The following is a 55,477-nucleotide window of genomic DNA, read 5'->3' as shown; positions in this document are numbered from 1 at the left end:
ACCTCGACGTTCCGGTTGTCGATCCACCAGCCCGCGAAGTCCACCAACCGGGCGGGCTCGAGGACGCTCTTGTCGTAGTCCGACTCCGCCATCCCGTCGCCGACGACGAGGGCCTCGTAGGAGGCGGCGAGCATCTCGTGACGCACACGGAACGCCCAGTCCTTCTGCTTGTCCGTGCCGCGCAGCACGGCGAGCTCGTGGGTGGTAGCCCACTCGATCGCTTCCGCGCGCCGCGCCTCCCGGCCGGCCTTCACCTCCGCGGAGACGGTGCTGGCGTTCTCGGCCTTGAAGCAGTCGAAGCAGGGCGATTTGCCGAGCCACTCGGCCAGGCCCGCTCGCTTGCCGGCGGGCTTGTCGGAGAGATCGCGTTCTGCGACGTGGCCGCAGGAGTGCTCGATCTCGAAGACGGTGGGCAGAGCCATGATGTGTCCTTTCAGAAGGGGTGCGTGCTCGACGACGGACGTCGTCAGGCAGGTCGCGGTGCGAGTGCGCTGGTGGTGAAGGTGTCCAGCTCGCGGCAGATCCACGCGAGCTTCACGCGGGTCTGCTCGAGGGTCACCGGATGCCGAGGACAGCGGGACACGAGGATGTCGGCGAGGGCGGCGGCCGCCGCGTCCTCGCCGGCGCCGGTCTCCGCCTGCTCGAGCGCGGCGACGAGGGCCTGCGCGTGCAGGTGGTGCCGCGGGTCGCTCGGAGCGAGGGAGGCGGCGGCGTAGGAGGTGGTGGCGACGTGCTCGATCAGCCTCCCGAGCTCGGCGTACTCCCGCGCGTACTCCGCCGGCGTGCCCGTCACCGGGACATCGAGGGCTGACGTGCCCCGCGCTCCTGCCGGCGGGCCTGCTCTTCGACCTGGAGCTTCTCCTCCACGTCCACGACGGTGAACGGCTTCGGCGTGAACTCAGGGTGCAGGCGCTGAGCGACGTTGTCGTGCTGCTCGAGCAGCGAAGAGGTCGACGGGCCGATCTTCCCGTCGACGAGGGAGGCGAGGTCGGAGCGGAGCGCGGCCTGGAACTGGCTCCGAGTCGAGATCATCGCGGGCTGCTCGACCGGTTCGATCGGCACGAGGGCGTCGATGTCGTGGGCGGCGACCGCCGCGTGCAGGGGCCTGGTGTGGTCCCCGAGGAGCGCGGCGTAACGGTCGATGAGAGCGCCTGCGATCTCCTGCCGGTTCTCGGTGATCGACGTATGCGAGGGGGTCGGCGCCGCAAGTTCCCTCAGGTGGTTCTGGGCTTGCTCGAGGGCGTCGAGCGTTCGTATCGCACGGTCGCTGACGTCGTTCAGGCGTGCGTCGAACCCCGCCTGGCCTTCGTAGGAGGCGACGGTGAGAGCCGCGTGCAGCTGCTGCGCGACGGGCTCGATCTCAGCGTGCTTGAGTTCTCGGCCGCCGGTGACCAGATCATCGGTCGCGACGTTCCAGTGGGAGAGAGCTTCCTGCGTCGCGCTCAGGTCAGGAATGCGCGGGATCTCGTGCTCGGCCTGGTCGCGAGCGTCCTGGATCGTCGGTATCCCGAGGTGGGAGTTGGTGGCGATGATGCGGTCGATGTCGCGGGTGAGGTTCTCGATCGCGGGATCCAGGTCCGTCCACTTGCTCGCGATGCGCACCGCGTCGTCCAGGCCCGCGGCACGCCAGCCCTCGAACGTGAGCGGAGGGGCATCGCGCAGCTCGCCGGCGAACGCGGTGAGGTGACGCTCGTCGACGGCGCGCTCCTGCCGGATCGCGGGGATCAGTTCCGGGGTCTCGGTCGAGTCGCCCATCGCGGTGAGCAGCACGAATCGCTCGACGATTCCGGCCTCTGCGAGCCGCGCGAGTTCGAGGCGCTGGTCCAGCTGCTCGCGATGCTCGCCCAGCCCGTACCGGACCCGCTCGGCCCAGCCACCGTCGGTGACCGTGTCGGCTGACCTGGTCGGCGTCACCGCGGGCACCGCGAGATCCCGGAGTCGCTGATCGATGTCGGCGCGCAGCGCCGAGGCCGCTGCGGTCGCGGCCGTCACGAGCTCACGGTCGCGCGGCGCTGCGGCGACGCTCGACCACAGCTGCGTCGCCCGCTCGAGAAACAGATCCTCGCTGTCCTGTCGGGCCGTCTGCAGCCGCGTTGCGACCTGGTGTGCGTCCGCGAGCGAGACGGCGGTCAGGTCGGGCAGGTACACCTGCGCGAGGGGGACGGCGGTGTCGAGGAACGCCTCGGCGTGGCGGCTGCGGGTGATGGCCATGGTCTGTCCTTTCATCGGTCCGGCGACGAGGTGCCTGCCGGAGTAGTGGTGGTGGCGCTGCCTGGTGGGCGCTCAGCTGGTGGGGAGGGTGAGGGGGGCGGCGTTCGCGTAGGCGATATCGATGTGGAGGTGGTTGCAGGAGTCCTCGAACTCGGTGAAGTGCCGAAGCGGCAGCGCTGCTGGCCGGCACTCGATCTGCCCGACTCGGGATCCTGGAGGGACGACGGGGTCCAGGACGGTGATGAGCTGCACGGAGAGCCCGTCGCCTCCGGTGAGCGCGGTCCCGTTGAGGCTGAAGAAGTCGACGGCGTCGCCTCCGCCGTGGACCCAGTGCGAGGAGCCGGTGCCGGCGCCCAGAAGGGAGCCGGTGCACTGGCGGTTGAGGTCGGAGACGCCGACCTTCTCGAACGTCTGCGTGGCGATCGTGATGATCTGCAGCACCTGCACGCTGATCCCGCAGTTGGGCGCCGCGGTGCCCGCGGCCACCGCCCGGAGCTGCTGCTCGTACCGCTGCTCGAGGATGCGCAACTGTCCCCGGTCGATCGCAGCGACGAGGTTCTGGGCGAGGGCCTTCCCGTCGCCGGACACGGCGCTCATTGCGCACGTCGCCGCACCGGTCAGGGCCTGCACGATCGCCTGCGCGGCGGGAAGGTACTTCGTGTAGTGGTCCGGGTCGGCGTTGCCCTGCACGCTGTGCGCGGCCGTAGAGGGGTCCATGCTCTCCCACCCGGGGACGGCCTTCAGGCGCGTGAAGAACGACGTCGCAGCGTGGGTGGGGTCCATCGTCTGCGCGCGCGTGCCCCAGGGGGATCCGGCCAGGCACCACTGCTGCTGGAACAGGCCCACGGAGCACGTCGCCGTCCCGTCGGGGTTGGTGACGCCCTGCCCTTCGTCGCCGTGGTCGAGGTTGCGGAGCGAGGATTCCCCGATCGCGGTCATCACCCCGATCTGCTGCGCCCGCACGGGCAACTGCAGCGAGGCGGCAGCGTTCATGACCAGTGCGGCGTTCACGAGCTGATCCCCGGAGTACCCGTTCACCGGCTCGTGCGTCGCGGCGGCGGCTGCGTTCACGGAGCCGGCTGTGGTGCCACAGGCGGCCGCGGCGGAGCCGGACATCGTCACTCCGGTCAGCAGCACGAGCAGCAGCGCGAGCGCCGCGGTGATCCCTCCTCCGGCGCGCATGTCAGCTCGCTCGCACGTGCTGCATCGCGGCGATCGCCTGGTCCGTGTTCGTCACGGCCGTCTCCCACCCGGAGCGCACATGCCGGACGTGCGTCTCGGGCTGGGAGCCGTACTTGAACACGAAGTGCCCAGGCTTGAGCGTGAGCAGCAGGTCGACCGTCTCGGGGGCGTAGCCGAAGGTGCGGCCGGTGACGGCGGCGTCCTCGGCGCGGTCGTGACCGAAGGTGTAGATCGTCTGCGCCTCCTGGATGATCGACATCCCAGGCGACCCCTCGGGGATGTCGGACACCTTGTGCATCACGAACACGTTGCACAGCCCCAGCGACCGCGACAGCTTCGCGGAGGAGCGGATCAGGGACGCGGACGGGCCGCCGATGAAGTGCCAGCCCTCCTCCCAGATCACGTTCGTGCCCCAGCCGCGCTCGTCCTGCAGGCGCCCCATCAGCCACTCGTTACCGAGCGCCATCACGATCGGCACCGCCGGACCCTCGTCGGGCAGCTGGGAGATGTCGAACGAGGTGACCTTCCCCTGCAGGTCGACGTCGGCGGACGTCTCCCCGTCGAACATGCCCCCGTACTCCTCGACCAGGCCGTTGAAGATCAGCCGCACCGACACCCCGGCGCGGTGCAGCTCCTCCTTCACCGCACCGGACAGGTCCCGGTACTCCGGGTCGTCCGCGATGAGCCCCAGGTGCGGGAGGAGATCCGTGAGCACGAACGCGCGCTCCGTCGAGCGGGCCGCTGCGCGGCGGCCGCGGGCGGTTCCCGTCTCGTGCATGCGGCGGAACGCGGAGCGGACCGCTTCGTTCTCCCACTTCGTCAGTTCGGCGCCGCCGTTCGCGAGCGCGGCGACGGTGCGCAGCAGCCGCACCTGCCCGGCGACGCCTCCGCCGCGGACCATCATCGGGTCGAACAGGTTCAGCCGGGTCGTGGCGGCGTCGGGTGAGAACCGGATGGGTTCGGCGCCGAAACGGCGCACGACGTCGGCGTACTCGCCCTCGTCGCCGTTGCTGCCCTCCTCGCCCTTCTTCTTCTTGTCGAAGATCACCGCGCGGCGCCGCTCGAGCACCAGCGGCCGCAACACGAACAGGGTCTTCGTGAGCGACGACTTCCCCTTCCCGACCGACCCGGACACCACGCAGTTCGGGGACGTGATCCGGCGGGGTTCGGCGTTATAGGCGGTGAACGCGTCGTGAGAGATCGTCGTGCGAGAGAGCATGTCGCGGCCGTTCACGATCCCGTCGGTCCCGGTGGGCGGACCGATCAGGGCGGTGTTGAGGATCTCCGCCTGCCGCGTCGTCGACGGGGCGCCCTTCGCGGACGGCGCGTACCAGCCGCGCGCGCCCTTGCTCGAGGACGCACGCAACCGCGTCCCCGGCACGTCCCACGGCGCCGTCTCTCCCGCGGCCATCCCGGCGGGATCCGGGACGGCGTTCGCGGCCAGCTTCGCCGGGTCCTGGAACAGGCGACGTCGACGAGGCGGCCCGCTCACGTCCGGAGCTTCCTGTGCTGCGCTGGCGTCGGTGGCGTGGAGAGTGTCGTCGAGGGGGGCGGAGGCTTCGCGGCGGGTGCTGCGCTTCATCAGAGGGCTTCCTTCTCGCTGGTGCCGGCCGGGCCCTGGTAGAGCCGTGCCGACAGGGAGGTGGTTTCTGCCGGGAGGAGTGAGCGGTGTGGCGGTGCGCTCGCGGCGAGAATGGTGAGGTGGTCTCTCTTCCGCGATTGCGCACGCTGCACGCTCAGATGAGGGCGGCCGGTGAGACTCGATGCCGATTCACCTGGCCGACCCGACGGCACGGGCGGGAGTTCAGCGTCGTGTTCTTGACGGATCTGCGGCCGATGGTTCTGCTGTTCGGGCTGTGCGGTGGGCAGCTTGCGTTCGAGTTCGACGTCGACGCGGACTACTCGTTTCGCCCGTTCTTGGGCGAGAAGTACTCGGCTCTGCTGGACGCTCTCGGGTTGCGGCCGGATCGTGAGGATCCGTTCCGACCGTCCGCGTTCTTCCAGGACTTCGCTGACGTCATCCCGGTCGCTCTCGCGTCGACGAGGCCCGTCACCCCCCGGGATGTGCCTCGAACCCGGCAGATCGAGGACGCGGAGAAGATCTACTTCATCGGTTGGCGGTACCACGGGGCCGGGAGTCACGTCTCGTTTGCGAATCTTGAGAAGACGCGGGTGCTGCTCGGTGAGGAGTTCCACCACCGCTGCAGGGACGGGAACATCAGTTCGTGCTGGTCGGACGATCCGCATGCTGATCACCCCGCCCAGCCTCCGCAACGCCCGTGACGACGACGGCTGCCCAGTGCCGCAGCGTCCGTGCGCTCGATTCGGTCGGTGCGAGGAAGCAGCCGATCGGTGACGCCAGTGATCCCCACTCCGCGACACCCCACAGGGCGACGGAGGGGTCGTGCCGCGTCCGAGCGCACAACGTCACGCACCACTGATGACCATCACCGAGGTCGATTCCAAGGTGCCCATCCGGGTACAGATCCACGGTGAGAGATGGATCGTCGGCGTCGAACACCGGCGCGTCGGGGTCGAGCTGCGCGGGCTGCTGCAGCTGCGGCATCAGAGGGCTTCCTTCTCGCTGGTGCCGGCCAGGCCCTGGTAGAGCCGTGCCGACAGGGAGGTGGTCTCGGATGCGATCCCGCGACCGATCGGCCACGTCGCACCGGATGCGGCGGCCTGGTAAGAGTCCTGCCAGTCGAGTTGGGCGATGCCGAGGGAGTTCGAGCAGAGGTCCGCGAGCTCGCGGGAGGCGCGGGAGAGGTCCTCGCGGGTGCGGGCGGAGATCGTGACGTAGCCGGCCCAGGACGTGCCGTGATGGTTGCTGCCGGCGACGAGGTCCTTGGAGCGGCGCTGCGCGGCGGACATCGCGGTCTGCGTGTCGCCGACATCGATCTGGCCCGCCTGCCGGCGGGAGAGGACCTCCGCGCTGTCGCGCACGAGATCCTGCCGGGCCGAGGCCTTCGCCTCCGCGGCGGGGATCAGGTTGATGTGGAACGCGATCGACCGGACCGAGGACAGGCCGGCGCCGACGAGCAGGTCCAGGATCCACAGCGGGGTGCGGCCGGCGACGGCCATCGACTCCGGGACCAGGCGTGCTGTCCGATGCCACCAGGTCACCGGCAGGTCCGTGAGCGGGTCGACGTCCTCGACGATCTGCGCCGAGAACTCGTCGTGCGACGCAAGGCCCGGCCGAGCCGGGTCCAGGCCCGCGACGAGGTCGATCGGGCGGGACGGGTTCTGCTGATGCATCATCACCGCGGCGACCTGCCGCGCCGTCAACGCGGCGACGTCGCCCATTCGCGCCTCCGTGAGGCCGGCGATGGTCGCCGCGATCTCCTGCCGCATCAGCGCCCGCCACCCCTCCCGGCCAGGCCCGTACTTCGACGCCGCGTCCCGGAACGCCGCCGTGACCGGCCAGCAGACGGTGATGTAGTGCCGCTGCACCATCGCGCCTTCCGAGGAGAGCCGGATCACGTCCGCATACGACTGCTGAGCCGCCCTGTATACGTCCTCGAGGTCCGCCGGGATGTCGGTGTCGAGGGAGCCGGCGGCCCAGTGCTCCTGATACGCCGAGTCCGAGGGCAGCACTCGCGTCATCGTCTGCACCCGCCGGGCGAGCGAGGACGGGGCGGCGCGCCCCGCGAGGAACGCACCCCACCCGGCCGCGGCACGGTTCAGGACCGACGCGGACTCGATGCCGCGCAACTGCCCGGACACCGAGAACACCACCGACAGGTACTCCTGCTCCCCCGCGGCCGCATGCCACGCGATCCCGGGCGTCGCGCGCCCGGACTGCAGCCAGCCCATCCCGTCGGCGCCGTCCGGCATCGCCCGCAACGCCCCGACCGTCCGCGCGGCATGCCACTTCGCCGTCCGACCGCGCGCGGACGCCTGCGCCTGCAGGGCGGCCTCCCACGCCTGGTCGCTGTAGGGGGTGAACACGTCGGTGCCGGTGCGTTGGCGCAGCTTCCAGCGGCGCCGAGCTCGACGCCTGTCCGCGATCGACCCGCGATGCGTGCGGACCGTCACCAGCAGCGTGATCCCGGCGCCGGCGACCGCGATCAGCAGCGCCGGCCAGCCCAGCAGAGGCAGACCGATCACACCGCCGACGAAGAACAGGCCCAGGCCTGCCACGCGACCCTTCGAGTGGGTGCCGCCGAAGAACGACCGATGCCCGGCCTCCCCGCCGATGTAGCGCACGTACGACTGGCTCATGCCGGCTCCCCGTTCTCATCGACCATCTCGGCCGCCTTCTCCGTCGCCACCAGCCCCGCCTGTAGGCCGGCCTCCCCCGCCTTCATCGCGCCCGCCGCGAGCAGCGTCGGCACACCGATCACCGCGCCCACACCCGTCGAGGACTCCGCGGCTCCCGCCGCGGCCGCCGCCTCTGCAGCGCCACCCCCGGCGGCCACCGCCTCGCCCGCTCCCGCAGCGCCCGTCACCGCTTCGTCGGCGCCGCTCGCGCCCGCAGGCGACGACGCACCCAGAAGCGTCTCCGGCGCCGAATGACGACCCCCCGCGGGCCCTGCACTCGGCATTGCAGAGCCGGCGCCCTCCCCGCTGTCGGTGCCGGTCAACGCACCGGGACCACCGGCCACAGCGCTCACCGAGTCGGAGGAGGCCAGCGTCGACGTGCTCGAGGTCGACTCCGACGACTCGCTCACCGTCGACGTGGTCGACGTCGGCCCGTCGCCATCACCGGTGCTGCCGGCACGTGTGCTGGAGTCGTCGTTGCGGGACATCCAGGACGTCAGAGTCGGCGCCCCGATGATCCCCGCCGCGGACACCCCGCCTGCGGCCGCGGCGGCCGCGGTCGGCATGACGGGCGCGAACTTCATCAGCAGCAGCGGCGAGATCGCCGCGGCGATCATCGCGAGGATCGACACGATCCCCTGCACGAGCGCCTGCAGCGACGGCGACTGGTTGAACAGCCCCGTCGTGGCCGCCGTCATCCGGAACGCGACGCCCAGCAGGAAGAACAGCAGCGGATGCGACGCGAGCAGCCCCAACCACAGCATCGGGATCTTCTGCCCGAACCGGCGATACTGCGGGTCGATCAACCACACCAGGCCCAGCGCCATCACCACCCCCGTGAAGTAGAGGGTGAGCAGCTGCACGACCAGGACGATCAGAACCAGGATCAGCGCGACGATCGTGCCCAGCATCAGCAGGATCGAGACGAAGATCCCGCCCGCGACCGCGGTCCCATCGTTGCGGTCGATCGAGGTCTGCAGCTGCGTCAGCGACTCCTCGGCCGACCCGACGATCCCCCACTGCGCGATCGCGTCGGACAGGGCGTGGAAGAACTCGACCAGCAGCCGCCCGAACGCTGGACCGAACATGGCCGTGATCAGGAACACCGGGAAGTAGATCATCACGGCCTGCGCGAGATCCCGCCCTGCCATCGCACCCCGCGCGGTCCGCACGAACAACGGGATCAGCAGCACCACGGCGACGAAGATCGCCGCCGCGAACGCGATCGCGTACGCGCGCAGAAACCAGTCCGCCGAGAGATCCGGCAGCGTCGCCGTCGTCAACGCCGGCAGCAGCTCCTTCGCCAGCCCCGACGCGGCGTCCCGCAACACCTTGAACAGGCGCCCCCACGGATCATTCACGAAATCGATGGCGTTCGCTGCGCCGTCGATGATCTCGCCGATGCCGGTGCGCATCAGCACCCGCCGGTGAAGGGAGTGCCCGCGGTGAAGAGCGATCCCACGTCTCGGGTACCCCTGATGTCGGTGAGGCGCCACCCGTCGGTGGTCCATTCCGCGCTGATCGTTGCGCTCTGCTGCCTCGACGCCGCGAGTGCGCCGTCGAGAACGATGCCGGTACCGATCGTCACCGTCGCGCTCGTCGGAGTGAACGACTCGAGGAGATAGACCCCCGGCGCCGTCGAGAGGTAGAAGGGCTGGGTGGTACCCAAGCCGGCGACCATCTCGGGATTGCTGGCGTAGTACGCCGCGATGTCGGAGTCTGCGGCCGACGACGAGACCGCGCCCTCTTGGACCCGTTCGACGTCTCCTGCGGTGGGTACGGGACGCTGGTACAGCCAGCGGGTGATCGACGCCGCGAACTCGACTGCACCGTTGCTCGTGTGCGGAGCCTTCTCGACTGTGGTGAGCACCATCTCAGCGTCGCGACCAGGGCCGCCCAAGCAGCCGGTGGGCGCAGCATCCGCGACGGGGTCAGGCGTGAGCGAGAGCGACTCTGCAGGGCTCGGCCCCGCGGGTGTCGAGCTCGACGGCGCGGCGGGAGCAGTCTGCTCTGCCGTCGAGGTCCTCACGAGGAGGATCGCGACGATGAGCGCAGCAACGACGATCATGCCGCCGAGGAGCCAGGGCCAGCGGCGAGCGGGAGGTTGGGGCGAGTTGATGCTCATCGATGTTCCCTTGCTGAAGCGGGGCGAGCGCCGCGCCGACGCTCGCGACGAAGGTGTGGAAGAAGTCGGGGGCGCACGTCGGCGCCCCCGCGGTTCAGCCGACGAGGGCGAGGATGGCGCCGACGCCGACGGCGAGGGCGGCGAGTCCGGCGAGAGAGATCAGCGCCCACTTGAGCTGTGTCTGGCCTTCCTTATAGGAGTGAGGGTTGCTGCCTCCTGCCTTGCCCATCGTCACTAAGCCGACGATGACGAAGACGACTGCGATGACGATCGCGATGCCCCAGAGGCCGCCGAGGACCTGCTGCCACAGCTCGGTGAACTGGGCTCCGAAGATCGTGAAGTCGGGGACGACTCCATCGAGGGGGTTCGCGATGGTCCGGAGGGGGCCGGCGAGGAGGGTGGTCGTGTTGGTGAGGGTGGTCATCGGTTCTCTTCTCTGTCGGGTGGTGGTGGTCAGTGGACGGTCTTCTTGAGCACGTCGACGACTCCGGCGGCGAGGTGCGTGAACGCGGCCGCGGTGGCGGGCGAGAGCTTGTCGAGGGTGATCTGGCCACGCTCGGCGATGTGCGGGTCGAACGGGATCTCGAACACAGCGGCGGGCTTCGCGCGGTCGATCAGGCGGGTGATCCGCTCGGTCACGTGGGTCGCTTCGGGTCGGCCGTCGGTGAGGCGGACGATGATCGCGTTCTTCGCGAGGTCCTCGGCGTGGCCGCCGGCACGGTGGAGCTCGTCGAGGAGCGCGAGCGCTTCGAGGGCCGCGTCGCCGGCGTTGAGCAGCGGGATCACGAGGACGTCGGCGGTCTCGACGGCGCCGTGGAAGGCGGAGGAGGTGGGCTGGTTCCCGGAGTCCATGACGCGGATGTTGTGGAACTCGTCGATCAGCGCGGACGCGGCGACGACCTGGTCCCGGGTGAGGCGGTCGCGTCGGCCAGTGGAGCCGATGACGGATGCGAACGAGGTCTGCGGGGCGGTGTAGCCGGCGAGCTGGCCGGCGGAGGTGATCGAGTCGATGTCGCGCAGCAGCTCGCCTAGTCCCAGGGCTGGGGATCCTTCGGCGCGGAAGGTGAGGGCGCCGGGGTCATCGGACACCTCGACGATCGCGACGGATCCGCCGCGGACGGCCGCGAGCGTCCCTCCGAGGCATAGGGCCGTGGGGGTCTTGCCGACGCCGCCCTTGCGGTTGGCGACGAGCACCGAGACGGCTCGTGTCCAGGTCGCTTGCCGGATGGTGCGCTCATCGATCTGGGTCTGCCGTGCGTGCTCGAGCTCCGCGAGCTCGACGGGGCCGGGTGCGAGCTTGAGCAGGCCGCCGGTGGCCTTCACGAGCAGCCCGCGGACACCCTTCTGGGCGACGGTGTGCTCGGGCTCCTGCTCGAGGTCGAGGTCGGTCGAGACGCTCCCCCACCCGTCTTCATCCTCGGTGGGGAGCTCCGCAAGCGAGGTCTCCTCGAGGCGGACGGCGTCGACCGTCTGCACGGAGTCGGGCGGTGCGGGGGCAGGTTCCTTCTGCTCCTCAGGCTCGGGAGCAGGGCGCACCACGGCGACGGGTTGTGCGACGGTGACGGGCGTTGCCGGTGTGCTGTCGGGGCTGTCTTCTCGGTAGCCGCGGGCGCGGCTCGCTCCGCCGAAGGGGGTGGGGGTGGTCATCAGGCCGGGTCCTTTCGAAGACGTGCACGGGGTGGAGGGTCGGGTGAGGCGGGACAGGTCAAGGTCCTGCCTCACCCGGAAGGCCGCTGGGGGCCTTCTCGCGGCCGACCGTCTGACGCAGAGACGGCCGTCGCGCCCGGTCGGAGAGCTGCTACCGCGAGGCGGCGGAGCAGCTGCTGGATCGGGTGGCGGTTGCACAGGAGCGCTCGATGCCTGTCTTCATGCGTCACCGCCAACGCGACGCTCAGGAAGGTCGACCGGTGCGATCCGTGAAGAGCGATTCCAGGTGCGGCGTGCGGTCCTGTTCGCGAGGGCGCCGACGAGCGCGGCGGTCGACTTCGTCAACGCCGCTGAGCGCAACCGATCGTTCGGGTCGTCCGCGGCAGCGGCCGCCGCATTGAGTACCGCGAGCTGGGCCACATACACCTCGTCCTGCTCGAGCACGGCTTCGATGAGGGCGGCGCGGTCGGGGAAGTACCGGTAGATGCTGCCGATGGACACTCCTGCGTGTTCGGCGACGTCAGCGGTGCTGAGCCGGTCCCGGCCGACCTCGACGAGCACCGCCGAGGCCGCTGCGAGGATCCGCTCGCGCGTCTCGACGCCTCGCTGCTGTACCGGACGGGGACGATCGATGCGGGTCACCCGCGCAAGCGTGGAGTCCCCCTTCATCGCGGCGTTCACTCCGCGCCTCCGGCGCCGCTGCGGTGCGCGGCGAGCAGCTGCGCGACGCGCACGACGCTCACGGCCACGAACATCGCGAGCAGGACCAGGACGAGCCACCCGAGCCCCTCCGCGAGGACGGTGGCGCCGCGGGTGCCGGGCAGGAGCGCCACCGCGACCTTCGCGATCAGCCACGCGAGTACCGCGGCGACGGTAGCCGCGTACCAGGTCAGGACGTCTCGGACGAGGCGCCCTTCCGGGTCGCGAGGTCGTGCGGTCGGCTCGCGGCGAGCCCACGCATGGACGAGGGTGCTCATGCCGCGACGTCCTCGAAGGAGGTGGCGAGAGCGCTCAGCCGGTGTCGGACCTCCGCGGCGAGATCCTCGATCGAGGAGTCCAGGACGACGCGGATCCCGTCGTGCTGCAGCAGCTCGGCCGCGACGACGTCGAGTTGGACGGTGGGGATCTTCTCCCACAGCTTCGCGGACTCGAGCTTCCCGCCCTGGCCGAAGAAGAGGATCCCGACCTGCACCGTCCCGAGGGCGACATCCAGGCGATCGCGGCCGTCAGGCAGGCCGACGATCCGGTGGGTGAGGCCGAGGGCGGGCAGGAGCTCATCGAACGCCGCCAGCTCTCCCTCCGCGACGGCCCGCAGCAGCTGCACGGGCACCGTCGACGCCGCGGCGGGCGCGTCGACGGCGTCGGCGAGTCCAGGGTCGGGTCGCACTCCACGCCGTAGAGCGAGCAGCCGCGTCACGCGAGCCGCGACGGCAGCGAACGGGTGCGCGTCAGCGGCAGGCCGGCTCGCGGGCGACGCTGCAGCGGCGGGCGTGGCGATCACGGTCTGGACGACGGGCGCCGTCCAGAGGCTGGTGGTGGCAGTGGTCATGGTCGTGGCGATGCCCTTCCCGTCGAGGACGGCTCGGATGAGTTGGAGGGGTGGTGGAGGGACTGGAAGCAGCGGTCAGGACGCGTCGAGCGTTTCGTGGTGGGCGTTCTCGAGCGCGGTGCGGGGGTAGCGGTCGAGCACGTTCTCGAACGCGCTGTGGAGGGCGTCGGCGCGGTAGAGGTCGTCGCGCAGGGGGACGAGTCGTGTGATGACGAGCGCGAGCGCCAGGGCGCGTTCCGGCGCCGGGGTGAGGGCGCCGTGGATGCGGGCTTCCCGGTTCAGGTGCTGGAGCACTTGGGTCTGCGCCGCGGTCGGGGTGCTCGGGCGGACGTTGTACGGCCGCTTGTGGTGGAGCGAGGGAAGCCTCCCCGCGACCTCTTCGACCGTGCAGCGGTCAAGCGCGAGGGCGAGGAGGGATTCGTGCGCGTGCAGCAGGCGGGAGTATTCGAGGTCTGCGTCGGTGACCGGTGCGAGCTGGTCGAGGCGCTCGGCGAGAGATCGGTGGTCGATCACCTGCAGGAGCAGGCTCGGCACGGTCCGGATCGCCCAGTCGAGTGTCCGCGCAGCCGCGGGGTGTGGGGTCGCGGTCACGGCGTGGTGTCGCTGATCTGGCGGGTGGCGAGAGCGGTCCAGGCGAGTTCGTAGGCGGTCTCGAGTTGTGTGGCGTGGGGGCCGCGGCCGCGGTGCCACTCGCGCTGCTCGAGGAGGTCGCACACCCGGTCCGCCCAGACCAACGCCGCAGGAACGGGAACGAGCTTCGGGATCTTGAAGAGCGTGGCGGTGGTGCGGATGTGGGCGTCGGTGCGCTGCGGCATCGTGTCGGGACCGATGAAGGCGCGTGCTCGGGTGAGTTCGGGCTCCTCGGCGAGTAGTGCCTCGTGCAGCGTCTCGAGGACACGGGCGTGTGGTCGAAGCAGCCGCGGGTGGTGGGTGCGGTGGGCGTCGATGGTGTCGAGTTCGCGGACCAGGCGGGCGGCGGCGGGTCTCTCGGAGGCGGTGAGCAGCAGTTCGGGCACGACGCGGATCGCCCAGTCGAGGAGGGTGGCGGTGGTCACGGTGATGACGGTGTCGTCGCCGGTGCGTGCCCTGCAGGTGATGCGGTGGACGTTGCTGCCGGATCCGGTCGGGCGCGGCTTGGGCGGGGTGTGGGAGGTCATGGTGGCTCCTTCGCGGTGGTGGGTCATCGGGGGTCCACGGCGGACCAGGCGGTGAAGCGGGCGAGCGCGAGGATGCGTTCGGTGGATCGCCACCCGGTGCAGGACTGCAGGGTGAGGAACGCCAGCTCGGGTTGCTCGCCGGGCTGGTAGGGGACGGGCGCGATCGCGTCGACGGCGGTGGGCGGCAGGGTCTGGGAGGACTCGTGGCGGTAGGTGAACCAGCCGGCGTCCGAGTGGACGTAGATCGGGTCTCCGGGGACGAGCTGGTCGATGTCGCGCAGCGGGGCGCCGGAGATGTTGCGGTGGCCGGCGATGGAGAAGTTGCCGACGCCGCCGGGCATCGCGGTTCCGGGGTAGTGGCCGATGCGGCCGGGGTCCAGGACGGTGTCCTCGTCGACGCCCTCGCGGATGATGCGGGCGTAGTCGGCGCCGAAGCGGGGAACGTGCAGGGTCGCGAAGTCGGTGTTCTCCGCAGGCGCGACCTGGATCTGCATGGCCGGTGCGGGTGCCCACTGCTGCGCTGCAGCGGCGTCCTGCTGGGTGTCGGCGGTGAGGGTGTTCTGGACGCCTTCGAGCCAGAGGAACGGGTACGCGATGACACCGGCGCCGGCGAGAACCGCGGTCAGGCCGGCGCCGAGAGCGAGGCGCCTCGTGACCGAGCGAGGAGAGGGCATGACGGGGTTCCTGTTCTCAGAGAGGTGTCGAGGGAGCCGGGGGGCCGCTCCTGCACGGGGGCTGGGTGCAGGAGCGGCCTCCGGGGGCACTCGGCATCGGAGGGTGGTCGTGCGTCCGCCCCGGGGTGGGGCGGACGCACGACACGGGTGGTTACTGCTCGGTGGCGGTGTTCCGGCGACGTCGGATGACGGTCACCGTGACGGCTCCGAGGCCGAGGAGCAGCAGGCTGCTTCCGGCGATGAGGAAGGGGCCGCTGTCCGCGCCGGTGGAGGCGAGGAAGCCGCCCGGCTTCGGGGGCGTGGCGACGGTGACCTTCGGGACGGTGACGTCGGCGCAGCTGTAGGCGGCGTCGTCGGTGCAGGGGTTCTGCACGGTCGGCGGTTCGAACCCTCCGGGGAGGTTGGTGAGAGTCGCCCGGTTCTCGATGGTCCACGCGTCGGTGCCGTCAGCGACGGTTCCGACGACGGATAACGTGGTCGACTCCCCCGCCTTGAGGGTGATGCCGTCGATGTGGTCCACGAACGCGCTCTTCGTGCCGCCGTCGCGACTGATGGTCACGTCGCGCAGGTGCTCCAGGTTCGGGACGTCGCGGAGGGTGAAGTTCTCCGCGGTGCGCTTGCCGGTGTTGGAGACGACGATGTCGAAGCCCGCCTCCTTGCCGTGGGAGGTGCTCTCCTCGTGCGCGGTCTTCTTGATGTCGAGCTGGCCGGGGATCTTCTGGGTGGTCAGCTCGGTGCAGGAGGACGTGGCGTCATCGATGCAGGGGTTCTCGACGGTGGGCGGGGTGAATCCGGGCGGCTGCTCGGTGATCTTGGCCCGGTTCGGGATCGTCACGGCCTGGTAGCCGCTGTCAACGGTGCCGGAGACGGTCAGGAGCACCTGTCCGCCCGCGGGGATGTCCAGCCCGGTGACGGGTGTGTCGGCGGGCTGGGTGGTGCCGTCGGGGAGGGTGATCGTCGCGTTGGTGAAGTGCTCGAGGGAGGGCACGTCGGTGACGCTCACGTCGGTGGCGTCGAGGTCGCCGGAGTTGCCGACGAGGATCTGGAATTCGCCGGTACCGCCGTTCTCGACCTGGGCCTGCTCGGTGGACTTCTTGATCCAGAGCTTGCCCTCGCCGATGGTGTGAGGAACGGTCGCGCACTCGTTGCTCGCGGTGCTCGCCGCGGCGACGGAGCGCTGCAGGGCCGCCGCTTCACCGGGCGCGGCGAGGCAGGCGGTGTTCACGAGCTCGCGGTCCTCCGAGATCCCGGCCGCGTCGTTGAGCGTGACGGTGAACTCGAGAGTGGCCGTCTGACCGGCGGGGATGGTGCCGGCCGTCCAGATGATCCGCCCGGTGCTCTCCTCGATGTCCGCCGTGCCCGAGGACGCCTTGATAGAGGCGGTGTCGAGGGTGGCGTCGTCGAGGACTCCGTCGTCGAGGAAGTCGGTCACGGTGCCGCCGGCCCAGTCCCCCGAGCCGTCGGAGGTGAGCGTCAGCGTGTACGGGACCGTCTGGCCGGGGACGAGCTTCTGATCCGACGGGACCGTGGAGGTCTTCGTCAGCGTCACGTGCGGCTCGAGCGCGGCCAGCGGCGCGGTCGCCTCGGCGCCGTCGGTGCCGAAGGTGTAGTCGTCGATGGACCGGTAGTCGCCGTAGGAGCCCGAGAGGCCCGTGTTGGGGTTCCGGGTCTCCGTCTCCCCGTCCCAGCCGTGCACGCCACCGGTCGAGTCGACACCGTTCTTGCCGTTACTGGTCAGCGGAGTCGTCGACTCGCGGACCGCGTTGCCCGGCACCAGGAGCGAGTCGTCCCAGTAGACCGTGGACGCGTCGGTGTCCCCCGCACTCAGGCGGCGGATCTCGATACCGCCGCGGGAGGCCTCCGTGTCCACGCGGGTGAAGTGGAACTCGTTCGTGCGGTTCAGCGTCGCGCGGAACGTGACCGCCGGGTCGGTGATGTCGACGGTGTCGCCGGCAGCGTCCTTCCCGTCCCACGCGACGGAGAACCCGCCTGGCTTGGCGACGATCGTGGTCAGCGAGACATCCTTCTCGCCGTCGTACGAGCCGTCACCGTCGGCGTCGATCGTGACCTTCACCGTTCCGGGCTGAGTGCCCAGCACGCCCGTCAGGGTGCCGGCGTTGGAACCAGTGCCCGACCGCTTGAACGCGAGGTCGCTGATCGTCGGCGCCGAGTACTTCGGAGCGATCGACTCGGGCAGATCCGCGGCCGGCGGGTCCAGGAACAGCTTGTACGTCTGCAGCCCCTCGACCTTCTCGCGGTTCGAGGACTGGAAGTAGTCAGCCCCGATCCCGTCCGCTTCCGCGGAGCGCTGCATCGGGACGGAGAGGTACGACGGGTCCGAGGACCCGATCTTCACGTTGCCCTTGTTGTTGGCCTGCACCGTGGAGCCGATGCCGTCGTAGTCCCGCAACGTCATGTCGTAGCGGGCGCCGGTCTCGGTGATCGCGTGCAGCGTGAACGTCGACGCGCGCTCGCTGTTCGTCGCGAACGAGGTCTTGGCGCCGGACTGCAGGCCCCACGACGTCGACCAGACACGGCCGGCGATCGCCTCGCCCGACGTGCTCTTCACGCCGATGTCCCAGACGAGGTTGACCATCTTCCCGTCCGCGATGTCCGACACCGCGACCGTGTAGATCCCGTCGGCCGGGGCGACGTAGTCGCCGCTGACGACCTGATCCGGCCCCGCGCCAGGCGAGTACGTCTTCGACGCGAGGACCTTCCCCGTCGGGTCCTTGACCACGGCCGAGCCGCCGGCGGACTCACCCTCCGCATCGCCCGAGCCCGCCTTCAGCGGGTGCAAGTTCACGGTGAACCGCTCCCCCGCCTTCACCCACGCCGAAACCGTCGTGGTCTGCTCGTTCACCCAACCGCCCTGCAACAGCGTGTTCGGGATCGACGCGTTCGCGTCCGCAGCCAACGCGGACGGCACCACACCGCCCAGCAGCAGACCGCCCGCGAGGACGCAGCCAGCCGTCGTCGCCGAAAGCACGCGCCGCCCCGTACTGCTGCTGCGCTGTCGAGGCGGCGCAGAAGCTCCACTTGCTCGATTCATGTCTTCTTCTCTCTCTACGAGGGGAAGGACTCCCCCACCGCGCACAAGGCGCACCATTTCACGGTGATAACCACCCGCGAACCGAAAGCAAACTATCATTTCAGTACGTCTAGGGAGCCCCCTGACGCTTTATCCGGCGGGTTCGGCCGGACGCAAGTGATCGGGCGGCCGGAGGGGTCGGCGCCGGTGGCATCGCAGGGTGCAGATTCAGCACCGCTCTCGGGCGGAGTCGGTGCGCCAGAATGGCAAAATGCCGAATCACTACACGCCGCCCGACCCTGCTCGTTCAGAGAGAGTTGAGTTCGCCGTGGAGATCATCGGCAATCCCGCCAAGAGTCAGATCCTGAAGTTCCTCTCGGCGAACCCGGGCGCGTACTTCGGGCTCATCCAGAACGCGCTCCCCGAGATGAACGTGAACACCCTCGCTCGCCACCTCCGCTCCCTCGAGGAGGCCGGCGTCATCGAGCTCGACCTGCCGCGCGGGCAGCGCCGCGGGCGCACCCCGCGCTACACCGTCAACCGGGCGGCCGTCGTCGACATGACGAACGAGTGGTTGGCCTACCTCGACATGAACCTGCGGCCCACGGGACCAGAGGCGGAGGGCCAGTAGGCACGCAGGAACGATGACGCGCCGTTGCGGTGCTCTACATCGTCGGAGCTAACATGAGCAAACCTCGTGTCGGGGAACCCTGGCCTCTGCACGCGGTGCTCATACAGCAACGTCAAGGAGCACACATTGGTTGGCCAGGTCAGATCTCTCCCTCAGTCGCGCCCACAGGCGCAACACACCGCACAGGCCTCAGACGAAGCCACGTTCGAAGCGATCGCGATACTCGCTCGCGCCACCACCGCCCTGGCCGCTGGACCGCGGGCATTGGGTCCGCACATCGAACAGCTCCGAAACGTCGGCTTGGTGATGGGCGACCAAGTCGATCTTCTCCGGGCCCGCCAGCTCGCCAATGAGTACCTCGCGGCGGTCGGAGCTTCGCCATGCGGCTAGGGCGTCAGGAGCGGTGACTGGCGTTCGGTGCGCGTGATCGGCGCCAATGAGGCGACACACCGCGGCACTTACGTTTCTGTTAACGGAAACGCGCCCATGATCGTCCCCATGGGCAGACCAAGCAAAGGACAGCGAGTATCCATCATGGCGAAGCCTGCCCTTCCCCTCGCGGAGGTCATCAAGGCCAACGCGGAAGCCATCGGGCTGAGCTACGGCGAGTACGTCACAGCTCTCGCGGCCGAGGCGCTCGGCATGCCCGAGTACGCGCCGCGACCCAGCCGTGATCGTGCAAATGAACTTCCCATTCCTCAGGAGGCGCGCACGACAGCCGCTTAAACGAAGGAGGCCCGCCGAAGCGGGCCTCACAAAGTTTCGTAGCTCAGAACCCAACCGGCGACCAAACCACGGGTTCCGAGCTAATCAAGTCACCAGCCCTCGCGGGAGGCTTCTCTATGCCCGAAAGAATACATGACGGGCTGGAAGATTCAAGGACGGATCTTCTGGCGCGCCGCTCCGGTATGCCGTCGGCGACGGCCAGTGATGCGTGGGCGTTGTCCCGCCGTCTGACCCCGCGCAGCACGGTCCGCACGATGCGCGCGGATGCCTATGGGCGTCTGGACGAGAACGCGTATCCGGCCGCGTTCCGGGTTTCGCCGGTGGCTCCGTCGACGCCGTGGGCGGTGTATCTTGCGGACGAGTCGGGTGTGTTCCGGCTGTTGTGCTTCGACTTCGACGGCAAGGACTCTCGTGGAGCGATCCTCCCCGACCTGATGGAGCAGGCTGTGGACGACTGCGACGCGCTCTCCGCGGTGCTGGAGGCGCACCAGGTCGCTCACGTGGTCTGTCAGTCCTCCGGGACGGGTGGCCGGCATGTGTGGGTGGCCGTGCACAGCGGGGTCTCGGCCGAGGACGTGCGGGCGCTGGCGATCGCTGCTCGAGCAAACTTCCGCACTCTGGATCACGGGATGCTCCACAACCCGGCCACCGGCGCCGCGCGCCCTCCTCTGTCCCCGCACCGCGACGGCAGCGCATCGACCGTGCTCCGCGGCGACGCCGAGGACCTTCTGACCTCGACCGTCACCGACGTGCAGCTGCGCGAGGTCACGACGGCGCTCGAGCTGACGCGGCCCCAGCGGTTCCCGCAGCTCTCCCCCGCCACCGGTGTCCGCGACGTCGCTCACCGCACCCACCGCGGGCTGAGCGCTGCAGGTGCTGCACACATGGCTACGGTCGGTGGCGGGGCGAATCCTTCGTGGACGGCGTTCATGTGCTTGCTTTCGGCCGCTCACGCGGGCTGGACGCTGACCGACGTCGAGCACGCCGCCCGCACGGCGCCGGGCATGGAGCACTACCGGACGAAGAACACCGGCCGCGGCGGCCGCCGGCCCCGCTCCCGCGAAGAAGCCGCTGAGCGCCTGAGCCGCCAGTGGGAGAAGGCGCTGCAGTTCGCCGCCCTGCACGCGGCCCTGCCGGCCGAGCGGGAGCCGCGGGATCTGACCGAGCTCGAGGGCATCGTGGCTGCCGTCAGCGATCTTGTCGAGCGGTTCCGGGTGCATCCAGGCAGGTGGGGCCGCACCGAGCGCGCCACCTCGGAACGGACGATCCTCACAGCCCTCGCCTACCTCAGCCTGCACACCGGCAAGCGCACCGTCGCGGCCTCAGTCCGAGATCTTGCCCTCCTCTCAGGCCTGGGCCGCACCACCGCTGCAGCCGCCCTCCGGGCACTGCAGGCGGACGGGTACGTGCAGCTCATCGCCCGCGCCGACGGCAGCAACGCGAGCGAATGGCGCCTAACCGGGGCATTTTCCACAGGCTCAGGAACACTCCGGACACAGCCACCTAATAACCCCCGCCCCCCCGGCCAGCTCTTTAGCGAACGAGCGGTCTTCCTTGAGCTGATTGAGCACGAGCTCACCGACGCCCGCCACGACCTCTTCACCCGCGCGGGCCTGGGGCATCTCGCCGGGAAGATCTACGCGCTGCTGCGTCGCGAAGCCTCGGCCTCGGTTGAGACGACTGCGCGTCTTCTCGGAGTGACGACTCGAGCGGCAGCCACGAACCTCTCTCGTTTGCGAGCCCACAGGCTGATCGTCAAGCACACCGATGGGTGGAGGCGAGCCCTCCGAGATCTCCGAACGACTGCAGCTCGAGCGCTGGGCGTCGACGGCGCGCTCGAGGACCGCGCATACCGGTACGGCATCGAGCGCGAGGTGTGGGCCTGGTGGCAAGCCGAGCTCTCCCATCGATCCTCGTCGCCGAGGGAACGTCCCCGACGCCCTTATGTCACTAGCCGGCCGCTGTTCGAGGACCCCACCGCTGGCGAGCGCGTCTGGCCGCTCTACCCTCGCGACGCCGCCGGCCGTGGAGATCACCGAGAAGCTCTTTATTGGGGGCGCACGGGCATGCTCGCCCCCGGGTCTCTCTGGTGGTCTTCGACCGCCGCTTAGCCCGACGCCTCGACTCGCCTGACCGCTCCCCCACCGTTCGCAGAACAACGGCGCCGGAGGTCACTGTCGGACCCTCCGACCTACACTCAACTTTTATCGAACACATGTTCGAACGCATCGGGAGGTTGCTGGATGAGTGTCACAGTCGTCGAACGGATCGCGACACCGACGGAGGATGCGGTCACCGTCGCGTTCCTCGTCGCCGGCGACGCGGTGGCCGCCGGGTTCCCCTCCCCCCGCGCAGGACTACTTCGACGGCTCCCTCGACCTCAACGACCACCTGATCCGCGACAAGACGTCCACTTTCATCGTCCGTGTCTCCGGGGAGAGCATGGTCGGCGCCGGCATCAGCGACGGTGACGAGCTCGTGGTCGACCGTTCTCTCACCCCGAAGCACGGCAACGTCGTCGTCGCGATCCTCGATGGCGAACTCACCGTCAAGCGCCTCGAGCTCTCCCCTGGCGGCGTGATCTTGCGTGCCGAGAACTCCGAGTACCCGCCGATTCTCGTCCCGGAGCTGAGCAACCTCCAGGTGTGGGGCGTCGTCACCGTCTGTCTCCACCATCTGCACCGTGCGCTCTGAGCGGCGGATCGGCCTGGTCGACGTCAACAGCTTCTACGTTTCCTGCGAGCGACTGTTCGACCCGAAGCTGCACGGCCGGCCCGTCGTCGTCCTCTCGAACAACGACGGTTGCGTGGTTGCTCGATCGGACGAGGCGAAGCAGCTCGGCATCGCGAACGGCACACCCTGGTTCAAGATCGAGCCCCTCATCCGTTCAGGGCACCTCCCGAAGGTCATCGCCCGTTCGAGCAACTACGAGCTGTACGGCGAGCTCTCCGCCCGCGTGATGGAGCTGTTGGGCCGCTACTCCGCCTGGCAGGAGGTGTATTCGATCGATGAGAGCTTCCTCGGCGTCGACGGCGACGTGGCGGAGCGGGCGAAGATCGGGCGCACGATGCGCGCCGCTGTCGCGAAGAACGTTGGTCTGCCCGTGTGCGTCGGGTTCGGGCCGAGCAAGACGCTCGCGAAGTTCGTCAACAAGGGCGGAGCCAAGAAGCACCCGCGCCTCGGCGGCGTCTGCGACACCGACTGGTACACATCGGCGCAGCTCGACGCGCTCATGGCCTCGCAGCACGTCACCGAGCTGTGGGGCGTCGCCGGCCGCACCGGGAAACGGCTCGCGGAGCTGTCCATCCACACGATCCGCGACCTCCGCGACGCGGACCCCGCGCTCATCCGGAAGAAGTTCTCGGTCGTCCTGCAGCGCTCCGTCTACGAGCTGCGCGGCATCGACTGCATCCCCCTCGAGCCCGCGCGCACTGTCCGGGACCAGCTGATCTTCTCTCGCTCGTTCGCCACTCCGGTGACGACGATCGCGGACATGGAGCAGGTGCTCTCCGTCTATGCGCAGCGCGCCGCGCATCGGCTCCGAGCGCAGGAGTCGGTCACCAAGACGATGAGCGTGTTCGCGTCGACCTCGCCCTTCGCGGACGCACCCTATGAGTCCGCCGGCGGCCTCGCCGGCTTCCCCATCCCCACCGACGAACCGGTGGCGATCGTCAAAGCCGCGATCGGCACACTGCGACCGCGACTGCGCGAGGGGGCGCGCTACGTCCGAGCCGGCGTCATCCTCACCAACCTCTCCCCCAAGGACTCTCACGCCTTCCTCGACATCTTCGACACCGCCTTCGACACCAAGAGCCTCGGCGCCACCATCGACGCCGTGACCAAGCGCCACGGCCGCTCCGCGGTCGGCCTCGGACTCGCCGGGATCCGGAAGGGACCTGTCTGGACGATGAAACGCGGCGCACTCTCTCCACGCTCCACAACCCACTGGGGCGAACTGGCGACCGCGTTCGCGCACTGACGTCGACCAATTTGAGGTGTGAGTTCCAAACTTCGGAAGATTCAGGGATACAGACTCTGTAAGTGGAAGACCCCGCCGACTTACGTAGTCTGTAAGAACCAGAGTAACAAACCCTGTGAGTACGACTCTCAGTGGAATCTCCATGTAAAAGACGGTCAACGAGGTTCGTCTACAAAGTTACAGACTTCGTAGTTCTGTAAATCTGTGGGTTGAGGTGGCCGACCGGTGCTGCTGATCGCGGCAGTATGAGAGCTTTGGCGCGCTGCGGGCTTCAGTGGGATATGCCGATTTCAAGCGCTGGAGGGCGCAAGCGCTACGCATCCGTCGATGTGCCAGCCCGGCTCTGGTGGTGACCGGGTGCAACTTTGGGTCGCTGTGGTCGACGATCGATCGCAGTTCGTAAGTTACAGAGTTCCAAAGTCAGCAGCACGAGGCCGAACTTTGGTAGTCTGTAACTACGGAAGTGATTGGAGCATCCATGCGCATCGTGTCCCTGGCAAATCAGAAGGGCGGGGTCGGGAAGACGACAAGTCTGATGAACCTTGCGGCCGTCGCCGCAAAGAACGCGCGAGTACTCGTGGTCGACGTCGACCCCCAACAGTCGACCACCATGTGGGCGGCCCGGGCGGGGGAGCGGCTGCCCTTTGATTTTGCGGAGAACACCGACCCCAATACGCTCACGCGGCTGCGAGAGCTGCCGTACGACGTGGTCTTCGTGGACACACCAGGCAACCTGACTGACACAGCGATTCTCGGTGCCGTTCTCGACGTCTCCGACTTTGCGATCGTGCCGATGGTGCCAGAAGCCCTCGCTGTCGATCCGACGCGCAACACGATCAGCAAGCTCATCGAGCCGCGAGGAGTTCCGTACCGAGTTCTGCTGGGCAAGGTGGACATGCGTGTACCGAACCTCCTCGAAGACTGGGTCAATCTCGTGGATATGAGCCTCAAGCTTCCCCGCTTCAAGCAGCACATACGGCAGTACAAATCGATCAGCGATTCTCCGCTGACCGGAGACGTTGTGACGCAGTACCCCGACACTAGGCAAACCGCCAACGCGATCTACGACTACAACGCAGTCGCCCTGGAGCTCACCTCCATCTGGGCGCACTCGACCCCGAGGAGCTCCTAATGGCCCGTCAGGACCTCAGTGCAATGCTGTCCACGCCACCGCAGGCAAATCCGTCACCCACCCCGCCGGCGGCGGCACCAGAGGCGGCGGAGCCCGCTCAGCTTTCCAAGACTCGTCGGGTGAAGGACGCCGCGCCGGCCGCTTTGCAGAATGCGGCGGAGGAAGCTGGCTACCGATCCTTTGCCAGGAAGGAGGCGCGGGTTCGAGACGATCAGTACACCGCACTAACTGCACACGCGCGTCGACTCACGCGAACCAGGCCCGCTGGGACTGAGCGAATCACAGAGAACACTCTTATCCGAGTAGCGATCGATCTGCTTCTCGAGAGGAGCGATCAGATTGCTGGTGGATCTGAAGCCGAAATCCGGAAGTCTGTCGGTCTGTAAGTAACGGACTTCGGATCACCGTCGACGCGGACGAGTTCAAGCGTGCCCTGCTCACGGAGGCGATCAAGGACGGCAGCTACGACCGCGCGATCATGCTGCCCGAGGTCCGCGCCGCCGAGGCGGCGGGGGAGCGGTTCTTGCCGCTCGAGCTGGCCTCCCTCGTGCACGAGGAGTCCTCTCAGCTCGCGATTCGCGTCCGTGACGAAGCGGTGCGGGACGGGCTGAACGTCTCCTCGTCCGCGATGGCCGTCGAGCTGGGGGCAACGACTCGGATCCGTCGGCTACAGCGTCGAGGTCATCGACGTGGAAGTCCCGTTCGAGCTGTCGGAGTCGCGGAACGCCGGCCGCTGGCAGCAGTCCTACGAACGCGCCCTCGACGGCGCCGACGAACTCGGCGGCCGATGGGGTGCCCAGCGAGTACGCACGCGGCGTCTACGCGGGACCGGGCGGACGTTCCCTACCCGAGGTCGCCGCCGAGCAGCTGGCCGACACCGGACCGACCGTCATCCGCTACCGCCGCTACAGCACCCTCGCCGAAGGACAGCCGCGCACGCTCGACGTCGACAAGTCGCGCACCGCGTTCGGAGAACCCCTGATCCACACGGCCCTCGCGCACGCACGAGCGACCGTCACCCGCAGCTTCCCCACGATGCCGGCGCCGGACCGCGGCGACCGAAGCCGCTAGATCCACTGCCGGCGGCGCCCGTCAGCAGCTCGCGATCTCCTTCTATTCGTTCCGGGGCCGCTTGACGCGGCACCGGCGATGCCGGGGGAGGGAGGCCGCTGCGCGGCCCGTTCCCCTGCGTTTTCTTCACCTCTCCGCGGTCTCAACCTATTTCGCTCCACCTGCTACGTGCCACCGATCCCGGGCGCGGTCGCTGCGCTCCCTCACATCGCCCGGGATCGGCGTCACTCCGCCGGCTCCACTCAAACGGTTCTTCCCGCCGGAGAGGCAAAGAAAAACGATCAGCCAGAGGGAGACACACCATGAGTCAGCAGCGCGGCACCCGTGCCGAGGTCATCACGAGCGAGTATCACGGACCCGGAGCGGAGGGGATCAGCCGGATCGCGCGTCAGGTGGTCATCGTCGGCGCCGGTGGCCGCGACCCGGTGACCGAGCAGGCCCCGGCCGTGCATCTGGTCACCCGCAGCCGAGCGGTCGCCGGGGTGACGCTGCATCACTTCGAGCCCATGGACGCCGTGGGGGAGGGCCGGATCGGCTACATGGCCTCCGGCGCCTACGTCGTCGTGCCGATCACGGTCGCTCGGGCGCTCGACCTGTACCCAGCCGCGTACGCGCTGCACGACCGCAGCGAGACGCCCGACGACTTCCTCGACAACGACTGACCTCCGCCGAGACGAGAAGGAGACAGGGCATGCTCATCATCACCCACACCCCCGAGGCCGGAACGATCATCGAGGGCACCAGCCGCGGCGACGGCACCGCCGAGATCCTCAAGGTGTCCGGCTGGCGGTGGGGCCGCTCCATCGGCGCGTGGTACGTCCCGCAGTCCCGCGACCGCCTGCCGAAGTGGTGGATCCTCAACCCCACCGCCGCCGCGCTGCGCGAGGCGGGGCACGAGGTCACCGTCGACGCCGAAGACACGTTCCGCCCGACCGCCGAGGCCGAGGCCGTCATGATCGAGCGTCAGGCCGCACGCGTCGGCGCGCTCGACGCCACAGCGGACCGGCGGGCGGCGCAGGCAGACGACGCCGACGACGCCGCCCGCCGCGCCCTCCGCCGCCTGCCCGAGGGCGGGGAGCCGATCAAGATCGGCCACCACTCGGAGACGCGGCACCGGAACGCGATTGCCAAGGCCGACGCCGCGATGGGTCGCAGCGTCGAGGCCGACCGCGAGGCTACCCGCGCCCGCGCCGACGTCGCGGCCGGGACCACCGAAGCCCGCTACGCGCCCCACGCGGTCGCGCGCCGCATCGACCGGCTCGACACCGACATTCGCGGATACACGCGGAAGATCGAAGGCAGCTCGCACAACTTCGGCGGCGGCCACATCGAGACGACGCCCCCCGCTACCGGCGCCCGGCTCGAGCGACTGAACACGGAGCGGGCGCAGCTCGAGGACCAGCGCACCTACTGGACCGCCGTCCGCGAGGAACAGGTCGCCGCGGGGGAAGTCACGATCCACCGCCGCGACACGATCGCCAAGGGCGACGCGATCAAGCACAAGTTCGGGTGGAGCGTCGTGACCCGCGTGAACCTCAAGACCGTGACCGTCGCCCTCGACTGGAACGCCGGGACGCGCCCCTACTCCGTCGCCTACGCCGACGTGCAGGGACACTGCGCCGCCGCCGACGTCGCAGCCAGCACGGAGACAGTGGCGACCTGAGCCGGGGGAGGGCCGGCCTTCGGGCCGGCCCGTGAGGGGCGATCCCCTCACACTCCCCAGGTGTCCCGTTCCGGAGCGCGAGCTGTGCTCGCGCAGCGGCGACGGAGCGCCGCCCAAGAGGTCCGGTCGGCGGTGCCGACCGCTGAGGTTCGCCCGATGGGCTCACGGTTCTTTGCCGTGAAGCCTTCGGCGGCTCGTCCGCTTCGCTCCCTCGTAGCCACCTCCGGGCTCCGCGCAAGTGGCTGCGCCACCGGCTCCTCCGAGACTTCGGGCACGCGGTCGCTGCGCTCCCTCACATCGCGCCGAAACTTTCTCCACCCGCCGCCCTCCGGGTTGCACTGCGCCCTCCGGCTGCAAAGGCGGAAAACCGCCTTCCTTACCGTTATTTCCGTGGATCCGGGGCAGTTGTAGGCTCCGGAACGCGCCAGGGGTCCCGGGTATGGCTGACCGCCTTCAGCCGACTGATGGCACGCCGTGATTAGCCGCCCGGGACCCCGCAACGGCAGGACCGCTCATTGAGAAACGCGACCAGATCGCCCCGTAAGGACATGCCGGCAAGGTCGTTCACGGCGCACCGCACCCTCAACGGAAGGACCCTGCGTGCCCCAACTCTGGGCCGGTATCGACGCCGGCAAGACCGAACACCACTGCGTCGTCATCGACGCCAACGGAACCAAGCTGCTCTCCCAACGGTTCAAGAACCGAGAAACGGCGATCCTGACCCTGATGGGAGACGTCGCCTCCCTGCCAGGCGGCACCGACGTCGCCTGGGCAACGGACCTCAACCACGGCGGGACAGGGCTGCTGCAGACGCTCCTGCACTCGCATGCGCAGCCGCTGTTCTACATCTCAGGCCGCGTCGTGCATCACGCCTCGGGCGCCTACCGCGGCGAAGCCAAAACAGACGCGAAGGACGCGGTCATCATCGCCGACCAAGCGCGGACCCGGCGAGACGTGACGCTGATGCGCCAGGCCGACGAGGTCACGGCGGAACTGCGCCTGCTCTCGGCGCGACGAGAAGACCTGGTGCACGATCGCACCCGCGCCGTGAATCGCCTGCGCGCCATCCTGGTCCACTACTTTCCGTCGCTCGAGGGGGCATTCAACTACGCGACGACCAGGGGACCTCTGGTGCTGCTCACCCGGTACGCGACCCCCGGTGCGATCCGGCGCATGGGGGAGAGCCGGCTGGCGGCGTGGTTGAAGGGACAGGGCTGCTGGAAATCCGCGGCGGTCGCGAAGACGGCGGTGGAAGCCGCGCGCGAGCAGACATCGGTCGTCGTGGGGGAGGGGGCAGCGGCTCGGCTGGTGAGCCGGTCCGCGCGTGATCTCCTCCGCATCCGCGACGAGGTCGCCGAGCTCGACGGGGAGATCGAAGCCGCTTTGCAGGACAGCAGATCCGCGGATCTTCTGGTGTCGATTCCTGGGTTCGGGCGCAGGCTCGCCGCGGATTTCCTTGCCGCGACCGGTACTGACCTCGCCGCGTTCGAGACGCCCGACCGGTTGGCCAGCTTCGCGGGTCTCGCTCCCGTGCCGCGGGACTCCGGGAAGATCTCCGGCAACCATCACCGGCCACGTCGCTATGACCGGCGGCTGTTGAACGCCTGCTTCCAGGCGGCGTTCATCGCGTCGAGGAACTGCCCGGTCTCGCGCTCGTTCTACGATCGGAAACGCCAGGAGGGGAAGTCGCACAAGCAGGCTCTGATCGCTCTCGCCCGGCGCCGTATGAACGTCATCTGGGCGATCTTCCGTGACCAGACGACCTTCAACCCCACCCCGCCCCGGCCGAACGATCCCGTCACCCCGCTTCTGCAGCACGGTCCAGAGTCGCCATCGAGGAGCAGACCCACCATCGCCCTTGCGGCCGCCTGACGCGTCTAGGTGAGGAGTTCGGTCTGGATCCGGGCGGCGACGGCCTCGCGGAGGGGGCGGACGTTCTCGGTGCTCCAGTCGGTCGGGTCGGGGAACTTCCACTCCAGGAATCGGCCGGTCGGCGTTGCGGGGAGGGTGAGGCCGGGCTTCATGGTGATGACGATGTCCGCGTTCTCGAGGTCCTCGACGGTGACGGCGCGGGGGATGTGGTTCCTGATGTCGAGGCCGAGCTCGGCGACGGTCGCAGCGATCGCGGGGTTCACCGTCTCGGCGGGGGAGAGACCGGCGGAGGTGGCGGTGTAGCGGTCGCCGGCGAGGACTTCGAGCAGGCCTGCGCCGAGTTGGGAGCGGCCGGCGTTGTGCTGGCAGAGGAAGAGGACGGTGGGCTTCTCGGTCATGCGGGGATGCTGCTTCCGGTGGTGGTGCGGGTCCAGGTCTGGGTGGCGATCTGCACGGCGTCCCAGGGGGAGCCGAGCGGGGGTGTGTAGGAGAGGTCGAGGTCGGAGACCTGCTCGACGGTGAGCCCGGCGAACAGGGCGGTCGCGTACGTGTCGACGCGCTTGGCGGTCTCGGTGCCGAGGCGTCCGACGAGCTGCGCGCCGAGCAGACGTCCGTCGCGGGTGTCGCCGGTGATGCGGATCGTGATGGGCTGCGCGCCCGGGTAGTAGCGCTTGTGGTCGTCCGCGACCGCGCTCGTCGTCGCCGGCGCGAAGCCCGCGGCGAGGGCCTCGTGCTCGCGAAGGCCGGTGCGGGAGGCGACGAGGTCGAAGACCTTCACGACCTGCGTGCCGACCGAGCCGGCGAACCGGGCATCGCCGCCGAGAGCGTTCTCGCCGGCCACCCGTCCCTGCTTGTGGGCCGTGGTGCCCAGCGGCAGGTAGGTGCTGCCGAGCAGACGGTGGTGCGTGGTCACTCCGTCGCCTGCCGCGAACACGTGCGGCAGGCCCGTGCGCATCGCCTCGTCGACGACGACCGCGCGGCCGGCGCCGAGAGACGCTCCGGCGCGGGCGAGCAGGTCGGTGTTCGGCTTCACGCCGACGACGAGGAGGACGACGTCAGCGGTGCGGGTGAGAGGTGTGCCGTCGTGGTCGGCGTGCACGGCGAGGCCGGTGGCGGTCTTCTCGATCGAGGCGACGGTGGTGCGGGTGAGAACCTCGACGCCGCGCTCGGTCAGTTCGGTGTGGACGAGGGCGCCGAGTTCGGGGTCGAGGGTGGAGAGCACTTCCGGGCCGCGCTGGAGCTGGGTGACTCGGAGGCCGCGGACGGTGAGGGCTTCGGCCATCTCGAGGCCGACGTAGCCGGCGCCGACGATGATCGCGGTCTGCGGGTCTCGACTGTCGAGGAACCGCTCGAGCGCGAAGGTGTCGCCCATCGAGTGCAGCACGTGCACTCCGTCCTCCGGCCCCAGTGCGTCCACTCCCGCGATGCCGGCGGAGGAGGCGAGGGCGCCGGTGCCGACGATCAGCTCGTCGTACCCGATCCGGTCGAGCGAGCAGTCGGGGGTGCGGACGGTGAGCTGCTGCCCGGCGACGTCGATGTCCGTCGCGAAGGTGTCCAGGCGCAGGGTCATGCCGGTGGCTTCGAGATCGGCGTGGCTGCGGTGCGCAAGCGACTGCCATGGCTGCACCTCGCGGGAGAAGTAGTACGGGATCCCGCAGATGGAGAAGTTCGGGTACGAGTCGGCGACGACGACGGTCACGTCGACGGACGGGTCGAGCTCGCGGGCGCGCAGCGCGGCGGAGATCCCCGCGTCGCTGCCGCCGATAGCGACGAGATGCATCAGATGGGCCTTTCGAATCAGACGTGTGAAGAGGTCGAGGCGGCCGGGACCACAAGGTCCCCGGCGGCCCGGGCGGCGCCCGGGAAGAGGAACACGGCGATTCCGACGCCGATCGCGGCGCCGACGAGCTGCGCAGCGACGAACGGCAGGACGGAGGTGGGGGCGATGCCGGCGAAGGTGTCGGTGACGACGCGGCCGAGAGTCACGGCGGGATTCGCGAACGAGGTCGAGGACGTGAACCAGTACGCGGCACCGATGTACGCGCCGACCGCGGCCGCCGCGAGCGGGCCTCGGTGCGTACGGGCGAGGGAGAGGATCACGAGGACCAGGCCCGCGGTGGCGACGACCTCCCCGAGCAGGTGCCCGGCAGTGACCCGCTCCGTCGTCGCGATCGAGGACGGGATTTCGAACATCGCATTCGCGAGGACCGCGCCGCCGATGCCTCCGAGCAGCTGCGCGCCCACGAACACCGCCAGCTCCCGCCCCAGCAGGCCGGTGCGGTCGCGACGACCGAGGACCGCGTCCACGGCGGAGACGAGCGGATTGAAGTGCGCCCCCGACACCGGGCCGAGAGTGAGGATCAGCACCGCCAGCCCCAGCGCGGTCGCGAGGGAGTTCTCCAGCAGTTGCAGACCGACGTCGTCCGGGGAGAGCGTCTGAGCGGCGATGCCGGAGCCGACGACGATCGCCACGAGCAGACCGGTGCCGAGGAACTCGGCCACGGCCCGACGAGCGAGCGGAGGAGGGGAAGTGGTGTCCATGTCGTCGGCCATCTTGACCGCTCACGATCACTCAGTCAAGATTGAGTCAATGAACACCGAGCGAACCGAACTCGAAGCGCGCGCCGCCCGGCACGCCGCCCTCAGCGACCCCGCGCGCCTGCGGATCACCGACCTGCTCACCCTCGGAGACCTCGCGCCGCGGGAGCTGCAGGACCGTCTTGGGATGCCCTCGAACCTCGTCGCGCACCACCTCGCCGTCCTCGAGCGCGAAGGCATGATCCTCCGTCGCCGCTCGGAGGCGGACCGGCGCCGCAGCTACGTCCATCTGATCCCCGGGGCGTTCGACCAGCTCGGGCCCTCGACCACCGCCGCAGCGCGGCGAGTGCTGTTCGTGTGCACCGCGAACTCCGCCCGCTCCAAGCTCGCCGCGCAGCTCTGGGCGCAGCGCAGCCCCATCCCCGTCGCCTCCGCCGGCACCCACCCGGCCGCCGCGGTGGCCGCCGGAGCGATTGCGACCGCCGAACGCCACGGCCTCCCGCTACCCGAAGGAGCCCCGCAGCAGCTCGCGGACGTCGCCGCCGACACAGACCTCGTGATCACCGTCTGCGACGCCGCGCACGAGGAACTCGGCTCGGACGCGCTGCACTGGTCGATCCCCGACCCGGTACCTGCCGGCACGGATGCCGCGTTCGATGCGGCCTACGACGAGCTCGCCGCGCGCGTCGACGCTCTCGCGGCGAGGGTCACGGCCGCCTGATCAGACGCGGGTGAGCATCCCGGCGAGGGAGTCGAGCGCGCCGGGGACGAGGGAGAAGTACGCCCACGTGCCGCGCTTCTCGCGGGCCAGGATCCCGGCGTCCACGAGGATCTTCAAGTGGTGCGACACGGTCGGCTGACTCAGCCCGACCGGCTCCGTGAAGTCGCACACGCACACCTCGCCCGAGCTGCTCGACGCCACGATCGACACCAGGCGGAGCCTCGCCGGATCCGCCATCGCCTTCAACGCTCGCGCCAGCAGCTCCGCGCCCTCGGCGCTCAGCGGCTCGCGCGCGAGCGGCGCGCAGCACGCGGCCGCCGCCGCGGTGAGAGTCAGCTCGGTCGTCGCCATGCCTCCACCCTCCCACACATTGACAGCCATCGATATGCCGGGGCAGACTCGATCCATCGATGACCGTCGATGTTGAGGAGTGCACCTGATGACCCTGCTGCTGACCGTCCCGCCCCGCACCGACGAGCGCCGCCTCACCGGCCTGCCCGTCGCCGTCATCGGCGCCGGCCCCGTGGGTCTCGCCGCCGCCGCGCAGCTGCTCGAGCGCGGCCTCGACGTCATCGTCTACGAGGCGGGTGAGAGCGCAGGTGCCGCTGTGCAGCAGTGGGGTCACACTCGCTTGTTCTCCCCGTGGGAGTTCCTGGTCGACGCGGCCGCCGGGCGCCTGCTCGACGCCGCCGGCTGGGAGGCCCCCGCAGCGAAGAAGCTGCCCACCGGGCACGAGTTCGTCCGCGACTACCTCGCTCCTCTCGCCGCGACCCCGGAGCTCGCCCCGGTCATCCGCTACCGCTCCCGTGTCACCGCCGTCTCTCGTGAGGGCATGGATCGCACCCGCTCCACCGGCCGCGCTGCGACCCCGTTCCTGCTGCGCCTGGACACTCCGGAGGGCGCCGTCGACGTCACCGCGCGCGCGGTCATCGACACCTCCGGCACCTACTCCACGCCCAACGCGCTCGCCTCCGCGGGCCTTGACCCAATCGGTGTCCTTGATGTCGCGGAGCACCTCAGCCACGCACTGCCGGACGTGCTCGGTGCGGACCGTGCCCGGTTCGCCGGGAAAAGCGTCCTCGTCGTCGGCGCCGGCCACTCCGCCGCGAACACCCTGATCAAGCTCGCTCGACTCGCCCGCGAGGAACCGGAGACGAGGATCACGTGGGCGATCCGCGGCACGAGCCCGGTGCGCGTCTTCGGCTCCGGCGACGACGAGCTCGAGGAGCGCGGCAAGCTCGGCGGCACCGTCCACCAGCTCGTCCGCGACGGCGCGATCACCCTCCTGGACCGCTTCGAAATCGACCGCCTCGAGAAGACCCCCTCCGGCGGCGTCACGGTGATGGGGCGCCGCCGGAAGGAGCGCGAGAGCGTGGAAGTCGATGTCGTGGTGCAGGCCACCGGGTTCCGGCCCGACCTCGACATGCTGCGCGAGATCCGCGTCTCCCTGGACGAGATCGTGGAAGCACCCCGCGCCCTCGCCTCGCTCATCGACCCGAACCTGCACTCCTGCGGCACCGTCGACCCCCACGGCGTCGCGGAACTCGCCCACCCCGAGCCGAACTTCTTCATCGCCGGGATGAAGTCGTACGGCCGTGCGCCGACCTTCCTGCTCGCCACCGGCTACGAGCAGGTCCGCTCCATCGCGGACGAACTCGCCGGCGATCACGCCGCCGCCCGGCGCGTCCAGCTCGTGCTCCCCGAAACCGGCGTCTGCTCCACCGACATCGGATCCGCCGGAGGGAGCTGCTGCTCATGACCGCGATCCGGCCGATGACCCCCGGAGACTGGGCGGCGGTCGAGACGATCTACCGCGAGGGGATCGCGACCGGGCACGCCACCTTCGAGGCCGAACCGCCCACGCGGGAGGCGTTCGACGCGGGGAAGCTCGACGTCGGGCGCCTGGTCGCCGTCGACGGAGAACAGATCCTCGGCTGGGCCGCGTTGTCGAAGGTCTCGGCCCGCCCCGTCTACCGGGGCGTGGTCGAGCACTCCGTCTACATCGCCGCCGCTGCACGTGGCCGCGGCGTCGGATCGAGGCTGCTGGCCGCGCTCATCGCCGCGGCGGACGACGCGGACCTGTGGACGATCCAGTCGAGCATCTTCCCCGAGAACACCGCCAGTCTCGCCCTCCACGACCGCGCTGGATTCCGGCGTGTGGGCATCCGGGAGCGCATCGCGCAGATGACGTACGGGCCGGAGGCTGGCCGCTGGCGCGACACGATCCTCATCGAGCGGCGGCGCCCGTGACGCCGTGACTCGTCCAGGATCCGCGTGTATCGTGATCGTCACAACGGGCCGGTTCCCGGAACGTTGCCAGCCGAAGACCCCGCCTAGCGGGGTCTTCGTTTTTAAGGCGTCCAGATCCGGTCGTGCGACGTCGACGCGTCGATCAGAGCGCCCAGGCGCGTCATCGTCGCCGCGGACTTCGGGTGCGTCTCCGTCACCGTCTGCCGACGCCGGTGCAGGTAGATCGCGAGGTCGGCCGCCTGCACCCCGGCGGCGTTCCTCGAGGACGCGAACTGGATCGGGGAGGAAATCAGGTTAAGGCGGCTCGTCAGGTAGCCCGGCGTGCCCAGTGACCGGTAGCTCTCGAACTGCCGCCGGTGCTCCTCCTGCGTCGCGATCTCGTCGGCGACGACGATCACCTCCTCGGTATCGAAGGAGAAGACGTCACGGCGGTACTCGTTCACCCGCTCGAGCAGGTGCTGCAGCACGATCTTGTGCGGCTGCTCCGGGTACCGGTACCGGGCGTTCAGGCGCTTCACGTCCACGCCCCGGAACAGGTAGCGGACTTCTGCCTCCTGCGCGATGCGCAGCGCGGCCGCGTAGATGCCCGCCGCCTCACGATGCTTCCCGCGCAGAGGAGCCCACTCGCCGGCGCCGCCCATCAGCTCGTGCCCGTGAAACTCGACATCCGCCGGCACCCCGTGATCCGCGGCGATCTGCTCCCGGAGAGCGGCGTAGCCGTGCTCGAGCTGCTCCCACTTCTCCTGTGTCGTCACGGCAGCGCCGATGAAGTAGAAGTCCTGTGTGTAGGACTCGTCCAGGTACGCGATCAGCACCCCGTCATCATGTCAGCGACCCCCGCCACCACTGGCGGCAGAACAGCCCGGACGGGCCGCTCCGGACAGCTCAAAGGCGCGAGCATGTCGCAGGAACACACATGCTCGGGGTGCATGGAGAGCACCCGATCGATCGGCTGTCACCGCTTGCGCGCGTCGGCGTCGAGGGTCTGCTGGAGAAGTCGGAGAGCCTTAGGTCCTACCCCATGGAGGGTCGCGAGGTGGTCCAGGCCCACCCGCCGCAGGTCGTCCGCATCGTGCACGCCCGCTTCCTCGAGCGCGCGGGAGGCCGGGGCGCCGATGGCGGGTAGCTGTCGAGACGGTTCCATAAGTCCGACCCTACGAACCGAACTGCTGCCCCGATAGCCGATGTCATCGCTCACCTCGGCACGCCTGCGCCAGGCTGCGGCGCTACTGCGGTCGTGTTCGTTCGCCTCATCCCACGGATCGCAGCGGATCGAACTGCCGTGAAGCCGTCGAAGGACAAGCGGGAACGCTTAGCCAGGGCGCCGGTATCCCGCTGCGTCGAGGACCGCCGGCGTCATTCAGGGCGGGTTGCGCACTTGAACGTCAGGAGCGGACGAGCCGCGCGATGGCGTCGGAGGCTTCTTGCAGCTTGATCTTCGCTTCGTCGCCGCCGGCTGCGGCGGCCTCGAGGACGCAGTGGTTCAGGTGGTCGTTCAGGAGACCGAGCGCGACGGACTCGAGGGCGCTGGTCATCGCGGAGATCTGGGTGAGGATCTTGATGCAGTACTGCTCGTCTTCAACCATGTTCTGCAGGCCGCGAGCCTGCCCCTCGATGCGGCGAAGGCGGCGGAGGTACTGGTCCTTGTCGGAGATGTAGCCGTGGGCGCCGGTGATGTCGGTCTGCTCGCTCGTCTGCTCGGTCACGGTGTCCTCATCCCCCGGGTGCTGGTGCAGCTCGTCCGCTGCTGCGCGGGGCGGACGGGTACGGAGGGGGTTTTCAGCCGCTCCGGCTGCTTTCTGCATACTCTAGGGGGGTATGCATGGGCGTCCCTTCTGATGCCCTCGGACGAGTGACGAGCAGTGTCGGAGGTGTGGATCATGAGCGACAGCGTCGTTTCTAAGCTGTCCGCGCCGCTGATGCGCGCGGTGGTCGTGGTGCTGACGTTGGCGGCTCTGCTGCTGGGCGTGTTCGCGATGCACTCGATGATGGGCAGCCATTCCGACGCGTCTGTGTCCGCAGGACACACGCATGCGCAGACCGATGCTCACGCCGACCCGGTAGCTGCGTCGACAGGCGGGATGGCTCTCGTGGCTGGCGCCGATCAGGGCGCGGTCGTGCCGATGGTGCCGTGTGATGACAGTTGCGCGATGGGGTGCGCTCTGATGGCGGCGACGTGCGTCATCGTCTTCTTCCTCGCGTCCCTGATCCTCCTGGCCCGGGTGCCGGCGCTGTTCGCGCGCGTGCTCGACGCGGGTCCGCGTCTTCTGCTGCTCGTTCCGCGCGCGAAGTTCCATGTGTATCTGCCGTCGTTGACGGTGTTGTCGATCAGTCGCACCTGATTCGCCTGTCGTCGCAGCGTCCGCTGCGACCTCATCACCCCGCCCGCAGGGCGCGGTTCCGGCGATTCCTGCTACCGACTGAACGGATACGACACTCATGAACACCAAGCGCACTCTTCTCGCCTCGACTCTCGCTCTGGCGACCGCAATTACTCTGGCCGCCTGCTCGGACAGCTCCGGCACGGGCGGCATGGAGGGGATGGACCACAGCAGCTCCTCCTCGTCCGCGTCCGCGTCGCCGTCTTCGACTGCTGCGGCGGAGGCGGACTTCAACGATCAGGACGTGATGTTCGCGCAGATGATGAAGCCCCACCACGAGCAGGCGGTGGAGATGGCCGACATGATCCTCGCGAAGGACGGCATCAGCACCGACGTCACCGACCTCGCGACCCAGATCAAGGAAGCGCAGGGTCCGGAGATCGCGCAGCTCGAGGAGTGGATCAGCGCGTGGGGCGCTGAGGACTCGATGTCGGGCATGGATCACAGCATGGACGGGATGATGTCCGACGAGGACATGTCCTCGCTGGAGAGCGCGACCGGCGCCGAGGCGGAGACGCTGTTCCTCGAGCAGATGATGATGCACCACGAGGGCGCCGTGGAGATGGCGCAGACCGAGGTCGACGAGGGCCAGAACGCGGACGCCATCGACATGGCGAACACGATCGTGCAGACCCAGACCGAGGAGATCGCAACCATGCAGGATCTCCTCGCGTCCCGCTGACCCGTCTTTCTGACGCCCCTTCCCCCTCCTGGGCAGGCGGAGCGCTGCTGCGTCGCGCCCGTGCGCGCTACCGCCGCGCCCCGGTGGGGGTCGCCGTACCTGGCGATCCCCACCCTCTACTTCTTCGCGCCCTCTGAGGGCGCTCGAACCAGAAACGTCCCCCTATGCACCGCCTTCCTCTTCACCCCCGTCCGCTTCGCTCGGGAGTCGCCCGGTGAGCGCCGCGTCGACGCCGACGAGCGACCCGCGCCGCCGCGACGTGCACCGCACCCGAACCCGCACCCGCGATGCCTCCCCGCGGCAGGCTGCGCTCACGCTCGGACGCCGGGTGACGTACACGGCGCCCTCGCGAGCCGACGCGCAGGCGTTGCAGCACGCCGCCCGCGTCGCGGCCCGCCCGCGCCCGGCCCCGCCGGGCACGGCCACGATGCGGCCGCGCCTGGCTGGGATGTCCGCGATGACTCTCGTCACGATGATCGCGGTGACCTCCTCCATGCCCGCGTTCGCCGTCGACGGCACCCCGACCAAGACCACGACCCTGGCCGTCAGCGAGGCGCAGCCGCAGACGTTCGTCGCGGCCGGCGCGGTGCAGCTCACCGTCACCCGGGACACGTTCGGCGCGGAAGCCAAACCCGAGGTGCTGGTGACCGCCGCCGTCGCCACGGAACTCGTGGACGACGCATCAGAAGAGTCCGCCGCATCCACTGAGGACAGCGAGGTCGCGTCCGCTACCTGGCGGGTGCCGGTCGCGGGGCGCATCTCGAGCACGTTCGGTCCTCGCCCGGATGCCCCGGTCGCGGGCGTGAGCGCGTTCCACAAGGGCACCGACCTCGCCGCCCCCTGCGGAACCCCGGTGGTCGCAGCGACTGGCGGCACGGTCGAGGAAGCCGGCTACGCCGGCAGCTACGGCAACTGGATCCTGCTGGCGAGCAGCGACGGCATCGAGACCGGCTACGCGCACAACAGCGACCTGCTCGTGGACGTGGGTGACACGGTCGCCGCCGGCGACCTGATCGCTCTCGTGGGCTCCACCGGCGCCTCCTCCGGCTGTCACCTGCACTTTGAAACGCGCGTGGACGGGAGCCCCGTGGACCCGGAAGGCTTCATGAGCGATCTGGGTGTCGGCCTTGGCTGAGCATTGCGGGCACCGCTCGCGCCGCACGCGGCGTCTCGCCGTCATCGTCGGCGCCGCCGTGACGGTGGCGCTGCTCACCGGCTGCGTTTCGTCAGGCCGCGTGGAGACGGGCGCGCTCGTGGCCGCGCCGGCAGGGTTGGAGCACGTGCACGGGCTGGGCTGGGATCCGGTGACCGGGCTCACCTACGCGGCTGCGCACTCGGGAGTGTGGGTGATCCCCACCGACACCCTCCCGGACACCTACCCGGCCAGCCCCACCCCGACCGACGACGAAGCGGGCGGAGGGCCGGTCGCCGGCCGGGCGCAGGACACGATGGGGTTCACGATCACCCCGGAGGGAGTGTTCTACGCCTCCGGGCATCCCGACCCCGCCGACAGGTCCGCGCCAGGACCCAACCTGGGTCTGATCCGCAGCATCGATGCGGCCGCGACCTGGGAGCCGGTGTCCCTGAGTGGGGAGACGGATTTCCACGACCTCGCGACCGTCGCTCTCACCGATGCGGCGACCCGCGTGTACGGGTACGACGCGAGCCGCGGCGTCATCCTCCGCAGCGACGACTCCGGCGCCGCATGGACCCCGTCTGCGCAACTGCCGCTGCGCGATCTGACCGTGGACCCCGAGCGTCCCGACCGGGTGTTCGCGACGACCGAGACGGGCTTACAGGTCAGCGAGGACGCCGCGGTCACGTTCCGGCCCGTCTCCGGCGCGCCCGCCCTGTTCCTCGTGGACGGCAGTGCCGGCGGGCAGCTGGTCGGTGTCGACGTCGACGGGACGTTGTGGACGGGAACTCTCGAGGGCTCCTGGCAGAGCCACGGAACCCTCGAGGGGCAGCCGGAGGCGTTCGCGCTCGTCGACGGCGAAGAACAGTGGGTCCTTGCCGCCGACGAGCGCGGAGTGGTCGCCTCCGGCGACTACGGGCGCACCTGGACGGTACTGCGGCCCTCCTCGTGACGGACTGGGCTGGTGTCGCGTTCGCGCGCGGCGCGGGTGCTGGCCTGCGGGGACAGCTCCAGGCGGCGCAGCAGCTGCGCGTTCACGGCGACGACGACCGTGGACGCGGACATCAGCAGAGCCCCGACCGACATCGGCAGCACGAACCCGATCGGCGCGAGCACTCCCGCGGCCAGGGGGACGGAGAGGAGGTTGTAGCCGGCCGCCCACCACAGGTTCTGCTTCATCTGCCGGTAGCTGGCCCGGGACAGCTCGATCACGGACAGCACCGACCGGGGGTCATCGGAGGCCAGGATCACCCCGGCGGATGCGATCGCGACATCGGTGCCTGCGCCGATCGCGATTCCCACGTCGGCCTGCGCGAGAGCGGGAGCGTCGTTGACGCCGTCACCGACCATCGCGACCCGTCGGCCCTCGCGCTGCAACTCGATGACCTTCGCGGCCTTGTCCTCCGGCTTCACGCCGGCGAACACCCGGTCGATGCCGAGCTCCTCGCCCACGGTGCGGGCGACCGCTTCCGCGTCGCCGGTGATCATGACCACCTGCACGCCGATCGCGTGCAGCGCGTCGACAGCCTGCCGGGACTCCTCCCGCACCTCATCCGCGAGCCCGAGAGCCCCGATGACCCGACCGCCGGCGAGGACGTGGAGGATGATCATCCCCTCCGCCTCCCACGCGCGCGTCTGCTCGAGCGCGGCAGCGTCGTGCGCGCGCAGCATCGACGGACCGCCCACGCTCACCGCACGCCCCTCGACCTGCGCCGTGACGCCGACAGCGGTCGACGCCTGGAAACCGGTCGCTGCCGGCACCCGCACGCCGCGGCTGTTCGCGGCTGCCACGATCGCCCGAGCGAGAGGGTGCTCACTGTCCGCCTCGACCGCCGCAGCGACCGCGAGCAGCTGCTCCTCGTTCACCCCGTCGACAGTGTGCACGGCGGCGAGCGTCGGCTCGCCCTTGGTCAGGGTGCCCGTCTTGTCGAACAGGACCGTGGTCACCGTGCGCATGCTCTCCAACGCGAGACGGTCCTTGACGAGGACGCCGCCCTTCGCGGCCCGCTCGGTCGCGATGGACACCACCAGCGGGATCGCGAGTCCCAGCGCGTGCGGGCACGCGATGACCAGAACCGTGATGGTGCGGATCACCGCCTCGTCGGGACTGCCCAGCAGCGACCACACGATCGCGGTGATCACTCCCGCGCCCAACGCGAACCAGAACAACCACCCGGCGGCAACATCAGCGATGCGCTGCGCCCGGGAGGACGAGTTCTGCGCCTCCGTGACCAGGCGCTGGATGCCGGCGAGAGCGGTGTCGTCGCCGACGGCCGTCACCTCCACCCGCAACGCCGTGTCCGTGGCGACCGTGCCGGCCACGACCATCGATCCCGGGCCGCGACTGACCGGGCGGGACTCCCCGGTGATCATCGACTCATCCACGTCCGCGGTGCCCTCCAGCACCCGGCCGTCCGCCGGCACCCGGCCGCCGGGACGCACGACCACGACATCCCCCTGCACCAGGTCCGCGGGAGACACCTTCTCCACCTCACCCTCGCGCACCCGCTCCGCCTCATCCGGCAGCAGCGCCGCGAGAGAGTCCAGCGCCGAGGACGTCTGCGCGAGAGAGCGCATCTCGATCCAGTGCCCGAGCAGCATGATCACGATCAGCAGCGCCAGCTCCCACCAGAAGTCCAGCTCGTGATCCAGCAGCCCCGCGCTCGCACCCCACGACGCGAGGAACGCGACCGTGATCGCCAGAGCGATCAGCAGCATCATCCCCGGCGTCCTCGAGCGCAGCTCCGACACCGCCCCCTGCAGGAAGGGCCGGCCGCCCCAGACGTACATCACCGTCCCGAGCACCGGCGAGATCCAGCCGACCCCCGCAACGTCGGGGAGGGAGTAGCCCAGGATCATCGAGAACATGCCGCTGAACACGACCACCGGCACCGCGAACACCAGCATGATCCAGAACAACCGCCGGAACTGGCCGACATGATCGCCGTGGCCGCCGTGGCCGCCGTGGCCGCCGTGGCCGGCAGCGCCCGCCGTCATGTTGTGGCCTGCGTGAGGATCAGGCGCTCCGCGCATCTGGTGCCCGGCGTGCCCGTCAGGGGCCGTACTCACGTGATGACCTGTCCTTCCCGCGTCGACGTCGCGTGCTTCGACGGTGCGGTGAGCACTCTCGTGCTCGTCATCGTGCAGGTGGTGCTGCGCCATCATGACTCCTTCCGGCCGCTTCCGGCCTGATCCGACGGTATACCCCCCGGGGGTATCAGACAACGGGGTGATCGGGCGGAAGATTCCCGACTTGACCGAAGATGTCGGGGCAGGGGCAACGCACCACATCGATACGGGATGGGTTGGGCGGGTGCCTAGGCTGAGCGCATGAGTGACTCCAACCCGTCTGGCACGCCGTCGCCCGTCCCGGAGCGCCCCCGCTGGGTGAAGGTGTTCATGGTCGTCGTCGTCGTCCTCGCGATCGGCTTCATCGTCGTGCACCTGCTCACCGGCGGCGGGGCGCAGATGATGAATCACTGATGATGCTCGGCCCGCGAGCTCGCCGAGTCGCCCTCACCGTCCACGTCCTGGTGTCCGTGGGCTGGTTCGGCGCGGTGGGCGCGTTCCTCGCGATCGCGCTCGTCGGAGCGACCAGCAGCGACCCCTTCACGGTCCGAAGCGCCTACTTGGCGTTGGACCCGCTGGGGACGTTCGTCATCATCCCGTTCGCCCTCGCCTCCCTCGCCACCGGAATCCTGCAAGGCCTCGGAACGCACTGGGGACTGGTGCGCCACTACTGGGTGGCGATCAAGCTGTGGCTGAGTGTCTTCGCAACCGCAGTCCTCCTGCTGCACACGCGCCTCATCGAGACGATGTCCCTCGCCGCCCGCCACGGGCTCATCCCCTCCACGCTCGAGGGAACCCGCACGCAACTGGTCGTCGCGACCGCCGGCGGCACCGTCGTTCTCGTGGTTATCACCGCCCTGTCCGTCCTCAAGCCTCGCGGCCGCACCCGGCTCGGGCTGAGAGCAACCCGAACGACCTGACCGGCGTTGAGTTCCGGCGTGTCAGCGCCGAGACAATGAGGAGGCGCGGGGGTGATCGCTGCCCGGGCGCAGCGCTATCCAGAGCCCGCACCGCCGGCACACGTACGCGGCGCCATCGTTGAGTGCGTGAACCTGACGTCGACGGCGGGCCCGTCCGCAGCAGGAACAGGTGACGGAGGAATCAGGGTTCACGGGCAGCGATCGCTTCCACGAGCTGCTCCGTCGTCGGAAGACCCGCCAGCCCGCTCGGCGTGAAGTAGATCCGACAGGCAAGATCCGTGGTCCGCCCGCCCGACGGGAACAGGTCTTCCCCGTCGAGGGTGATCGTCGGGGAACCCGCGAAAGCGACGCCGGCGGCGTCCTCCGGTGTCGCCAGAAGCCGGTAGGTGACGGGGATGTCGGAGTGGCCGGTGGACTTCAGCGCCTGGTCCAGGCGAGGGCCGACGTCCTTCCAGTTCGGGCAGTCGTCGATGTGAAGAACCTCGATCATCATTCTCCGATCATCCTCCCGCCGTGCGCGTCGCACCCGAGGAGAGCACTTCTGAGGTTGAGGGTGTCTGCCCCGGAACATCGATCGTCAGCCCGCTCGTGGCTCGCCTGTCGGCGCCCGCTCTAGTCATCGTCATCGTCGTCTTCTACGAGCTCGCCTTCCCAGGCCTCGCGTCCCTCGTGAATGGCGAAGAGAGCGATGACGAACCCTGCAACCGGGTCAAGCCACGCGGCTCCAGTGAGGGCGTAGAGGACGAGCCCGACGAGGGTGGAGACGCTCAACAGCACGCAGATCCGAGTCTCCGCTGCGTCCGCGAGGATCAGGGGGTCTCCGAGCCTCTTCCCGACACGCGTTTTCACCGCCGCAAGGACCGGCATGACGATGATCGAGAGGATCAGGAGCACGATGCTGACCGGGGAGGACTCGGGAGCGTCACCCGCGATCAGGCTGCGGATGCCCTCGATGCTCACGTAGGCGGCGAGGAGGAAGAACGTCACGGCGACGAACTTCAACGTGCGCCGCTCCTTCGCTTCGTCCGCCTCACCATGCCGCAGCCGCGCCGCCAGGCGCAGCCCTACCAGCACGGCGGCGATCGACTCGATGCCGGAGTCGATGCCGAACCCGATCACGGACACGAGTCCCGCGGCGATACCGGCCGCGATCGCGACGATGCCCTCGATGACGTTGTAGGCGACGGTGAACTGCGCCAGGCGCAGCCCGCGTCGGGTCAGCTGTTCGGTCTCGGCGGGGGTGAGTGCGCTCATTCGGTGGTCCTCTCGGGGCGGGGGTGACGGGTCAGATGGGGAGGACGAATCCGTTGATCAGGTTCTGGAGGCGGTAGATCAACTGGGTCCACAGGCCGCTGACCATGGCGGTGCCGATGAGGATGAGTAGCCCTCCGCCGAGGAGGTTGATGGTGCGGATGTGGCGTTTGAGGAAGCTGGTCGCGGTGGCGGCCCAGGAGAATCCGAGGGCGATCAGCAGGAACGGCAGTCCCAGGCCCAGGCAGTACAGCAGGCCGAGGAACGCGCCGCGGCCGGCGGAGGCGCCGTCCAGGCTCAGCGCGGAGATCGCGGCGAGGGTGGGCCCGAAGCAGGGTGTCCAGCCGAGCCCGAACACCACACCGAGCAGGGGTGCTCCGGCGAGTCCGGTCGCGGGTTTCCAGCGGGGGCGGATGGTGCGTTGCAGGAACCGGACCTGCCCGATGAACACGACGCCCATGAGGATCACGAGCACTCCGAGGATGCGGGTGACGGTGTCCTGCCATTCGAGCAGCCATGTCCCGAGGGCGCCGAACGCGGCGCCGTAGGCGATGAAGACGACGGCGAAACCGGCGATGAACAGGCCCACTCCGGCGACGAGGCGGCGCCGGCTGCCTGTGGCGAGGTCGGGGTTTCCGCCGATGTAGGCGAGGTAGCCGGGGACGAGGGGGAGCACGCACGGGGACGCGAACGAGACGAGGCCGGCGAGGACCGCGATGGGCGCGGCGAGCAGGAGTTGGCCGCTGAACACAGCCTCTCCCCAGTTCACGAGGCCGCCTCCGCGATGGTGTCCGCGATGAGGGTGTCGAGGATGGAGCGGGCGGTGACCCGGCCGAGGATCCGCGCGGCGGGTCGGCCGTCGACGTCGAGCACGAGGGTGGTAGGGACGGCGTTCGCGGCGAACTTCCCAGAGAACGCGAGGGCCACGGCGGCGTCGGTATCGATGATCGAGGGGTAGGTGATGCCGTAGGTGTTCGCGAACGAGGTGGCGGTGTCGGCTTGGTCGCGAACGTTGACACCGAGAAACGCCGCTCCGTTCCCGTCGTACTGCTCGTGCAGCGCTTGCAGGTCGGGTGCTTCGGCGCGGCAGGGGCGCAGGCGGCGTACCAGAAGTTCACGACGAGCACCTGCCCGCGGTAATCCTCGGAGCTGATCGCGTCGCCCGTTTCGCTCGTTCCGGCGAAGTCGACCGGCTCGCCGCGGCTGCCGACAGGCCATTCGATGACGGTGCCGTCACCGGCGACGTAGTTCTTGTTCGACCCGCCGCGGTACTGCTCCGCGAGGTCGTCCCGCGCGCATCCGCTGGTCCCGATGCCGATCATCGCGAGCGGGGGAAGGGCCAGCAGGGCGCGGCGGCTGAGGGCGCTCACGAGGCGAGAGCGGCGTCGAGAGCGGCCTGGATGTCTTCGAGGCGTTCGAGCTGGATCGCCTCGTCGTTGACGAAGATCGTCGGCGTGCCCTGCACCCCCAGGTCCTTGCCCGCCTCGAAATCAAAGCGCACCCGCTCGAGCGTCGACGGGTCGGCCACATCCGCGTCGTACTGCTCCAGGTCGAGGCCGATCTCCTCCGCGAAGCCGCGGAACACGTCGGCCTTGGAGTCTTGGCTCTCGCCCCAGCTCGCCTGCGTCTGGAACATCCGGTCGTACATCTCCTCGAACCGGTCCTGCCGCGCTGCTGCCTCGACGGCGAGAGCGGCATTCTCGGAGTTGCGATGCGAGGGAATCGGGAAGTAGCGGGTCGCGAAGGTGACCCGGCCTGCGTACTCCTCACGCAGCTGCTCGATGGTCGGGTAGACGGCCGCGCAGACCTCGCACTCGAAGTCGAGGAACTCGACCAGCGTCACCTTCCCGTCCTCCGCCTGATCGAGCATGTGGGTGTTCTGCTCGAGGACGGGCGTCGCGGCGGCGACCTCTTCGCGGGAGGCGGAGAAGGGCCGGAAGATCGCGATCGCGGCGATGACCGCGACGACGAAGACAGCCGCGGCGATGGCGATCAGGTTGACCTTGGTGCTGGTTTTCACGGGTGGTGCTTTCTGTCAGGCCGGTGGTCGGCAGAAACAAGGGGACGGCGCCGTGATCCGGCGAACGGTGAGGCTCAGGGCTGCGCCTCGATCAGGTTTCGCTCGTCTGTGGTTGGGGCGCGTCCGCTCTGCCGAAGACCTGCAAGAGGGCCCAGCCGGCGATGCCGCAGGTGGTGAAGATGTCGGCGACGTTGAAGATCGCGAACCAGTCGACCGCGATGAAGTCGACGACCTCTCCGCCCAGCGGCGTGTCCGCGGCTCGGCTGATGCGGTCCCAGATGTTCCCTGCGCCACCGCCGGCGGCGAGAGCGAGAAGTGCCGGTCCACCCAGCGGAGCCCCGCGGATGGTCCGCACGAACACCCACACCGTGAGGGTCACAAGAATGACGATCAGTCCGACCGCCAGTGCAGGTCCCAGCTCGGAGCCCATCCCGAAGGCGACGCCGGGGTTGAAGATCAACTCGAACCGCGCTCCGAGAGCGAGCTCGATCGTGCGTCCGTCTTCCAGCGCTGTCAGGGCCCAGCTCTTCGTGAGCTGATCAAGACCGAACGCGGCCGCAATCAGCGCAGCGATGAAAGCCACTCGGAGGACGAGCCTGCGCGTGGCGGGCATCAGAACAGCTCGAGGAGTCGAGGCAGAACACCCGACTCGATCAGGATGAACAGACCCAGGCCGATGAATACGGCAGGCACGAGCCAGTGCTCGACCCTCTCCAACAGCTCGGTCACCGTCTTGTTCGTGCCGACGACGCGAGCGATCAGGCACCACACCGCGACGAGGAGGAAGAACACGATGATCGTGACCACCGTGTCCGCGATCGGGCTCGTGCGGAATACGGGCGTGTAGAGGGAGATGTTGTCCGCGCCGTTCGCGATCGTGATCCCCGCAACGCCCAGCAGCCCGACCGCACTGATCGAACTCTCGTCATCGTCGTCGTCATCATCGCCCCTGCTGCGCAGGGTGCGGATGAGCCCGTACAGACCGATCGCCAGCGGGATCAGGCCCAAAAGCCCCACCCACTCATCCGGGATGATCGTCAACCCGGCGGCGGCAACGACGCTGATCGCGACGAGAGTCGCGAAGCCGAGGTACTGCCCCGCCACAACCTTCCAGCCCGGCAGCGAGCCACGGGCGGACGCGAGGAACAGCACCGTCAGAACCACGATGTCATCGATGTTCGTCGCAGCGAACAGTCCGATTGCCGCCGCGATAGTGCCGATCACGGCGCCACTTCCACGCCCCGACGGACCTCCGATGCGGCAGCGTCCACGTCACGTGCGCTCCGTGCTTCCGCCCCGAACGTGCCGCACAGATCCGCTTGGAACCCCGTCGCCTCCAAAAGTGCCTCAGCGGACTCGAGAAGATCGATCAGCTCCGGACGGGCCAACGAGTAGAACACCTGCCGTCCCTCTGCACGCCCCACGACCAGGCCGCACTCGCGCAGGCAGCTCATGTGCTCAGAAGCCGTCGACTGCGCCACGCCCAGCTCCGCCACTAGATCACTGACCCGAGCCTCACCATGCTGAAGTCGCCGCACGATCTGGAGACGCTTCGGGTCGGCCAAAGAGTGAAAGAGGGAGACGGCGGCAGAGGTGCCCCGCACGTGATCAATCGGCATGCACCGATGTTATCGACAGAAATCGATTTGAGCGACCACTGCCGAGGTGTTCGCGAACGATCGTTCATGAGACGGCCGGGCAGCGCACCGCCGCGATCGGCGCGTCGTGTTCCACAACTCGTGTCCGAGACCTATGACCCGTGACCTACGTTCGCAGTACAGTCAGCTCATGGCTGCGATCGGATACGCGCGCGTCTCGACCAGAGACCAGAACCCTGACGCTCAGACCGACGCGCTCACGGCCGCCGGCTGCGAGAAGGTCTTCGTGGAGCACGCCTCCGGAGTGCTCGCGAAGCGTCCCGCGCTCGAGGACGCTCTCGACTACCTCCGCGAGGGCGACTCCCTCGTCGTGACCAAGCTCGACCGCCTCGGACGGTCCGTGCGGAACCTGAAAGAGGTGGCCGACGGCCTCCAACAGCGCGGCGTCGGACTGAAGGCTCTCTCCCAGGGCATCGACACCACCACTCCGGGCGGGCGGCTGTTCTTTCACATGCTCGCCGCGATCGCCGAGTTCGAGCACGACCTCATCGTGGAGCGCACCCACGACGGCCTCGCCGCCGCTCGAGCCCGCGGTCGCAAGGGCGGCGGACGCTTCAAGATGACGCCCACGAAGGCGAAGCAGGCGCGCGCGATGTACGAAGAGAAGACGTACACGGTCCAGCAGATCGCCGAGACCTTCGGCGTCTCCCGCGGCACCATCTACCGCCACCTCACCGAAGACCACTGAGAGCCGCCGCGACGAGCGTCGCGGTTCACGGACACGAGCGGACGCCGACCTCCGTCGGCGGCGGTGCTGAGCGCTGCGCGCATTTTGCCTGGAAGCCTTCGGCAGCGTACGGGCCTGCGGCGTCCACGCAAGCCGCTGCGCGGCCGGCTCCTCCGACGTTCTCGGCACGCGGTCGCTGCGCTCCCTCACATCGCGCCGACAACATCTCCTCCTCCGCCCTCCGGGTTGCGCTCCCGCCTCCGACCCTGCTCGGCACTACGTGCCTTCCAGGCAAAAAACGCTGGGAGAGAAGGAAGAACAGACGAGCAAGACCACCCCCGCTGGCTTGACAAATCTGATTGAGAATCACGGCAAAAAAACGTGGGGGAGAGGCGAAGAGAGGGCAGACCATGACCACCACCACCACCCCGATGCAGACGCCGACCCTTCCCGAGGCGCTGGCCGAGTTCGTGTCCGTGTTCTCGCACGGAGAGCTGGCCGATGACCTGGCCCCGCGGCTCAACTGCGGTGAGGTCGACGCGCTGGCTGGACTCCTGCGAGCATTCGAACGAGACGAGGCCGCGGACCTGTGGATCACGGAGCACGCGACCGACGACGACGAGGGCGACGCCCACCACCCGGAAGGAGAGTGAGACTCATGGCGCTGACCGTCTACTCGAAGCCGTCGTGCGTGCAGTGCACGATGACCTACCGGGTGCTCGAGAAGAAGGGCATCGAGTACACCGTCGTGGACATCACGACAAACCCCGCAGCGCTCGCGTACATCACGGAGGAGCTGGGCTACTCCGCCGCTCCCGTGGTCGTCGCGGGCGACCAGGACCACTGGTCGGGCTTCCGCCCGGACCTCATCGAGAAGCATGCGGCATGACCAGGCCGGACGCCTCGAATGACGAGTACCGGGCCGGGTATCTCGCTGGGCAGGCCGATCGGCAGGGAGAAATCGACGCGCTCGACTTCCTGGCCGATCGGCTCTACCGCGCCGCTTACGGCGACGAGCGACGCCTTCCGGCCTACGCCTCGACGCGCGCCGAGCTCGAACAGCGCCGAGCGCTGTCCGAGCCGCCGGTCGAGGTCACCCGACGCGACGCTCTGGCGTCCTGGGGCATCGAGCCGGCCCCGACAGACACCCCCGCGGCCGACGCCGCGAAAGAGATCCCGTCGACGTCGACGGGACGAACGAACCGCACGAGCAGGAGACGACAGATGAGCACCAGGACCATCACCGGCAATCTCGCCGCCGACCCCGAGGCCGTACAGGCCGGCCGCGTGCAGATCGTGAAGCTGCGCGTCATCGAGAACACCGGAGAGTTCCGCGGGGGAGAGTGGACCGCTCACGAGGCGCCGACGACGCACTTCGTGGAAGCGAAGTTCGAGCTGGGCGAGCACGTGCTCGCCTCCCTCCACAAGGGCGACGCTGTGATCGTCGTCGGCTACGAGCGCACCGTCGCCTGGGGCGAAGGCGAGAACCGCCGCACCGGCCGCGTCCTCGAAGCCGACGCCATCGGACCCAATCTCGCCCGTGCAGCCGCGATCATTCAGACCGCTCCGAGGATGCCCCGCCGTCTCGCAACTTACGAAGCGGAGTAGAATGACTCATCCTCGACGCGGAGCGCGTAGAGGATGACGTGATCCTCCGGGATCGCTGCGCGCACTTCCGCGATCGCCGCGGCGCTCGTCGCCGCGCTGCTGCGCACCACCGTTGATGCCGATTCCGCGCGCGTCCGGTGTGCCAGCTCCCACATGCCTCCATCGTCGCACTGGCCGGAACCTCACTAACTCATTTACTCATTAGCTCAAATGAGTGAATGACGTCATGAGTATTTGATCCGCGGGACCTGCGTGGGGGAGTGGCAGGTGAGCCGGCGGCGCCGGCTCGTGAGGGGCGGCCCCTCACGCTCCCCAGCGTCCCGTTCCGGGGCGCGAGCTGCACTCGCGCAGCGGCGACGGAACGCCGCGGGTTGGAGGCCGCTGCGCGGCCCGTTTCCCCCGTTTTCTTCACCTCTCCGCGGTCTCAACCTATTTCGCTCCGGCGGCTGCGTGCCACCGATCCCGGACGCGCCCTGCGGGCTTATTTCGCCCGTGATCGGCGTCACTCCGCCGCCTCCACTCAAACGGTTTTCCCCGCCGGAGAGGCAAAGAAAAACGATCAGCCAGAGGGAGACACACCATGAGCCAGCAGCGCGGCACCCGTACCGAGGTCATCAAGAGCGAGTACCACGGACCCGGAGCGGACGGGATCAGCCGCACCGCCCGTCAGGTGGTCATCGTCGGCGCCGGTGGCCGCGACCCGGTGACCGAGCAGACCCCAGCCGTGCACCTGATCACCCGCGAGGGCCGCGCGGGGCTTCCCGGGGTGACGTTGCAGCACTTCGAGCCCGTCGAGCCCCTGCCCGCGGATCGCATCGGCTACATGGCCTCCGGCGCCTACGTCGTCGTGCCGGTCGACGTCGCGCGAGCGCTCGACCTGTACCCGGCCGCCTACGCGCTGCACGACCGCAGCGAGACGCCCGCCGACTACCGCGACAACGACTGACCCCCGAGACGAGAAGGAGAACCGACATGCTCACCATCACCCACACCCCCGAAGCCGGAACCCTCATCGAGGGCACCAGCCGCGGCGACGGCACCGCCGAGATCCTCAAGGCGACCGGCTGGCGCTGGGGCCGCTCCATCGGCGCCTGGTACATCCCGCAGTCCCGCGACCGCCTCCCGAAGTGGTGGACCATCAACCGCGCCGCGACCGCCCTGCGCGACGCCGGACACGAGGTCACCATCGAGGCCGAAGAGACGTTCCGCCCGACCATCGAGGCGGAGGCGGCGACCCTCGAGCGCCAGGCCGCCCGGGTCGACGCGCTCGACGCGAAGGCCGACCGGCGGGCCGCGGACGCCGACACCGCCGACGCGGCCGCGCGCCGCGCGTTCGACCGACTCCCCGAGGGTGGCGAGCCGATCAAGATCGGCCACCACTCCGAGACGCGGCACCGCAACGCGATCGAGAAGGCCCACAACGCGATGGGCCGCAGCGTCGAGGCCGACCGCGAGGCCACCCGCGCCCGCGCCCGCGCCGACGTCGCCGCCCACACCACCGAACACCGCTACGCCCCCGGAATGGTCGCCCGCCGCATCGACCGCCTCGACACCGAGATTCGCGGTTACACGCGGAAGATCGAGGGCAGCTCCCACAACTTCGGCGGTGGCTACATCGAGACGACCGCGCCCGCGACCGGCGCCTACCGGGAGCGGCTGATCACCCAGCGCGCGCAGCTCGAGGACGAGCACGCCTACTGGACCGCCGTCCGCGAGGCGCAGGCCGCCGCCGGGGAAGTCACGATCCACAGCCGCGACACGATCGCCAAGGGCGACATGATCAAGCACCGTTTCGGCTGGCACGTCGTGACCCGCGTGAACCCCAAGAGCGTGACCGTCGCGCTCGACTGGAACGACGGAACCCGCCCCTACAAGGTCAACTACGCCGACGTGCAGGGACACCACACCGCCGCCGAGGTCGAGACAGCCCGCGCCGCGGCCGCCGAGAAGGCAGCCGCCGAGACGGCCGCCGCGAGCTGAGCAGGCGAGGGCCGGCCCCCGGGCCGGCCCGTGAGGGGCGACCCCCTCACACTCCCCGGATGTCCCGTTCCGGGGCGCGAGCTGCACTCGCGCAGCGGCGACGGAGCACCGCCGATCGGAGGCCGCGATGCGGCCCATTCTCCGCGTTTTCTTCACCTCTCCGCGGTTTCAACCTATTTCGCTCCATCGGCTCCGTGCCGCCGCTATCGGACGCGCCCTGCGGGCTTATTTCGCCCGCTATCAGCGTCACTGCGCCGCCTCCACTCAAACGGTTTTCCCCGCCGGAGAGGCAAAGAAAAACGATCAGCCAGAGGGAGCACCCACACCATGCAGACCGCCACCGACTTGCAGACCACGGCCAAGACCTATCTCACGCTCGCCAACACTCGCGCGGTCAGCATCCGCGTCGTGGGCACCGACCCCAAGACGACGCCCTCCGTGCTCGTCACCCGTCGTCCCTCCGGCGTCTGGGAGGCGTGGCACTCCGACCAGCTGCACGGCATCACCAGCGGCTCGTTCCGCCACTGCGTCACCCACGCTCGCCGCGCAGCGATCCGCCGCGTCGCCCCGTTCCTGAGCCGCTGAGAGGACCTGACCATGACTCGCACTGATACCGGCCGCGCGAGCGCCGAACAGCTCGCCCTCATCCTCACCACCCGCCGCGCGGAGTCCGACGAGGACGCCGCCGCCACGGACGCCGAGATCCTCGCGCACGTCCGCAACACCCTGACCCTGCCCGGGGAGGGATGCCCGGGCGGGTTCCCCGTCACCGACGACGGAAGCGACTACGCGGCCGCGCTGATCGCGTTCCTGTCGCCCGTCCCGACCGCAGACGCGATGCTCGCCACGATCGAGAGCTTGCACCAGCAGGTGTGGGCCGCGGCCCCCGTCCTCACCGTCGAGACGGTGACCGATGACGGGGAGACATACCCCGCGCTGCGCTGCCCCGCATGCGGCCAGCTCGTCACCGACTCCGGCGACCTGTACGCCGTGGACGTGTCGACCAGGTGGAGCACCGCCGAGACGGACGCCGAGCACCAGCAGATGAGCATGACCCGCGGAGACGACGACTACAGCAGCACCCTGTACTACCTCCACGCCGCAGGCGAGCCGCACGCCGTCGTCCCGCCCGAGGGTTGGACCGAGAGCTGGAACTGACCCAGCGGGGGAGGGGCCGGCCTTCGGGCCGGCCACGAGGGGCGACCCCCTCGCGCTCCCCGGTGTTCCACCTTCGGCGGGGCGCGAGCTCCGCCCGCGCAGCGGTGACGGAGCACCGCCGGTGAGGTGCCGCTACGCGGCAGGATTCCCCGTTTTCTTCACCTCTCCGCGGTTTCAACCTATCTCGCTCCATCGGCTACGTGCCACCGATCCCGGACGCGCCCTGCGGGCTTATTTCGCCCGTGATCGGCGTCACTCCGCCGACTCCACTCAATTGGTTTTCACTCGCCGGAGAGGCAAAGAAAAACGATCAGGAAGACGACAAAAGCCCCGTAGTGAATGAAGCACCACGGGACCCGTCGCCTCAATGGTCGCACACCGATCAAGGAGAAACCATCGTGACTATCACCACCGGAACCGGGACCGTTCAGCACATCGACCCGACCACCCTCGTCATCGAGGCGAACGTGCGCACCAGCGCCCCCGTGACACGCGATTTCGTCGCGTCGATCCGCGAGAACGGCGTCATCACCCCGATCCTTGCCCGCCGCGACGAGCACGGAAACGTCATCGTCCGCGCAGGCCAGCGCCGCACCCTCGCCGCACGCGAGGCCGGAGTCGCCACGGTCCCCGTCTACGTCGTGGAGGGCGACGACACCACCGCGGACCGGATCATTCAGCAGATCATCGAGAACGACCAGCGCGCCGAACTCAGCACCGCGGATCGCACCGCCGCCTGGGCGCAGCTCGCGTTCGAGGGCATCACCGCCTCGCAGATCGCCAAGCGCACCGGAACCAAGACCGACGCGGTGAAGAAGGGCCTCGCCGTCGCGGAGTCCGCGACCGTCACGTCCGTTCTCCACGAGCACGAGCTGACTCTCGACCAGGCCGCGGTGCTGTTGGAGTTCGAGGACGACGCCGACGCCCGCGCCCACCTGATCGAGGTCGCGACCAACGACCCGACCCAGTTCGAGCACACCGCGCAGAGCCTCCGCGAGGACGCCGCGGAGAAGGCACGCCTCGCCGCCGTCGAGCAGGAGCAGATCGCGAACGGCTTCCAGGTGCTCACCCGCTCCGACGCCTACGGCGAGGGCAGCCCGTGGGTCGCCCTCCGCAAGCTCCGCACCGCCGACGGGGAGCAGGTCACCGCCGAGCACATCGCCGCGATCCCGGTTCGCGGGGCTCTCATCGACACCCGCTGGAACGGCGACATCGACGTGACCCACTTCGTGCAGGAGCCCACGGAGGCCGGATTCACCTACGCCTACCGCGGCGACGTGCCCGCCGCGGCGCTCACCCCCGAGGAGGCGGAGGAGGAGCGCGTCGAGAAGTCCGCCGAGCGGAAGGTGCGCATCGCCAACAACAAGGCGTGGACTGCCGCCGAGACGGTCCGCCGCCAGTGGATCGCCACGTTCCTCAGCCGCAAGACGCTTCCGAAGGATGCGGATCGGGTGATCGCTCTCGGGCTCACCGCGCACCGGTTTGCGGTGTCGTCGGGGATGAGCAACGGCAGCGACCTCGCCCACACGCTGCTCGGCATCGACCGCCCCTCCGGCTACCGCACCGACGCTCTCGCCGCGCTGGTCGAGGCGAACCCGGCGAAGGCCCGGCTGGTCGCGCTGGCCGTCGTGCTCGGAGGTCAGGAGGCGAACACGAGCAAGGAGTCGTGGCGACGCGGCGACGAGCGCGCCGCCGCCCACTTCCGCCAGCTCGCTGCGTGGGGGTACGCGCTCTCCCCGGTCGAGCAGGTCGTCACGGGCGAGAGCACCCCGGCGCCGGTCCCCGCACCCCCGCTCCCGACTCCTGCAGAAAGGCCCGCCATGACCACCACCACGACACCCGCCGTCGACGTCGACGTGTGGGGACACACCCCGGCGCTGCGCGATGCGCAAGCCGCCGTCGCCGCCGCCACCGCGACCGGCGACCTCGACGCGATCGCGGCGGCCGCGCGAGCGCTGATCGTCGCCGCGGCCGCGCACGCCTGGCCCACCGCTACCGCCCTCGTGTTCAAGTACGAGACGACCGGCCCCGTCGCCCACGTCTGGGGGCTGTGGAGAGTCCTCGACGCCGATCGTCAGACCCTCCGCGAGTGGGAGGACGACCCGGGCGGCATGAGCGATGAGTCCGAGGAGGAGCTGGTGGCCCTGGACCTCATCAGCAACCGCCGCGAAACCCTCGACTACACCGACTTCGGAAAGCCCATCGGCTCCACCGTCCTGATCCTGCACACCCTCACCCTCTGAGCGCGGGCGCGGGCCGCCCCGGACCGGGCCGGCCCGTGAGGGGCGACCCCCTCACACTCCCCGATGTTCCGCCGGCGGCGGGGCGCGAGCTCCGCCCGCGCAGCGTCGACGGAGCGACGCCCGGAGGTCGACCGGCTGCGCCGGCCGCCGTTGGTCGCCCTGCGGGCTCACACCCTTTTTTGCCGTGAAGCCTTCGGCGGCTCCCTCCGCTTCGCTGCGGTCGTAGCTACCTACGGGCTCCGTTCAAGTGGCTGCGCCACCGACTCCTCCGAGACTTTCAGCACGC

At 69.3% G+C, this 55,477-nt stretch carries 60 protein-coding genes and 2 pseudogenes (1 of these 62 cut by a window edge); 30 read left to right on the top strand and 32 right to left on the bottom strand.

What is annotated here, in order from left to right:
- The 5 genes from ASF48_RS17710 to ASF48_RS17690 form a co-directional block, all read right to left on the bottom strand.
- Window positions 1-422: the 5' portion of a hypothetical protein gene (locus tag ASF48_RS17710; RefSeq protein WP_055794543.1), read on the bottom strand. It extends 73 nt beyond the left edge of the window; only the first 422 of its 495 coding nucleotides appear in the window; the start codon lies at window positions 420-422; the stop codon falls past the left edge of the window.
- A 44-nt stretch (window positions 423-466) separates the two neighbouring features.
- The gene (locus ASF48_RS17705) at window positions 467-793 is read right to left on the bottom strand and encodes a hypothetical protein (RefSeq protein WP_055794542.1); all 327 of its coding nucleotides are present in this window, start codon (window positions 791-793) and stop codon (window positions 467-469) included.
- Entirely contained in the window at window positions 790-2,211 is a 1,422-nt protein-coding gene (locus tag ASF48_RS17700) for a hypothetical protein (protein ID WP_055794540.1), read from the bottom strand. Before ASF48_RS17700 ends, ASF48_RS17705 begins: the two co-directional genes overlap by 4 nt.
- Before the next feature lie 72 nt (window positions 2,212-2,283).
- On the bottom strand, window positions 2,284-3,393 hold the full coding sequence (locus tag ASF48_RS17695; RefSeq protein WP_055794538.1) for a hypothetical protein: 1,110 nt from the start codon (window positions 3,391-3,393) through the stop codon (window positions 2,284-2,286).
- 1 nt (window position 3,394) lies between these two features.
- Window positions 3,395-4,975 carry an ATP/GTP-binding protein gene (locus ASF48_RS17690; protein ID WP_157603235.1) on the bottom strand — a complete coding sequence of 527 codons (1,581 nt, stop codon included), beginning with the start codon at window positions 4,973-4,975 and terminating at the stop codon, window positions 3,395-3,397.
- Window positions 4,976-5,061: 86 nt separating this feature from the next.
- On the opposite strand from ASF48_RS17690, the gene ASF48_RS17685 reads away from it, so the two are divergent.
- Both ASF48_RS17685 and ASF48_RS19550 read left to right on the top strand, forming a co-directional pair.
- Window positions 5,062-5,676, top strand: a complete 615-nt coding sequence (locus tag ASF48_RS17685) for a DUF6037 family protein (protein WP_327205452.1) — start codon at window positions 5,062-5,064, stop codon at window positions 5,674-5,676.
- 157 nt (window positions 5,677-5,833) lie between these two features.
- Complete coding sequence (locus ASF48_RS19550) at window positions 5,834-6,001, top strand: hypothetical protein (protein ID WP_157603233.1); 168 nt, start codon at window positions 5,834-5,836, stop codon at window positions 5,999-6,001.
- Here the strand turns inward: ASF48_RS19550 and ASF48_RS17680 are convergent.
- The 12 genes from ASF48_RS17680 to ASF48_RS17625 form a co-directional block, all read right to left on the bottom strand.
- Window positions 5,959-7,614, bottom strand: a complete 1,656-nt coding sequence (locus tag ASF48_RS17680; RefSeq protein WP_055794534.1) for a hypothetical protein — start codon at window positions 7,612-7,614, stop codon at window positions 5,959-5,961. The genes ASF48_RS19550 and ASF48_RS17680 overlap by 43 nt on opposite strands.
- A complete protein-coding gene (locus ASF48_RS17675) occupies window positions 7,611-9,068 on the bottom strand; it encodes a hypothetical protein (protein ID WP_157603232.1) in 1,458 nt (485 codons plus the stop codon). The genes ASF48_RS17680 and ASF48_RS17675 overlap by 4 nt, the downstream gene beginning before the upstream one ends.
- A complete protein-coding gene (locus ASF48_RS17670; RefSeq protein WP_055794530.1) occupies window positions 9,068-9,778 on the bottom strand; it encodes a hypothetical protein in 711 nt (236 codons plus the stop codon). The genes ASF48_RS17675 and ASF48_RS17670 overlap by 1 nt, the downstream gene beginning before the upstream one ends.
- A 94-nt stretch (window positions 9,779-9,872) precedes the next feature.
- Window positions 9,873-10,202, bottom strand: a complete 330-nt coding sequence (locus ASF48_RS17665; RefSeq protein ID WP_235577279.1) for a hypothetical protein — start codon at window positions 10,200-10,202, stop codon at window positions 9,873-9,875.
- Window positions 10,203-10,231: 29 nt separating this feature from the next.
- Window positions 10,232-11,425, bottom strand: a complete 1,194-nt coding sequence (locus ASF48_RS17660; RefSeq protein ID WP_157603231.1) for a MinD/ParA family ATP-binding protein — start codon at window positions 11,423-11,425, stop codon at window positions 10,232-10,234.
- Window positions 11,426-11,644: 219 nt separating this feature from the next.
- Window positions 11,645-12,067 carry a TetR/AcrR family transcriptional regulator gene (locus ASF48_RS17655; RefSeq protein ID WP_162238050.1) on the bottom strand — a complete coding sequence of 141 codons (423 nt, stop codon included), beginning with the start codon at window positions 12,065-12,067 and terminating at the stop codon, window positions 11,645-11,647.
- A gap of 35 nt (window positions 12,068-12,102) precedes the next feature.
- Window positions 12,103-12,402, bottom strand: a complete 300-nt coding sequence (locus ASF48_RS17650; RefSeq protein WP_055794524.1) for a hypothetical protein — start codon at window positions 12,400-12,402, stop codon at window positions 12,103-12,105.
- Window positions 12,399-12,974, bottom strand: coding sequence for a hypothetical protein (locus ASF48_RS17645; RefSeq protein WP_055794522.1), 576 nt, complete (start codon window positions 12,972-12,974; stop codon window positions 12,399-12,401). Before ASF48_RS17645 ends, ASF48_RS17650 begins: the two co-directional genes overlap by 4 nt.
- A 75-nt stretch (window positions 12,975-13,049) precedes the next feature.
- On the bottom strand, window positions 13,050-13,565 hold the full coding sequence (locus tag ASF48_RS17640) for a hypothetical protein (protein WP_055794520.1): 516 nt from the start codon (window positions 13,563-13,565) through the stop codon (window positions 13,050-13,052).
- Entirely contained in the window at window positions 13,562-14,131 is a 570-nt protein-coding gene (locus tag ASF48_RS17635) for a hypothetical protein (RefSeq protein WP_055794518.1), read from the bottom strand. Before ASF48_RS17635 ends, ASF48_RS17640 begins: the two co-directional genes overlap by 4 nt.
- A gap of 23 nt (window positions 14,132-14,154) precedes the next feature.
- A complete protein-coding gene (locus ASF48_RS17630; RefSeq protein ID WP_055794516.1) occupies window positions 14,155-14,805 on the bottom strand; it encodes a sortase domain-containing protein in 651 nt (216 codons plus the stop codon).
- Window positions 14,806-14,956: 151 nt separating this feature from the next.
- Entirely contained in the window at window positions 14,957-17,794 is a 2,838-nt protein-coding gene (locus tag ASF48_RS17625) for a DUF7927 domain-containing protein (protein ID WP_055794514.1), read from the bottom strand.
- A gap of 370 nt (window positions 17,795-18,164) precedes the next feature.
- Between ASF48_RS17625 and ASF48_RS17620 the strand changes: the two genes are divergently transcribed.
- The 10 genes and pseudogenes from ASF48_RS17620 to ASF48_RS17575 all read left to right on the top strand — a co-directional run.
- Window positions 18,165-18,467, top strand: a complete 303-nt coding sequence (locus ASF48_RS17620) for a winged helix-turn-helix domain-containing protein (RefSeq protein WP_055794513.1) — start codon at window positions 18,165-18,167, stop codon at window positions 18,465-18,467.
- Window positions 18,468-19,001: 534 nt separating this feature from the next.
- Window positions 19,002-19,193 carry a hypothetical protein gene (locus ASF48_RS17615; RefSeq protein ID WP_055794512.1) on the top strand — a complete coding sequence of 64 codons (192 nt, stop codon included), beginning with the start codon at window positions 19,002-19,004 and terminating at the stop codon, window positions 19,191-19,193.
- A gap of 116 nt (window positions 19,194-19,309) precedes the next feature.
- Complete coding sequence (locus ASF48_RS17610) at window positions 19,310-21,304, top strand: hypothetical protein (RefSeq protein ID WP_157603229.1); 1,995 nt, start codon at window positions 19,310-19,312, stop codon at window positions 21,302-21,304.
- Window positions 21,305-21,436: 132 nt separating this feature from the next.
- Window positions 21,437-21,887: pseudogene (locus ASF48_RS17605) on the top strand (LexA family protein).
- Entirely contained in the window at window positions 21,877-23,172 is a 1,296-nt protein-coding gene (locus ASF48_RS17600; RefSeq protein WP_055794505.1) for a Y-family DNA polymerase, read from the top strand. Before ASF48_RS17605 ends, ASF48_RS17600 begins: the two are co-directional and overlap by 11 nt.
- Before the next feature lie 478 nt (window positions 23,173-23,650).
- Entirely contained in the window at window positions 23,651-24,304 is a 654-nt protein-coding gene (locus tag ASF48_RS17595; protein WP_055794503.1) for a ParA family protein, read from the top strand.
- Window positions 24,305-25,096: 792 nt separating this feature from the next.
- Window positions 25,097-25,375: a hypothetical protein gene (locus ASF48_RS17590; protein ID WP_055794501.1), complete on the top strand. Its 279-nt coding sequence runs from the start codon at window positions 25,097-25,099 to the stop codon at window positions 25,373-25,375.
- A gap of 302 nt (window positions 25,376-25,677) precedes the next feature.
- On the top strand, window positions 25,678-26,037 hold the full coding sequence (locus ASF48_RS17585; protein ID WP_055794499.1) for a hypothetical protein: 360 nt from the start codon (window positions 25,678-25,680) through the stop codon (window positions 26,035-26,037).
- 29 nt (window positions 26,038-26,066) lie between these two features.
- The gene (locus ASF48_RS17580; protein ID WP_055794497.1) at window positions 26,067-27,038 is read left to right on the top strand and encodes a DUF3560 domain-containing protein; all 972 of its coding nucleotides are present in this window, start codon (window positions 26,067-26,069) and stop codon (window positions 27,036-27,038) included.
- 600 nt (window positions 27,039-27,638) lie between these two features.
- Window positions 27,639-28,811, top strand: a pseudogene (locus tag ASF48_RS17575) (IS110 family transposase); the annotation flags it as partial.
- Between the two features lie 104 nt (window positions 28,812-28,915).
- Here ASF48_RS17575 and ASF48_RS17570 read toward each other — a convergent pair.
- From ASF48_RS17570 to ASF48_RS17560, 3 genes are read right to left on the bottom strand one after another with little or no spacing between them, the layout of a single operon-like run.
- A complete protein-coding gene (locus ASF48_RS17570) occupies window positions 28,916-29,308 on the bottom strand; it encodes an arsenate-mycothiol transferase ArsC (protein ID WP_055794495.1) in 393 nt (130 codons plus the stop codon).
- The gene (locus ASF48_RS17565) at window positions 29,305-30,690 is read right to left on the bottom strand and encodes an FAD-dependent oxidoreductase (protein WP_055794493.1); all 1,386 of its coding nucleotides are present in this window, start codon (window positions 30,688-30,690) and stop codon (window positions 29,305-29,307) included. The genes ASF48_RS17570 and ASF48_RS17565 overlap by 4 nt, the downstream gene beginning before the upstream one ends.
- A gap of 17 nt (window positions 30,691-30,707) precedes the next feature.
- Window positions 30,708-31,451 carry an aquaporin gene (locus ASF48_RS17560; protein ID WP_082481757.1) on the bottom strand — a complete coding sequence of 248 codons (744 nt, stop codon included), beginning with the start codon at window positions 31,449-31,451 and terminating at the stop codon, window positions 30,708-30,710.
- A 49-nt stretch (window positions 31,452-31,500) separates the two neighbouring features.
- On the opposite strand from ASF48_RS17560, the gene ASF48_RS17555 reads away from it, so the two are divergent.
- Window positions 31,501-32,169 (top strand): arsenate reductase/protein-tyrosine-phosphatase family protein, encoded by a 669-nt coding sequence (locus tag ASF48_RS17555; RefSeq protein ID WP_055794490.1) that lies wholly within the window; start codon window positions 31,501-31,503, stop codon window positions 32,167-32,169.
- Here the strand turns inward: ASF48_RS17555 and ASF48_RS17550 are convergent, their stop codons facing one another.
- Window positions 32,170-32,520, bottom strand: coding sequence for an ArsR/SmtB family transcription factor (locus tag ASF48_RS17550; protein WP_055794488.1), 351 nt, complete (start codon window positions 32,518-32,520; stop codon window positions 32,170-32,172).
- Between the two features lie 88 nt (window positions 32,521-32,608).
- Between ASF48_RS17550 and ASF48_RS17545 the strand changes: the two genes are divergently transcribed.
- On the top strand, window positions 32,609-33,928 hold the full coding sequence (locus ASF48_RS17545; protein ID WP_055794485.1) for an FAD-dependent oxidoreductase: 1,320 nt from the start codon (window positions 32,609-32,611) through the stop codon (window positions 33,926-33,928).
- On the top strand, window positions 33,925-34,419 hold the full coding sequence (locus ASF48_RS17540; RefSeq protein ID WP_055794483.1) for a GNAT family N-acetyltransferase: 495 nt from the start codon (window positions 33,925-33,927) through the stop codon (window positions 34,417-34,419). Before ASF48_RS17545 ends, ASF48_RS17540 begins: the two co-directional genes overlap by 4 nt.
- Window positions 34,420-34,520: 101 nt before the next feature.
- Here the strand turns inward: ASF48_RS17540 and ASF48_RS17535 are convergent, their stop codons facing one another.
- Entirely contained in the window at window positions 34,521-35,234 is a 714-nt protein-coding gene (locus ASF48_RS17535) for a DUF3800 domain-containing protein (protein ID WP_055794482.1), read from the bottom strand.
- A 570-nt stretch (window positions 35,235-35,804) separates the two neighbouring features.
- Complete coding sequence (locus tag ASF48_RS17525) at window positions 35,805-36,125, bottom strand: metal-sensitive transcriptional regulator (RefSeq protein WP_055794478.1); 321 nt, start codon at window positions 36,123-36,125, stop codon at window positions 35,805-35,807.
- 174 nt (window positions 36,126-36,299) lie between these two features.
- On the opposite strand from ASF48_RS17525, the gene ASF48_RS17520 reads away from it, so the two are divergent.
- The 4 genes from ASF48_RS17520 (at window position 36,300) to ASF48_RS17505 (ending at window position 39,569) form a co-directional block, all read left to right on the top strand.
- Window positions 36,300-36,761, top strand: coding sequence for a hypothetical protein (locus ASF48_RS17520; RefSeq protein ID WP_146078443.1), 462 nt, complete (start codon window positions 36,300-36,302; stop codon window positions 36,759-36,761).
- Window positions 36,762-36,858: 97 nt separating this feature from the next.
- Complete coding sequence (locus ASF48_RS17515) at window positions 36,859-37,482, top strand: DUF305 domain-containing protein (protein WP_055794475.1); 624 nt, start codon at window positions 36,859-36,861, stop codon at window positions 37,480-37,482.
- A gap of 472 nt (window positions 37,483-37,954) precedes the next feature.
- Entirely contained in the window at window positions 37,955-38,617 is a 663-nt protein-coding gene (locus ASF48_RS17510; protein ID WP_146078442.1) for a M23 family metallopeptidase, read from the top strand.
- Complete coding sequence (locus ASF48_RS17505) at window positions 38,610-39,569, top strand: F510_1955 family glycosylhydrolase (RefSeq protein WP_146078441.1); 960 nt, start codon at window positions 38,610-38,612, stop codon at window positions 39,567-39,569. Before ASF48_RS17510 ends, ASF48_RS17505 begins: the two co-directional genes overlap by 8 nt.
- Here ASF48_RS17505 and ASF48_RS17500 read toward each other — a convergent pair.
- On the bottom strand, window positions 39,530-41,614 hold the full coding sequence (locus ASF48_RS17500) for a heavy metal translocating P-type ATPase (protein ID WP_442965582.1): 2,085 nt from the start codon (window positions 41,612-41,614) through the stop codon (window positions 39,530-39,532). The genes ASF48_RS17505 and ASF48_RS17500 overlap by 40 nt on opposite strands.
- Before the next feature lie 333 nt (window positions 41,615-41,947).
- Between ASF48_RS17500 and ASF48_RS19545 the strand changes: the two genes are divergently transcribed.
- Together ASF48_RS19545 and ASF48_RS17490 are read left to right on the top strand one after the other, a co-directional pair.
- Window positions 41,948-42,100 (top strand): hypothetical protein, encoded by a 153-nt coding sequence (locus ASF48_RS19545; protein WP_157603228.1) that lies wholly within the window; start codon window positions 41,948-41,950, stop codon window positions 42,098-42,100.
- The gene (locus tag ASF48_RS17490; protein ID WP_055794465.1) at window positions 42,100-42,606 is read left to right on the top strand and encodes a hypothetical protein; all 507 of its coding nucleotides are present in this window, start codon (window positions 42,100-42,102) and stop codon (window positions 42,604-42,606) included. The genes ASF48_RS19545 and ASF48_RS17490 overlap by 1 nt, the downstream gene beginning before the upstream one ends.
- A 181-nt stretch (window positions 42,607-42,787) precedes the next feature.
- On the opposite strand, the gene ASF48_RS17485 is transcribed toward ASF48_RS17490, so the two are convergent.
- The 8 genes from ASF48_RS17485 to ASF48_RS17450 all read right to left on the bottom strand — a co-directional run bounded on the left by ASF48_RS17485 (window position 42,788) and on the right by ASF48_RS17450 (window position 47,496).
- On the bottom strand, window positions 42,788-43,099 hold the full coding sequence (locus tag ASF48_RS17485) for a hypothetical protein (RefSeq protein WP_055794463.1): 312 nt from the start codon (window positions 43,097-43,099) through the stop codon (window positions 42,788-42,790).
- 119 nt (window positions 43,100-43,218) lie between these two features.
- The gene (locus ASF48_RS17480; protein ID WP_055794460.1) at window positions 43,219-43,860 is read right to left on the bottom strand and encodes a cation diffusion facilitator family transporter; all 642 of its coding nucleotides are present in this window, start codon (window positions 43,858-43,860) and stop codon (window positions 43,219-43,221) included.
- Between the two features lie 31 nt (window positions 43,861-43,891).
- Window positions 43,892-44,626 carry a cytochrome c biogenesis CcdA family protein gene (locus ASF48_RS17475; RefSeq protein ID WP_055794458.1) on the bottom strand — a complete coding sequence of 245 codons (735 nt, stop codon included), beginning with the start codon at window positions 44,624-44,626 and terminating at the stop codon, window positions 43,892-43,894.
- Entirely contained in the window at window positions 44,623-45,075 is a 453-nt protein-coding gene (locus tag ASF48_RS17470) for a TlpA family protein disulfide reductase (protein WP_327205451.1), read from the bottom strand. The genes ASF48_RS17475 and ASF48_RS17470 overlap by 4 nt, the downstream gene beginning before the upstream one ends.
- A 148-nt stretch (window positions 45,076-45,223) precedes the next feature.
- A complete protein-coding gene (locus tag ASF48_RS17465) occupies window positions 45,224-45,877 on the bottom strand; it encodes a DsbA family protein (protein WP_082481720.1) in 654 nt (217 codons plus the stop codon).
- 91 nt (window positions 45,878-45,968) lie between these two features.
- Window positions 45,969-46,460, bottom strand: coding sequence for a signal peptidase II (locus ASF48_RS17460; protein WP_162238049.1), 492 nt, complete (start codon window positions 46,458-46,460; stop codon window positions 45,969-45,971).
- A 29-nt stretch (window positions 46,461-46,489) separates the two neighbouring features.
- Complete coding sequence (locus tag ASF48_RS17455) at window positions 46,490-47,101, bottom strand: cadmium resistance transporter (protein WP_055794455.1); 612 nt, start codon at window positions 47,099-47,101, stop codon at window positions 46,490-46,492.
- Window positions 47,098-47,496 (bottom strand): ArsR/SmtB family transcription factor, encoded by a 399-nt coding sequence (locus tag ASF48_RS17450; protein WP_055794452.1) that lies wholly within the window; start codon window positions 47,494-47,496, stop codon window positions 47,098-47,100. Before ASF48_RS17450 ends, ASF48_RS17455 begins: the two co-directional genes overlap by 4 nt.
- A gap of 169 nt (window positions 47,497-47,665) precedes the next feature.
- Here ASF48_RS17450 and ASF48_RS17445 point away from each other — a divergent pair, with 169 nt between their 5' ends.
- The 9 genes from ASF48_RS17445 to ASF48_RS17405 all read left to right on the top strand — a co-directional run bounded on the left by ASF48_RS17445 (window position 47,666) and on the right by ASF48_RS17405 (window position 55,191).
- The gene (locus ASF48_RS17445) at window positions 47,666-48,223 is read left to right on the top strand and encodes a recombinase family protein (RefSeq protein WP_055794451.1); all 558 of its coding nucleotides are present in this window, start codon (window positions 47,666-47,668) and stop codon (window positions 48,221-48,223) included.
- A gap of 389 nt (window positions 48,224-48,612) precedes the next feature.
- On the top strand, window positions 48,613-48,855 hold the full coding sequence (locus ASF48_RS17440; RefSeq protein WP_055794449.1) for a hypothetical protein: 243 nt from the start codon (window positions 48,613-48,615) through the stop codon (window positions 48,853-48,855).
- 5 nt (window positions 48,856-48,860) lie between these two features.
- Window positions 48,861-49,091 (top strand): glutaredoxin-like protein NrdH, encoded by a 231-nt coding sequence (gene nrdH, locus ASF48_RS17435; RefSeq protein WP_055794446.1) that lies wholly within the window; start codon window positions 48,861-48,863, stop codon window positions 49,089-49,091.
- Complete coding sequence (locus ASF48_RS17430; RefSeq protein WP_055794444.1) at window positions 49,088-49,810, top strand: single-stranded DNA-binding protein; 723 nt, start codon at window positions 49,088-49,090, stop codon at window positions 49,808-49,810. The genes nrdH and ASF48_RS17430 overlap by 4 nt, the downstream gene beginning before the upstream one ends.
- Window positions 49,811-50,390: 580 nt before the next feature.
- The gene (locus ASF48_RS17425) at window positions 50,391-50,756 is read left to right on the top strand and encodes a hypothetical protein (RefSeq protein WP_055794442.1); all 366 of its coding nucleotides are present in this window, start codon (window positions 50,391-50,393) and stop codon (window positions 50,754-50,756) included.
- Window positions 50,757-50,782: 26 nt separating this feature from the next.
- The gene (locus ASF48_RS17420) at window positions 50,783-51,790 is read left to right on the top strand and encodes a DUF3560 domain-containing protein (RefSeq protein WP_055794440.1); all 1,008 of its coding nucleotides are present in this window, start codon (window positions 50,783-50,785) and stop codon (window positions 51,788-51,790) included.
- 327 nt (window positions 51,791-52,117) lie between these two features.
- Window positions 52,118-52,375, top strand: coding sequence for a hypothetical protein (locus ASF48_RS17415; protein WP_055794438.1), 258 nt, complete (start codon window positions 52,118-52,120; stop codon window positions 52,373-52,375).
- 12 nt (window positions 52,376-52,387) lie between these two features.
- Window positions 52,388-52,948 carry a hypothetical protein gene (locus ASF48_RS17410; RefSeq protein ID WP_055794437.1) on the top strand — a complete coding sequence of 187 codons (561 nt, stop codon included), beginning with the start codon at window positions 52,388-52,390 and terminating at the stop codon, window positions 52,946-52,948.
- 398 nt (window positions 52,949-53,346) lie between these two features.
- The gene (locus ASF48_RS17405; protein ID WP_055794435.1) at window positions 53,347-55,191 is read left to right on the top strand and encodes a ParB/RepB/Spo0J family partition protein; all 1,845 of its coding nucleotides are present in this window, start codon (window positions 53,347-53,349) and stop codon (window positions 55,189-55,191) included.
- The last annotated feature ends 286 nt before the right edge of the window (window positions 55,192-55,477 follow it).

It is taken from the genome of Rathayibacter sp. Leaf299 (assembly GCF_001423055.1).
Lineage (GTDB): Bacteria > Actinomycetota > Actinomycetes > Actinomycetales > Microbacteriaceae > Rathayibacter > Rathayibacter caricis.
Note: the sequence above shows the minus strand (reverse complement) of the source record. Positions and strands in the feature narration are given on the sequence as shown.

Coding starts and splice junctions, on each gene's coding strand:
- ASF48_RS17440 (WP_055794449.1), top strand. CDS start 48,613: ATGACCACCACCACCACCCCGATGCAGACGCCGACCCTTCCCGAGGCG.
- ASF48_RS17610 (WP_157603229.1), top strand. CDS start 19,310: ATGCCCGAAAGAATACATGACGGGCTGGAAGATTCAAGGACGGATCTT.
- ASF48_RS17570 (WP_055794495.1), bottom strand. CDS start 29,308: ATGACCGAGAAGCCCACCGTCCTCTTCCTCTGCCAGCACAACGCCGGC.
- ASF48_RS17430 (WP_055794444.1), top strand. CDS start 49,088: ATGACCAGGCCGGACGCCTCGAATGACGAGTACCGGGCCGGGTATCTC.
- ASF48_RS17450 (WP_055794452.1), bottom strand. CDS start 47,496: ATGCCGATTGATCACGTGCGGGGCACCTCTGCCGCCGTCTCCCTCTTT.
- ASF48_RS17690 (WP_157603235.1), bottom strand. CDS start 4,975: ATGAAGCGCAGCACCCGCCGCGAAGCCTCCGCCCCCCTCGACGACACT.
- ASF48_RS17675 (WP_157603232.1), bottom strand. CDS start 9,068: ATGCGCACCGGCATCGGCGAGATCATCGACGGCGCAGCGAACGCCATC.
- ASF48_RS17515 (WP_055794475.1), top strand. CDS start 36,859: ATGAACACCAAGCGCACTCTTCTCGCCTCGACTCTCGCTCTGGCGACC.
- nrdH (WP_055794446.1), top strand. CDS start 48,861: ATGGCGCTGACCGTCTACTCGAAGCCGTCGTGCGTGCAGTGCACGATG.
- ASF48_RS17550 (WP_055794488.1), bottom strand. CDS start 32,520: ATGGCGACGACCGAGCTGACTCTCACCGCGGCGGCGGCCGCGTGCTGC.
- ASF48_RS17660 (WP_157603231.1), bottom strand. CDS start 11,425: ATGACCACCCCCACCCCCTTCGGCGGAGCGAGCCGCGCCCGCGGCTAC.
- ASF48_RS17545 (WP_055794485.1), top strand. CDS start 32,609: ATGACCCTGCTGCTGACCGTCCCGCCCCGCACCGACGAGCGCCGCCTC.
- ASF48_RS19545 (WP_157603228.1), top strand. CDS start 41,948: ATGAGTGACTCCAACCCGTCTGGCACGCCGTCGCCCGTCCCGGAGCGC.
- ASF48_RS17665 (WP_235577279.1), bottom strand. CDS start 10,202: ATGACCACCCTCACCAACACGACCACCCTCCTCGCCGGCCCCCTCCGG.
- ASF48_RS19550 (WP_157603233.1), top strand. CDS start 5,834: ATGACCATCACCGAGGTCGATTCCAAGGTGCCCATCCGGGTACAGATC.
- ASF48_RS17700 (WP_055794540.1), bottom strand. CDS start 2,211: ATGGCCATCACCCGCAGCCGCCACGCCGAGGCGTTCCTCGACACCGCC.
- ASF48_RS17630 (WP_055794516.1), bottom strand. CDS start 14,805: ATGCCCTCTCCTCGCTCGGTCACGAGGCGCCTCGCTCTCGGCGCCGGC.
- ASF48_RS17540 (WP_055794483.1), top strand. CDS start 33,925: ATGACCGCGATCCGGCCGATGACCCCCGGAGACTGGGCGGCGGTCGAG.
- ASF48_RS17580 (WP_055794497.1), top strand. CDS start 26,067: ATGCTCATCATCACCCACACCCCCGAGGCCGGAACGATCATCGAGGGC.
- ASF48_RS17480 (WP_055794460.1), bottom strand. CDS start 43,860: ATGAGCGCACTCACCCCCGCCGAGACCGAACAGCTGACCCGACGCGGG.
- ASF48_RS17595 (WP_055794503.1), top strand. CDS start 23,651: ATGCGCATCGTGTCCCTGGCAAATCAGAAGGGCGGGGTCGGGAAGACG.
- ASF48_RS17555 (WP_055794490.1), top strand. CDS start 31,501: ATGAACACCGAGCGAACCGAACTCGAAGCGCGCGCCGCCCGGCACGCC.
- ASF48_RS17520 (WP_146078443.1), top strand. CDS start 36,300: ATGAGCGACAGCGTCGTTTCTAAGCTGTCCGCGCCGCTGATGCGCGCG.
- ASF48_RS17680 (WP_055794534.1), bottom strand. CDS start 7,614: ATGAGCCAGTCGTACGTGCGCTACATCGGCGGGGAGGCCGGGCATCGG.
- ASF48_RS17615 (WP_055794512.1), top strand. CDS start 19,002: ATGGCGAAGCCTGCCCTTCCCCTCGCGGAGGTCATCAAGGCCAACGCG.
- ASF48_RS17420 (WP_055794440.1), top strand. CDS start 50,783: ATGCTCACCATCACCCACACCCCCGAAGCCGGAACCCTCATCGAGGGC.
- ASF48_RS17645 (WP_055794522.1), bottom strand. CDS start 12,974: ATGACCACTGCCACCACCAGCCTCTGGACGGCGCCCGTCGTCCAGACC.
- ASF48_RS17425 (WP_055794442.1), top strand. CDS start 50,391: ATGAGCCAGCAGCGCGGCACCCGTACCGAGGTCATCAAGAGCGAGTAC.
- ASF48_RS17670 (WP_055794530.1), bottom strand. CDS start 9,778: ATGAGCATCAACTCGCCCCAACCTCCCGCTCGCCGCTGGCCCTGGCTC.
- ASF48_RS17485 (WP_055794463.1), bottom strand. CDS start 43,099: ATGATGATCGAGGTTCTTCACATCGACGACTGCCCGAACTGGAAGGAC.
- ASF48_RS17500 (WP_442965582.1), bottom strand. CDS start 41,614: ATGACGGCGGGCGCTGCCGGCCACGGCGGCCACGGCGGCCACGGCGGC.
- ASF48_RS17560 (WP_082481757.1), bottom strand. CDS start 31,451: ATGGACACCACTTCCCCTCCTCCGCTCGCTCGTCGGGCCGTGGCCGAG.
- ASF48_RS17470 (WP_327205451.1), bottom strand. CDS start 45,075: ATGGCCTGTCGGCAGCCGCGGCGAGCCGGTCGACTTCGCCGGAACGAG.
- ASF48_RS17585 (WP_055794499.1), top strand. CDS start 25,678: ATGAGTCAGCAGCGCGGCACCCGTGCCGAGGTCATCACGAGCGAGTAT.
- ASF48_RS17415 (WP_055794438.1), top strand. CDS start 52,118: ATGCAGACCGCCACCGACTTGCAGACCACGGCCAAGACCTATCTCACG.
- ASF48_RS17650 (WP_055794524.1), bottom strand. CDS start 12,402: ATGAGCACCCTCGTCCATGCGTGGGCTCGCCGCGAGCCGACCGCACGA.
- ASF48_RS17445 (WP_055794451.1), top strand. CDS start 47,666: ATGGCTGCGATCGGATACGCGCGCGTCTCGACCAGAGACCAGAACCCT.
- ASF48_RS17510 (WP_146078442.1), top strand. CDS start 37,955: ATGATCGCGGTGACCTCCTCCATGCCCGCGTTCGCCGTCGACGGCACC.
- ASF48_RS17565 (WP_055794493.1), bottom strand. CDS start 30,690: ATGCATCTCGTCGCTATCGGCGGCAGCGACGCGGGGATCTCCGCCGCG.
- ASF48_RS17410 (WP_055794437.1), top strand. CDS start 52,388: ATGACTCGCACTGATACCGGCCGCGCGAGCGCCGAACAGCTCGCCCTC.
- ASF48_RS17490 (WP_055794465.1), top strand. CDS start 42,100: ATGATGCTCGGCCCGCGAGCTCGCCGAGTCGCCCTCACCGTCCACGTC.
- ASF48_RS17695 (WP_055794538.1), bottom strand. CDS start 3,393: ATGCGCGCCGGAGGAGGGATCACCGCGGCGCTCGCGCTGCTGCTCGTG.
- ASF48_RS17635 (WP_055794518.1), bottom strand. CDS start 14,131: ATGACCTCCCACACCCCGCCCAAGCCGCGCCCGACCGGATCCGGCAGC.